This is a genomic window from Ramlibacter aquaticus (assembly GCF_015159745.1).
Taxonomy (GTDB): domain Bacteria; phylum Pseudomonadota; class Gammaproteobacteria; order Burkholderiales; family Burkholderiaceae_C; genus Ramlibacter; species Ramlibacter aquaticus.
The window spans coordinates 1-52,939 of sequence record NZ_JADDOJ010000019.1; the positions used below are offsets into that span (position 1 = coordinate 1).

Annotated in this window: 51 protein-coding genes and 1 pseudogene; 27 read left to right on the top strand and 25 right to left on the bottom strand. The window is 71.8% G+C overall.

Going from position 1 to position 52,939, the window contains the following annotated elements; all coding sequences use genetic code 11:
- Together IM725_RS20340 and IM725_RS06700 are read left to right on the top strand one after the other, a co-directional pair.
- On the top strand, positions 1-286 hold a 286-nt coding region (locus IM725_RS20340), incomplete at its 5' end, for a hypothetical protein (protein WP_227753636.1).
- 4 nt (positions 287-290) lie between these two features.
- Entirely contained in the window at positions 291-4,100 is a 3,810-nt protein-coding gene (locus IM725_RS06700) for a response regulator (protein WP_193779802.1), read from the top strand.
- Between the two features lie 49 nt (positions 4,101-4,149).
- On the opposite strand, the gene IM725_RS06705 is transcribed toward IM725_RS06700, so the two are convergent.
- From IM725_RS06705 to IM725_RS06745, 9 genes are all read right to left on the bottom strand, one after another.
- A complete protein-coding gene (locus IM725_RS06705) occupies positions 4,150-5,130 on the bottom strand; it encodes a Bug family tripartite tricarboxylate transporter substrate binding protein (protein WP_193779803.1) in 981 nt (326 codons plus the stop codon).
- 24 nt (positions 5,131-5,154) lie between these two features.
- On the bottom strand, positions 5,155-6,159 hold the full coding sequence (locus IM725_RS06710; RefSeq protein WP_193779804.1) for a YeiH family protein: 1,005 nt from the start codon (positions 6,157-6,159) through the stop codon (positions 5,155-5,157).
- Between the two features lie 14 nt (positions 6,160-6,173).
- Positions 6,174-7,802, bottom strand: coding sequence for a 3-(methylthio)propionyl-CoA ligase (locus IM725_RS06715; RefSeq protein WP_193779805.1), 1,629 nt, complete (start codon positions 7,800-7,802; stop codon positions 6,174-6,176).
- A 46-nt stretch (positions 7,803-7,848) separates the two neighbouring features.
- On the bottom strand, positions 7,849-9,189 hold the full coding sequence (locus tag IM725_RS06720; RefSeq protein WP_193779806.1) for an MFS transporter: 1,341 nt from the start codon (positions 9,187-9,189) through the stop codon (positions 7,849-7,851).
- The gene (locus IM725_RS06725; protein WP_193779807.1) at positions 9,186-10,178 is read right to left on the bottom strand and encodes a quinone oxidoreductase family protein; all 993 of its coding nucleotides are present in this window, start codon (positions 10,176-10,178) and stop codon (positions 9,186-9,188) included. The genes IM725_RS06720 and IM725_RS06725 overlap by 4 nt, the downstream gene beginning before the upstream one ends.
- 22 nt (positions 10,179-10,200) lie before the next feature.
- Complete coding sequence (locus IM725_RS06730; protein ID WP_193779808.1) at positions 10,201-10,755, bottom strand: RBBP9/YdeN family alpha/beta hydrolase; 555 nt, start codon at positions 10,753-10,755, stop codon at positions 10,201-10,203.
- Between the two features lie 4 nt (positions 10,756-10,759).
- Positions 10,760-11,818 (bottom strand): BKACE family enzyme, encoded by a 1,059-nt coding sequence (locus IM725_RS06735; protein WP_193779809.1) that lies wholly within the window; start codon positions 11,816-11,818, stop codon positions 10,760-10,762.
- Positions 11,819-11,854: 36 nt separating this feature from the next.
- The gene (locus IM725_RS06740) at positions 11,855-12,703 is read right to left on the bottom strand and encodes a TauD/TfdA dioxygenase family protein (protein ID WP_193779847.1); all 849 of its coding nucleotides are present in this window, start codon (positions 12,701-12,703) and stop codon (positions 11,855-11,857) included.
- Positions 12,704-12,871: 168 nt separating this feature from the next.
- Positions 12,872-15,523, bottom strand: coding sequence for a LuxR C-terminal-related transcriptional regulator (locus IM725_RS06745; RefSeq protein WP_193779810.1), 2,652 nt, complete (start codon positions 15,521-15,523; stop codon positions 12,872-12,874).
- Positions 15,524-15,653: 130 nt separating this feature from the next.
- Here IM725_RS06745 and IM725_RS06750 point away from each other — a divergent pair, with 130 nt between their 5' ends.
- Positions 15,654-16,883, top strand: coding sequence for a porin (locus tag IM725_RS06750; RefSeq protein WP_193779811.1), 1,230 nt, complete (start codon positions 15,654-15,656; stop codon positions 16,881-16,883).
- Here IM725_RS06750 and IM725_RS06755 read toward each other — a convergent pair whose 3' ends face one another.
- Positions 16,884-17,813 carry a LysR substrate-binding domain-containing protein gene (locus IM725_RS06755; protein ID WP_227753638.1) on the bottom strand — a complete coding sequence of 310 codons (930 nt, stop codon included), beginning with the start codon at positions 17,811-17,813 and terminating at the stop codon, positions 16,884-16,886.
- A gap of 104 nt (positions 17,814-17,917) precedes the next feature.
- Here IM725_RS06755 and IM725_RS06760 point away from each other — a divergent pair, with 104 nt between their 5' ends.
- The gene (locus IM725_RS06760; RefSeq protein WP_193779812.1) at positions 17,918-18,982 is read left to right on the top strand and encodes a YeiH family protein; all 1,065 of its coding nucleotides are present in this window, start codon (positions 17,918-17,920) and stop codon (positions 18,980-18,982) included.
- Positions 18,983-19,091: 109 nt separating this feature from the next.
- Positions 19,092-21,383, top strand: coding sequence for an ATP-binding protein (locus tag IM725_RS06765; protein ID WP_193779813.1), 2,292 nt, complete (start codon positions 19,092-19,094; stop codon positions 21,381-21,383).
- A 17-nt stretch (positions 21,384-21,400) separates the two neighbouring features.
- Here the strand turns inward: IM725_RS06765 and IM725_RS06770 are convergent, their stop codons facing one another.
- From IM725_RS06770 to IM725_RS06780, 3 genes are read right to left on the bottom strand one after another with little or no spacing between them, the layout of a single operon-like run.
- Positions 21,401-22,591, bottom strand: coding sequence for a vWA domain-containing protein (locus IM725_RS06770; RefSeq protein ID WP_193779814.1), 1,191 nt, complete (start codon positions 22,589-22,591; stop codon positions 21,401-21,403).
- Between the two features lie 30 nt (positions 22,592-22,621).
- Complete coding sequence (locus IM725_RS06775; RefSeq protein WP_193779815.1) at positions 22,622-23,215, bottom strand: GNAT family N-acetyltransferase; 594 nt, start codon at positions 23,213-23,215, stop codon at positions 22,622-22,624.
- A gap of 4 nt (positions 23,216-23,219) precedes the next feature.
- Positions 23,220-24,062 carry an AAA family ATPase gene (locus IM725_RS06780; RefSeq protein WP_193779816.1) on the bottom strand — a complete coding sequence of 281 codons (843 nt, stop codon included), beginning with the start codon at positions 24,060-24,062 and terminating at the stop codon, positions 23,220-23,222.
- 91 nt (positions 24,063-24,153) lie between these two features.
- On the opposite strand from IM725_RS06780, the gene IM725_RS06785 reads away from it, so the two are divergent.
- Positions 24,154-24,846, top strand: coding sequence for a c-type cytochrome (locus IM725_RS06785; RefSeq protein ID WP_193779817.1), 693 nt, complete (start codon positions 24,154-24,156; stop codon positions 24,844-24,846).
- 82 nt (positions 24,847-24,928) lie between these two features.
- Here IM725_RS06785 and IM725_RS06790 read toward each other — a convergent pair whose 3' ends face one another.
- From IM725_RS06790 to kefF, 3 genes are read right to left on the bottom strand one after another with little or no spacing between them, the layout of a single operon-like run.
- A complete protein-coding gene (locus IM725_RS06790) occupies positions 24,929-25,363 on the bottom strand; it encodes a DUF1841 family protein (protein WP_193779818.1) in 435 nt (144 codons plus the stop codon).
- Between the two features lie 29 nt (positions 25,364-25,392).
- Complete coding sequence (gene kefC, locus IM725_RS06795; protein ID WP_193779819.1) at positions 25,393-27,234, bottom strand: glutathione-regulated potassium-efflux system protein KefC; 1,842 nt, start codon at positions 27,232-27,234, stop codon at positions 25,393-25,395.
- 5 nt (positions 27,235-27,239) lie between these two features.
- Positions 27,240-27,851, bottom strand: coding sequence for a glutathione-regulated potassium-efflux system oxidoreductase KefF (gene kefF / locus IM725_RS06800; protein ID WP_227753639.1), 612 nt, complete (start codon positions 27,849-27,851; stop codon positions 27,240-27,242).
- A gap of 59 nt (positions 27,852-27,910) precedes the next feature.
- Between kefF and IM725_RS06805 the strand changes: the two genes are divergently transcribed.
- Positions 27,911-28,528, top strand: a complete 618-nt coding sequence (locus tag IM725_RS06805) for a ParA family protein (RefSeq protein ID WP_193779849.1) — start codon at positions 27,911-27,913, stop codon at positions 28,526-28,528.
- A gap of 26 nt (positions 28,529-28,554) precedes the next feature.
- Entirely contained in the window at positions 28,555-29,010 is a 456-nt protein-coding gene (locus IM725_RS06810; RefSeq protein WP_193779821.1) for a MaoC family dehydratase, read from the top strand.
- Here the strand turns inward: IM725_RS06810 and IM725_RS06815 are convergent.
- A complete protein-coding gene (locus IM725_RS06815) occupies positions 28,991-29,464 on the bottom strand; it encodes a tRNA (cytidine(34)-2'-O)-methyltransferase (protein WP_193779822.1) in 474 nt (157 codons plus the stop codon). The genes IM725_RS06810 and IM725_RS06815 overlap by 20 nt on opposite strands.
- Before the next feature lie 5 nt (positions 29,465-29,469).
- Entirely contained in the window at positions 29,470-30,261 is a 792-nt protein-coding gene (locus IM725_RS06820) for a ComF family protein (RefSeq protein WP_193779823.1), read from the bottom strand.
- A gap of 23 nt (positions 30,262-30,284) precedes the next feature.
- Here IM725_RS06820 and IM725_RS06825 point away from each other — a divergent pair, with 23 nt between their 5' ends.
- From IM725_RS06825 to IM725_RS06855, 8 genes are all read left to right on the top strand, one after another.
- A complete protein-coding gene (locus IM725_RS06825; protein ID WP_193779824.1) occupies positions 30,285-31,175 on the top strand; it encodes a class I SAM-dependent methyltransferase in 891 nt (296 codons plus the stop codon).
- Between the two features lie 58 nt (positions 31,176-31,233).
- The gene (locus IM725_RS06830) at positions 31,234-31,719 is read left to right on the top strand and encodes a DUF2244 domain-containing protein (RefSeq protein ID WP_193779825.1); all 486 of its coding nucleotides are present in this window, start codon (positions 31,234-31,236) and stop codon (positions 31,717-31,719) included.
- Positions 31,720-31,786: 67 nt separating this feature from the next.
- The gene (gene coxB, locus IM725_RS06835; RefSeq protein ID WP_193779826.1) at positions 31,787-32,950 is read left to right on the top strand and encodes a cytochrome c oxidase subunit II; all 1,164 of its coding nucleotides are present in this window, start codon (positions 31,787-31,789) and stop codon (positions 32,948-32,950) included.
- A gap of 50 nt (positions 32,951-33,000) precedes the next feature.
- Positions 33,001-34,647, top strand: coding sequence for a cytochrome c oxidase subunit I (gene ctaD / locus IM725_RS06840; protein WP_193779827.1), 1,647 nt, complete (start codon positions 33,001-33,003; stop codon positions 34,645-34,647).
- A 17-nt stretch (positions 34,648-34,664) separates the two neighbouring features.
- Positions 34,665-34,781: a cytochrome oxidase small assembly protein gene (locus IM725_RS20345; RefSeq protein ID WP_227753640.1), complete on the top strand. Its 117-nt coding sequence runs from the start codon at positions 34,665-34,667 to the stop codon at positions 34,779-34,781.
- 5 nt (positions 34,782-34,786) lie between these two features.
- On the top strand, positions 34,787-35,359 hold the full coding sequence (locus IM725_RS06845) for a cytochrome c oxidase assembly protein (protein ID WP_193779828.1): 573 nt from the start codon (positions 34,787-34,789) through the stop codon (positions 35,357-35,359).
- Positions 35,356-35,535 (top strand): DUF2970 domain-containing protein, encoded by a 180-nt coding sequence (locus tag IM725_RS06850; RefSeq protein ID WP_193779829.1) that lies wholly within the window; start codon positions 35,356-35,358, stop codon positions 35,533-35,535. The genes IM725_RS06845 and IM725_RS06850 overlap by 4 nt, the downstream gene beginning before the upstream one ends.
- A gap of 58 nt (positions 35,536-35,593) precedes the next feature.
- On the top strand, positions 35,594-36,472 hold the full coding sequence (locus tag IM725_RS06855) for a cytochrome c oxidase subunit 3 (RefSeq protein ID WP_193779830.1): 879 nt from the start codon (positions 35,594-35,596) through the stop codon (positions 36,470-36,472).
- A gap of 46 nt (positions 36,473-36,518) precedes the next feature.
- Here IM725_RS06855 and IM725_RS06860 read toward each other — a convergent pair whose 3' ends face one another.
- Positions 36,519-36,740 (bottom strand): twin transmembrane helix small protein, encoded by a 222-nt coding sequence (locus IM725_RS06860; RefSeq protein ID WP_193779831.1) that lies wholly within the window; start codon positions 36,738-36,740, stop codon positions 36,519-36,521.
- A 15-nt stretch (positions 36,741-36,755) separates the two neighbouring features.
- Between IM725_RS06860 and IM725_RS06865 the strand changes: the two genes are divergently transcribed.
- The 5 genes from IM725_RS06865 to IM725_RS06885 are packed head-to-tail and all read left to right on the top strand — an operon-like array spanning position 36,756 to position 40,815.
- Positions 36,756-37,496 carry an SURF1 family protein gene (locus IM725_RS06865; RefSeq protein ID WP_193779832.1) on the top strand — a complete coding sequence of 247 codons (741 nt, stop codon included), beginning with the start codon at positions 36,756-36,758 and terminating at the stop codon, positions 37,494-37,496.
- Complete coding sequence (locus IM725_RS06870; RefSeq protein WP_193779833.1) at positions 37,447-38,172, top strand: SCO family protein; 726 nt, start codon at positions 37,447-37,449, stop codon at positions 38,170-38,172. The genes IM725_RS06865 and IM725_RS06870 overlap by 50 nt, the downstream gene beginning before the upstream one ends.
- Positions 38,173-38,181: 9 nt before the next feature.
- Positions 38,182-39,318, top strand: a complete 1,137-nt coding sequence (locus IM725_RS06875) for a COX15/CtaA family protein (RefSeq protein ID WP_193779834.1) — start codon at positions 38,182-38,184, stop codon at positions 39,316-39,318.
- A complete protein-coding gene (gene cyoE, locus IM725_RS06880) occupies positions 39,315-40,229 on the top strand; it encodes a heme o synthase (RefSeq protein WP_193779835.1) in 915 nt (304 codons plus the stop codon). Before IM725_RS06875 ends, cyoE begins: the two co-directional genes overlap by 4 nt.
- Before the next feature lies 1 nt (position 40,230).
- The gene (locus tag IM725_RS06885) at positions 40,231-40,815 is read left to right on the top strand and encodes an SCO family protein (RefSeq protein ID WP_193779836.1); all 585 of its coding nucleotides are present in this window, start codon (positions 40,231-40,233) and stop codon (positions 40,813-40,815) included.
- A gap of 40 nt (positions 40,816-40,855) precedes the next feature.
- Here IM725_RS06885 and IM725_RS06890 read toward each other — a convergent pair whose 3' ends face one another.
- From IM725_RS06890 to rpoH, 3 genes are all read right to left on the bottom strand, one after another.
- On the bottom strand, positions 40,856-41,842 hold the full coding sequence (locus IM725_RS06890) for a Bug family tripartite tricarboxylate transporter substrate binding protein (protein ID WP_193779837.1): 987 nt from the start codon (positions 41,840-41,842) through the stop codon (positions 40,856-40,858).
- Positions 41,843-41,892: 50 nt separating this feature from the next.
- Positions 41,893-43,614 carry a sensor domain-containing diguanylate cyclase gene (locus IM725_RS06895; protein WP_193779838.1) on the bottom strand — a complete coding sequence of 574 codons (1,722 nt, stop codon included), beginning with the start codon at positions 43,612-43,614 and terminating at the stop codon, positions 41,893-41,895.
- Between the two features lie 139 nt (positions 43,615-43,753).
- Entirely contained in the window at positions 43,754-44,686 is a 933-nt protein-coding gene (gene rpoH / locus IM725_RS06900) for an RNA polymerase sigma factor RpoH (RefSeq protein ID WP_193779839.1), read from the bottom strand.
- 271 nt (positions 44,687-44,957) lie between these two features.
- Here rpoH and cutA point away from each other — a divergent pair.
- A pseudogene (cutA, locus tag IM725_RS06905) lies at positions 44,958-45,289 on the top strand (divalent-cation tolerance protein CutA).
- A gap of 17 nt (positions 45,290-45,306) precedes the next feature.
- Here cutA and selD read toward each other — a convergent pair.
- Positions 45,307-46,371, bottom strand: coding sequence for a selenide, water dikinase SelD (gene selD, locus IM725_RS06910; RefSeq protein ID WP_193779840.1), 1,065 nt, complete (start codon positions 46,369-46,371; stop codon positions 45,307-45,309).
- Positions 46,368-47,348 carry a selenoneine biosynthesis selenosugar synthase SenB gene (gene senB, locus IM725_RS06915; RefSeq protein WP_193779841.1) on the bottom strand — a complete coding sequence of 327 codons (981 nt, stop codon included), beginning with the start codon at positions 47,346-47,348 and terminating at the stop codon, positions 46,368-46,370. The genes selD and senB overlap by 4 nt, the downstream gene beginning before the upstream one ends.
- Here senB and senA point away from each other — a divergent pair.
- The 5 genes from senA to phnE are packed head-to-tail and all read left to right on the top strand — an operon-like array spanning position 47,336 to position 51,938.
- The gene (senA, locus tag IM725_RS06920) at positions 47,336-48,559 is read left to right on the top strand and encodes a selenoneine synthase SenA (protein ID WP_193779842.1); all 1,224 of its coding nucleotides are present in this window, start codon (positions 47,336-47,338) and stop codon (positions 48,557-48,559) included. The two genes, senB and senA, sit on opposite strands and share 13 nt — an antisense overlap.
- A gap of 29 nt (positions 48,560-48,588) precedes the next feature.
- Positions 48,589-49,470: a putative selenate ABC transporter substrate-binding protein gene (locus IM725_RS06925; RefSeq protein WP_193779843.1), complete on the top strand. Its 882-nt coding sequence runs from the start codon at positions 48,589-48,591 to the stop codon at positions 49,468-49,470.
- Positions 49,471-49,486: 16 nt separating this feature from the next.
- Positions 49,487-50,308, top strand: a complete 822-nt coding sequence (locus IM725_RS06930) for a phosphonate ABC transporter ATP-binding protein (protein ID WP_193779844.1) — start codon at positions 49,487-49,489, stop codon at positions 50,306-50,308.
- Positions 50,305-51,132 carry a PhnE/PtxC family ABC transporter permease gene (locus IM725_RS06935; protein WP_193779845.1) on the top strand — a complete coding sequence of 276 codons (828 nt, stop codon included), beginning with the start codon at positions 50,305-50,307 and terminating at the stop codon, positions 51,130-51,132. The genes IM725_RS06930 and IM725_RS06935 overlap by 4 nt, the downstream gene beginning before the upstream one ends.
- 8 nt (positions 51,133-51,140) lie before the next feature.
- Positions 51,141-51,938, top strand: coding sequence for a phosphonate ABC transporter, permease protein PhnE (phnE, locus tag IM725_RS06940; RefSeq protein WP_227753644.1), 798 nt, complete (start codon positions 51,141-51,143; stop codon positions 51,936-51,938).
- A 55-nt stretch (positions 51,939-51,993) separates the two neighbouring features.
- Here phnE and ftsY read toward each other — a convergent pair whose 3' ends face one another.
- Positions 51,994-52,932, bottom strand: a complete 939-nt coding sequence (ftsY, locus tag IM725_RS06945) for a signal recognition particle-docking protein FtsY (RefSeq protein ID WP_193779850.1) — start codon at positions 52,930-52,932, stop codon at positions 51,994-51,996.
- Between the last annotated feature and the right edge of the window lie 7 nt (positions 52,933-52,939).

Genomic DNA, 52,939 nt, shown 5'->3' on the forward strand with positions numbered 1-52,939 from the left:
GGGGGTGGTGCATGCCGATTGCAGCGGAGCATCGCGTGTGCTTTTCTGCGCAATGGCGACGCTGCGCGTTCTGCACAGTCCCCAGTTCGGCGGAGGACCTTGCCGCTGCGCACGATGCAGCGCCAGTGCCTGGCCGCAGCGCCGATTTCAGACGATCGAGGACACGATGGACAACTTCAAGATATCGCAGGTCCGCCAGCTGGGCGAGAAGAAGGCCATCTCGACCACGGCCTCGCCGACCTGGGCGAACCCGGCAGCCGCGGGCGCCGGCTGGGAAAGCTTCTGAGCCCATGGACCGGCCCGCCGTGCCCCTGCCGCCCCTGCGCGGTCTGGCCCGCCTGGGCCAGGCCTTGCGCCATTCGCTCAAGGCCCGCGTCCTGCTGCTCACGGTGCTGGCCCTGCTGCTGGGCCTGGGGTCGCTCGCCTTCTACGCCAGCCGGGTCATCGGCCGTGGCATGGTGCAGAACCTGGCCAGCAGCGAGGATGCGACGGCGGGCGTGATGGCGTTGACCCTGGACCGTGCGATGGGGGTCCGCCAGCAGGTGCTGCAGGACCTGGCGCGGCCGCGCGGTGAGCACGGGCCGCACGGGGCCGCCACCTGGCAGGCCTTCCTGGAGCAACGGCCCGAGTCGGCGATCCTGTTCAACGGCGGCATCGCCTGGGTCGACCGCGCGGGCACAGTGGGCGCCGCCGTCCCGACGGCGGTGGACCGCGTGGGCCGCAACTACCTCGCGCGCGAAGGCATCCGCGAGACGCTGGAGCAGGGCCGCTCGGTCATCAGCAGCCCCAGCTGGGGCCGGGGCCTGGGCTCGCCCATCTTCTGGACCGCGGTGCCCGTGCGCGACGGCGCCGGCCACGTCACCGGTGCCCTGGTGGGCATCACCGACCTGGGCAAGCCCAACTTCATCTCGCAGCTCAACGAGCAGCTGTCGCAGACGCCCGCGCGGCTGTACATCCTCGATCCGCGCAGCGCGCGCGTGGTGACCTCCAGCCACCTCGCCCTGGCCCTGGCCGATGCCACCTCGGTGCTGGGGCCCCAGGCGCTGGCGCGCGACGGCACGGGGCCCCGGTCCGCATCGCAGCGCTACGTGAACCCGGCCGGCGAGGAGGTGCTGGACACCCGCAGGACCATGGCGACCACCGGCTGGGAGGTGCACCTGGTCACGCCCACGGCCCAGGTCGCGAGCGCGGTGCGTGAAGTGCACCAGCACCTGGCCCTGGCCGCGCTGCTGCTCACCGCTCCGCTCATGGGCGTCACGCTCTGGCTGCTGCGTCGCCAGCTGCGGCCGCTGGCGCAGGCCGCCGACGCCATGTCGGCGATGTCGGGCGGGGCCGCGCCGCTGAAGCCCCTGGCCACCACGCAGCGCGACGAGGTGGGCCGGCTCATCGCGAGCTTCAACCTGCTGGCCGACTCCCTCACCCGGCGCGAGGTCCTGCTGCGCGAGAGCGAGGAGCGCTACCGCGTCGCCTTCAACACCAGCCCGGACGCGATGGTGATCTCGCGCATTGCCGACCGGCAGTGCCTGAAGGTCAGCGCGGGCTTCGAGCGCATGACGGGCTACGCCAGCCACGAGGTCGAGGGCCGCCGCGTCGGCGAGGTCGAGCTCTGGGTCCGTCCGGCCCAGCGCGAGCAGATGCAAAAGGCGGTGCGCGAGAGCGGCCGCTGCAGCGACATGGAGATCGACTGCCGCCGCAAGGACGGCCGCATCATCACTGTGTTGCTGTCGGCGCAGGCCCTGGTGCTGGGCGGCGAGCCCTGCCTGATGACGATCTCGCGCGACATCACCGAGCGCAAGGCCGTGGAGCGGGCCGAGCGCCAGGTCTCGCGCATGTACGCCGCGCTGGGCCTGTGCAACCAGGCCATCACCCGCACCGCGACGGCCGACGACCTGTACGAGCGCGTCTGCCGCATCGCCGTGGACGTGGCCGGCGCCTGCGCCGCCTGGATCGGCGTGGTCTCGCCCGACGGCCTGGGCCTGCGGGTGGGCAATGCCTACGGCGAAGGGGCGGACGCCTTGCGCGGCAGCCTGCTGGCGGCCCGGCCGTCGCCGCAGTCGGCCGGGCAGGCCGATGGGCTGGCGGCGGCGCAGCGCGCGCTGGCCGAGGGCCAGGCCGTGTGGCTGGAGGCCGGCAGCGAGGGCGGCCCCGACCCGCGCGTGCCGGGCGCGGCGGCCTGGGGCTCCTCGGCGGCCATCCCCCTGCTGGCCGAGGGCCGCACCGTCGCGGTGATGACGCTCAACGCCGCCGACCCGTCGTCCTTCGACGGCAAGACGCGCGAGCTGCTGCTGCGCATGTCGGCCGACATCGGCTTCAAGCTCGACCACCTGAACGGCGAGCACAGGCGCCAGCGCGCCGAGGCGGAGCTGGGCCGCTACCGCCTGCACCTGGAGGAGCTGGTGTCGCAGCGCACGCGTGAACTGGAGCAGGCGCGCCAGCTGGCGGAATCGGCGAACCGTGCGAAGAGCACCTTCCTGGCCAACATGAGCCACGAGATCCGCACGCCCATGAACGCCATCATCGGCCACGCCTTCATGCTGCGCCGTGACGGTGTCTCCGCCGCGCAGGCCGCGCGCCTGGCGCGCATCGAATCCTCGGGGCAGCACCTGCTCTCGGTGATCAACGACATCCTGGACCTCTCCAAGATCGAGGCCGGCCGGCTGGAACTCGACCCCACGCCCTTCGCCCTGCACGCGCTGCTGGACGACGCGCTGGCCGTGGTGCGGCCGGCCGCGGAGGAGAAAGGCCTGGCCCTCTCCTGCGAAGCCCAGGGTGTGCCGGCCTGGGTGCTGGCCGATGCGACACGGCTGCGGCAGGCCCTGATCAACTACCTGGGCAACGCGGTGAAGTTCACCCCGGCGGGGTCGGTGGTGCTGCGGGTCTCCGCCCTGCCCGGGGCGGACGCCGTGGACGGCGCGCTGTGCCTGCGCTTCGAGGTCGCGGACACCGGCATCGGCATCGCACCGCAGACCCTGCGCGCCCTGTTCACGCCCTTCGGCCAGGCCGACGCCTCCACCTCGCGGCGCTTCGGCGGCACGGGACTGGGCCTGGCCGTCAACCGCCGGCTGGCCGAACTCATGGGCGGCGGGGTGGGTGCCTCCAGCGCGCCGGGCGTGGGCAGCAGCTTCTGGTTCACGGCCCGGGTGCAGCCGCTGGCGGCTCCCGCCGTGCAGGACGCGCGGCCGGCCCAGGACCCGCTGGCGCAGCTGCGCCAGCGCATGGCCGGCGCCCGGGCCCTGCTGGTGGAGGACAGCGCCATCAGCGCCGAGGTCGCGCAGGACCTGCTGGAGGACGCCGGCTTCGAGGTGGACTGGGCCCGCGATGGCGCCGAGGCCCTGGACCTGGCCCGGGCGGGCCGCTACGCCGTGGTCCTGATGGACGCCCAGCTGCCGCAGATGGACGGGCCGCAGGCCACGCGCCGGCTGCGCGCGCTGCCGGGGTGGGCGACGGTGCCCATCATCGCCCTGACGGCGAACGTGTTCCCCGAGGACCGCAAGGCCTGCCTGGAAGCGGGCATGAACGACTTCCACTCCAAGCCGGTGCAGCCGCAGCGGCTGTACGAGACGCTCTGGCGCTGGCTGGAGGCCACGCCCGCGGCGGGCGAAGCCCCCGCGCAACCCGCGCAACCCGCGCCCCCGGCAGGCGATGCCGCGGCGGGTGAAGGCTTCCAGGCACCCGATGCCGCAGGGCCTGGCGCGGGCGATGCCTCCGGCGAGGGCGCGGACGCCGCGCTCGCCCTCCTGGAGCGGGTCGCCGCGGTCGACGGCATGGATGCGGCGCACGTGCGCTATTTCAGCCGCAAGGCTGCCCAGTACCTGGGCCTGGTGCGGCAGATGCTGGCGCGCCACGCGGACGCCGCGGACCGTCTCGCCCAGGCCCTGGCCGGCAAGGACTGGCCCGCGGCCCGTGCCCTGGCCCATGGCGTGCGCGGCGATGCGGCCGTGCTGGGGGCCATCGCCATCCGCGACGCGGCGGCCCGCATCGAGGACGGGCTGCGCCCGGCCGGGACGGCGCTGCCGGCCCTGGGGCCGCTGGTGGCGGAGCTCTCCCGCATGCGCGCGGCCCTGGCGGGCCTGCGCGCCTGCCTGGCGGCCGGGGGCTGAGCGGCCGGGCCGGGCCCGGCGTTGCGCCGCGGCGTGCCTGCGTCGCCGGCTACTCGGGCTTGAAGCCCACCGACTGCAGCACCTTGCCCACGCGGTCGAAGTCGGCGTGCAGCTCGCGCGTCATGTCCTCGCTGCTGCGCGGCTGCCCGGCCTCGAAGCCGGTCTCCAGCATGCGCGCACGCAGCCCGGGGTCCGCCAGCACCTTGAGCGCAGCCTGGCGCACACTGGCCTGGGCGGGCGCCGCGCTGTCGGGCGAACTCCACAGGCCCATCCAGCCGATGGCCTCCATCTGCGGGTAGCCCGCCTCGCGGAAGGTGGGCACGTCCGGCAGCTGCGGCGCGCGCCGCGGCGTGCTGATGCCCAGGGCCCTGATCTTGCCGCTGCGGATCAGCGGCAGCGAGGTGGCCAGGCCGTCGAACATGAGCGGAATGTGGTTGCCCATGAGGTCGGTGAGCGCGGGCGTGGAGCCCTTGTAGCCCACGTGCTGCAACTGGATGCCGGCGGACTGGTTCAGGATCAGGCCCAGCACGTGCGACATGGTGCCCGGGCTGTAGGAGCCGTAGCTGATCTCGCCCGGCCTGCCCTTGGCGTAGGCCACGAGCTCCGCCAGGTTCTTCGCCGGGAAGCTCGGATGCGCCACCAGCACCAGCCCGGCGCGCGCCAGCTCGGCCAGCGGCTTGAGCTGCTGGCCCACGTCGAAGGGCAGCTTGACGATGTGCGGGATCTCGCTGACCAGCGAATTGACGCCCACCAGCAGGGTGTGGCCGTCGCGCTGCGCGCGCATCAGCTCGCCGACCGCGATCGCGCCGGCGCCGCCGGCGCGGTTGTCCACCACCACCGGCTGCCCCAGCTCGCGCGCGAGCGGATCGGCCACCAGGCGCGCCACCAGGTCGGCGCTGCCGCCGGGCGGTCCGGCGACGATGAGGCGCACCGGCCGGGTGGGCCAGGCCTGGGCGAAGGCGGCGGGGGCCAGGGTGGCGAGGGCGGCCGCGGCGGCGAAGCGGCGGCGGGACAGCAGGGTCGGGTTCATGGGCATTTCCAGTGTAGGGCGCGCTCAGGCGAGCCAGCGCAGGCAGGCGAGGGTGAGCAGGGCGAGGAACAGGGTCTCCCCCAGCATCAGCAGCACGGGCTTGAGGCCCACGGCGACGAGCTCGCGCAGCTGGGTCTTCATGCCGATGCCGGCGATGGAGGCGACCAGCAGCCAGCGCGAGAGGTCGTTGCCGGCCGCCTGCACCGGCCTGGGGATCCAGCCGGTGGAGTTGACCGCCACCAGCACGGCGAAGGCGACGGCGAACCAGGGCAGCAGCGGCGGGCGCGGGCCGTGCGCGGCGGCGTCCTGGCGCGAGCGGGTGAGCAGCGAGGTGAAGAGGATGACGGGCAGCAGGGTGGCCACGCGCAGCAGCTTGACCAGGGTGGCGGTATCGCCCGCCGGCGTGGAGATGCTGTAGCCCGCGCCCACCACCTGCGCGACGTCATGGATGGTGCCGCCCAGGAACATGCCCGCGGCCCGGTCGGACAGGCCCAGCGCGTGCACGACCATGGGGTAGAGCACCATGGCCAGGGTGGACAGGGCAGAAACGCCGATCACGGTGAACAGGGTGGCGCGGTCCTTGCCGGGGTGCGTGGGCAGCGCGGCCGACAGGGCCAGCGCGGCCGAGGCGCCGCAGATCGCGGTGGCGCCGCCGGTGAGCAGCCCGAACAGCGGCTGGAAGCCGAGCAGGCGCGCCGCGAGCATGGCGCAGGCGATGGTGAGCGCGACCGCGCCCAGGATGAAGAGCACGGGCCCCCAGCCCAGGGCCTGCACCTGCGCCAGCGTGATGCGCAGGCCCAGCAGCGCGATGCCCAGGCGCAGCAGGGCCTTGGCGCTGAACTCGATGCCGGGGGCGCAGGGCCCCTCGGCCGAGAGGAAGTTCATCGCCATGCCCAGCAGCAGGGCGAACAGCATCACCGGCGCGCCGTAGTGCTCCGACAGGAAGGTGGCCGCCGCGCCGACCACGGCGCAGGCGATCACCCCGGGCGCCAGCACCCGGGCCCGTGCCGCCGGGGCGGCGTGGGGCATGACGCTGCGCATGCTCAGGCCGCCTGCAGCAGGTGGTCGGCGAACTGCTCGCGCAGCTTGTTCTTCAGCATCTTGCCGGTGGCGCCCAGGGGGATCGCGTCCACGAAGACCACGTCGTCCGGGGTCCACCACTTCGCGATGCGGCCTTCGAAGTGGGCCAGCAGCGCCTCGCGGTCCAGGGTGCTGCCGGGCTTGCGCACGACCACCAGCAGCGGGCGCTCGTCCCACTTGGGATGGCGCGCGGCGATGCAGGCCGCCATGGCCACCTCGGGGTGCGACATGGCGATGTTCTCCAGGTCGATGGAGCCTATCCATTCGCCGCCCGACTTGATCACGTCCTTGCTGCGGTCGGTGATCTGCATGAAGCCGTCGGCATCGATGGTGGCCACGTCGCCGGTGGGAAACCAGCCGTCCACCAGCGGGTCGCCGCCGGCCCCCTTGAAGTAGCGCGAGACGACCCAGGGGCCGCGCACCAGCAGTTCGCCCGCGGCCCGGCCGTCGCGCGGCAGCTCGCGGCCGTCCTCGCCGACGATCTTCATGTCCACGCCGAACACCACCCGGCCCTGCTTGGACTTGAGCGCGAGCTGCGCCTGCGCGGGGAGGCGCAGCTGGCGCGGCTTGAGCGTGCAGGCCGTGCCCAGCGGGCTGATCTCCGTCATGCCCCAGGCGTGCAGCACGTCCACGTCGTAGCGCTCCTGGAAGGCCTGCATCATGGCCGGCGGGCAGGCCGAGCCGCCGATCACGGTGCGGCGCATGGTGCTGAAGCCGAGGTTGTTCGCCTCCACGTGCGCGAGCAGGCCCTGCCACACGGTGGGCACGCCGGCGGACATCGTCACGCCCTCGCCCTCGAACAGCGTGTGCAGGCTCTTGCCGTCCAGGAAGGGCCCGGGCAGGACCAGCTTGGCGCCGACCATGCACGCGGCATAGGGCAGGCCCCAGGCGTTGACGTGGAACATGGGCACCACGGGCAGGATCACGTCGCGCGCCGAGCAGCTGAGCGAATCGGGCAGGGCGATGGCGTAGGTGTGCAGCACCGTGGAGCGGTGGCTGTAGAGCGCGCCCTTGGGATTGCCGGTGGTGCCCGAGGTGTAGCACAGGGAGCTGGCGGTGTTCTCGTCGAACACCGGCCACTCGAAGCGGTCGAGCTGGGTCGCCAGCAGGTCCTCGTAGCACAGCAGGTTGGGGATGCGGGTCTGGGCCGGCATGTGGGCCCGGTCCGTCAGCGCGATGTAGTGCCGCAGGGTGCGCGCGCGGGGCGCGATCGCCTCGACCAGGGGCAGGAAGCTCAGGTCGAAGAAGATCACCTCGTCCTCGGCGTCGTCGGCGATCCAGGTGACCTGGTCCGGGTGCAGGCGCGGGTTCAGCGTGTGCAGCACGGCGCCCGATCCCGACACCGCGTAGTACAGCTCCAGGTGGCGGTGGCCGTTCCAGGCCAGCGTGGCGACCCGCGTGCCGGGCTTCACGCCCAGGGCGCCCAGGGCGTTGGCCAGGCGGCGGGCGCGCGAGGCCATCTGGGCGAAGGTGTAGCGGTGCAGGTCGCCCTCGACGCGGCGCGAGACGATTTCCTGCTCGCCATGGTGGCGTTCCGCGTGCGTGAGCAGCGAGGACACCAGCAGGGGCTGTTGCATCATGGAACCAAGCACTTCGGTGTCCTTGTCGTTGTCGTGGGGTGGCGCAGGGGGCGCGGCGTCAGGCGCGCGCGGCCTGCAGGGGCGGCGGGCGTGGCGCGTCCAGCGGCTCGCCGGCGCGCTGGCAGTCGGCCTCGTAGGTGCGGGCCGCGCGCAGGAAGGCCAGCGCCGCCAGCACGCCGAAGGCGGGCATCAGCGCCAGCGCCGGGCCCAGGCCGATCGCGTCCGACAGGGCACCGGTGATGACCGGGCCCAGCGCGAGGCCGAACAGGTTCTGGATCAGCGCCAGCACCGACGAGCCGGTGGAGCGCACGCCGGGATGGATCACGTCGATGACGATCGCCGAGACCGGGCCCACGGTGCAGGTCATGAGGAAGCCGCCCAGCACCACCAGCAGGAACTGGCTTTGCGGCGCGAGGGCCGCGCCGAAGCTGAAGGCCCCGCCCAGCACGGCGAGCGAGCACAGGCACAGCAGGGCCAGGGTCTGCAGCTTGGCGCCCCGGCGCCTGCGGCCGGCGCGGTCCACCACGGCCCCCCAGACCACGGCCCCCGCGGCGCCGGCCAGCACCACCAGGGCGGCGCGCAGGGCGGCCTGGTCGGGTGCGATGCCGTGCACGCGGTTGAGGAAGCTGGGCATCCAGGCCCAGATGGAGGATACGACCACCAGCTGCGCGGCGGCGCCGGCGCAGACCCAGCGCATGGTGACGGCGCGCGAGAGGGCGCGCCAGATGTGGCCGGCCGCCGCGCCCGTGCTGCGCGTCGCCTGTTGCAGCGAGGGGGTCAGCGAGACGGTGCGGTAGTCCTTCACGAGCAGGTAGAGCAGCGCCAGCACCAGCCCGGGCACGCCCACCACGCCGAAGGCGGACTGCCAGCCCCAGCGGGCCGCGATCACGCCGCCCAGCACCACGCCCAGCACCGAGCCCACGGACGCGGCGGCGAAGAAGCCGGCCAGCAGCGCGGCGCGCATGCGCTCCGGGAAGTGGCTGGCGATCAGCGCGGCGCCCACCGAGCCGTAGCCGGCCTCGCCCAGCCCCACCGCCGCACGCGCGCCCAGCAGCGCACCGTAGCTGCGCGTGAACATGCAGGACAGCGTCGCGCTGCTCCACACCACGGCCATGGCGGCGATGCTGCGCACGCGGCTCACGCGGTCGGCGAACAGGGCCACCGGCAGCGCGCCCAGCGCCACCGTGACCGAGACCACCGACACCAGCGAGCCGAGCTGGGTGTCGCTCAGGCCCCATTCCCGCTTCATGTGCGGGAACAGGGAGACGATGACCTGGCGGTCCACGTAGTCCATGACCATCAGCGCCAGGGTCATGGCGAAGGCGAACCAGGCCGCGCCGCGGCCGGCCAGGTAGTCGTTGCCGGAAGCGCCCGGCGCGGCGGTGGGGATGGGGTTCATGGCAGCAGGACGGTGGCGCCCGTGGTCTGGCGCGATTCGAGGGCGCGGTGCGCCTGGGCGGCCTCCGCGAGCGGGAAGGACTGGCTGGGCTCGCTGCGGATGCGGCCGGCCAGCACGTGGCCGAAGAGCTCGTCGGCCATGGCGAGCATGTGGCTGCGCGGGGTGGCGTAGTGGATCATCGCGGGCCGCGTGAGCCAGATCGAGCCCTTCACGGCCAGCAGCGTGGTGTCGATCTGCACCGGCCCCGAGGTGGTGCCGTTGCTGACCAGGGTGCCGCGCACCTGCAGGCTGTCCAGCGAGGCCATGAGGGTGTCGGCGCCCACCGAGTCGTACACCACGGGGACGCCCTGGCCGCCGGTGATCTCGCGCACCCGCCTGGGGATCTCGCGCGCCATGTCGGCCGGGGTCATGCCGCCGGTGACGATGGTGTGGGCGCAGCCGTTGGCCCGCGCCACCTCGGCCTTGGCCTCGGTGCTCACGGTGCCTATCAGGGTCACGCCCAGCGCGCGGGCCCACTGGCAGGCGATCAGGCCCACGCCGCCGGCGGCCGCGTGGTAGAGGATGGTCTCGCCGCCGTGCAGCGGGTACACCTGGCGGAACAGGTACTGCGCGGTCATGCCCTTCATCATCAGCGTGGACGCCGTGCTGTCGGCGACGCCGTCGGGCAGGGGGATCAGCACCTCGGCCGGCATCAGGCGCACGTCGGCGTAGGCGCCCTGCGGGCCCAGCAGGTAGCCCACGCGGTCGCCGGGCCGTACTTCGGTGACACCGGGGCCCACGGCCTCGACCACGCCCACGGCGTCCGAGCCCAGGCCGTTGGGCAAGGGCAGGGGGTAGCGGCCGCTGCGGATGTAGATGTCGATGAAGTTGACGGCGATGTGGCTGTGGCGCACGCGGGCCTGGCCGGGGCCGGGCTCGCCGACCTCGACCTGTTCGTAGCGCAGGACCTCGGGGCCGCCGGTGGCGTGGAGACGGATGGCGTGGGGCATGGGGGGTGTCCGTTTTGGGGGCTCAGTGCATGAGCCCGGCGATGAGTTGCTGGCCCTCGGGCCAGGGGCCGTAGCCCGATGCGGGGTTGAGGTGGCCGACCTCGCCGAGGTCGTGGACGCCGCTGCCCCAGTCGATCGCGAGCTGGAGCACGCGCTGGAAGCCCGCCAGCGGGTCGTTGCGGCTGGCGCAGACCAGGCTGGGGAAGGGCAGTGCTGTGCGCGGGACCGGCAGCCAGCCGGCGGCCTGCAGCGCGGCCATGCCCGGGTAGCCCTCGGGCATGGGTGTTTCGAAATCGGGCGGCGTCACCAGCAGCGCGGCATGCACCGCGCGCCGTGTCTGCCGCGCCCAGTGCGCGACCATGATGCAGCCGCCGCTGTGGGCGACGATCACCAGCGGGCCCGCGATGGACTGCGCGGCCTGCTCGATGGCCTGCACGCGCGCCTGGCAGTCCAGGTCGGTGCGGCCCATGGGTGGCACCGTCACCGAGCCCGGCATCGCCGTCGCGAGCAGGGTCTGCCAGTGCTGCGGGGCGGCGTCGCGCAGCCCGGGCACGAACAGGACGGTGGGGGCACCCATGGCCTCAGGCCGCCTTGCGCAGGAAGCCCTGCTGGCGGCCGCGCGCGTTGGGCGCGAAGCCGTTGGCCAGCAGCGTCTCTTCCACGGTGTCGTAGAAGACGCCGATCTTCAGGATCTCGCGCGCCTGCTGGGCGGTGGCGATGGGGCGGCCGAACTCGCCGGCGATGCGCACCAGCTGGCGGATCTGCTCCACCGTGCTCATCTTCTGCGTGCGCGCCTGGTTCCAGATGTTGTCCTCGATGCCGCAGCGCACGTGCAGGCCCATGGCCATGCCCATCATGTTGATCGGCAGCACGTTGCGCATGCTGCTTTCCACGGTGACCATGGCGCCGTCGGGCAGGGCGCGCACGAAGTTGGCGAGGTTGTAGATGTTGGGCGCGTCCATGCCGCCGGAGATCGCGACCCAGTTCAGCACCAGCGGGCCCTTGTAGACGCCGCGGCGGATCAGCCGCTCCACGGTCTCGAAGCTGTTCAGGTTGTAGAACTGGAAGGCGCTCTGGATGCCGCGGGCCGACAGGCGCCTGATGTGCTCCTCGACGAAGCTGGGCGTGGAGGGCACCACCATCTCGCTGTACGCGCGGATGCCCTCGGGCGTGCCCAGCGAGGTGCCGGCGATGTCCGCGGTCTCCATATGCTCGAGCACGTTCATCTGCGTGGTGTTGACCGTGACGGTGACCTGGTCCGGCTTGGGGTCCAGCTCGGCCAGCATGTGGCGCGTGTCGTCGGACAGCCACTTGGCGTTCGCGCCCTCGCCCTCCGGCGCGAAGGAGATGGAGCCGCCGACCTGCAGGATCATCTCCGGGCAGGCCTGGCGGATGCCCGCCAGCAGCTCGTTGAACTTGGACAGGCGCTTGCTGCCCCGGCCGTCGAGTTCACGCACGTGCACGTGCAGCACGCGGGCGCCGGCCTCGTAGCAGTCCACCGCCTTGCGCACCTGCGCTTCCATGCTGACCGGGATGTCCTCCGGGAAATCGGAGGGGATCCACTCGGGGCCGTAGGGAGCAGCGGTGATGACCAGCGGTTCCTGGTTTTCGGGGAAGAGGTGGCCGTCGAGGAAGTTCATGGGGGTCCTTCGGGAAGTGCGGGGTGAATGGGAGATTCAGAAGGGCGTGTCGCCCTGGATGCCGGCGCGTTCCATCTTTCGATGGCAGGGTGGGTAGTCCATCGCGGCGTAGTGCTGCGTGGCGCGGTTGTCCCACATGGCCATGGCGTTTCGCGACCAGCGGAAGCGCACCTGGTACTCGGGGATGAAGGCCTGCGACTGCAGGTAGCGCAGCAGCTCACCGGCGCCGTGCGTGAAGTCCTGGCCGTAGCGCACGTTGGCCGGCGTGTGGAAGTTGGTGAAGTGCGTGGTGAAGGCGTTGACGAAAAGGATCTTCTCGCCTGTCTTCGGGTGGGTGCGCACCACGGGGTGCTCGGCGTCGGGGAACTGCGCCTTCAGCGCCAGCCGCTTCTCGGTCGGCATCGCCGCGCCGAAGCTGGCTTCGATGCTGTGGCGCGCGCGCAGGTGCTCGATGCGCAGCTTCACGTCCTCGGGCAGCTTCTCCCAGGCCAGCGCCATGTTGGCCCACAGGGTGTCACCGCCGACGGGCGGGCACTCCACGCAGCGCAGCACGCAGCCCATGGGCGGCTTTTCGCGCCAGGTGGCATCGGCGTGCCAGGCGTTCTCGTAGCGGTCGTTCGGGCTCTCGGGCGACTTGTAGATGCGCACCAGGCCGGGATGCTCCGGGTCGCTGCCGGCGACCGGGTGGTCCTCCAGCTCGCCGAAGTAGCGCGCGAAGGCCACGTGCTCGGCGCGGCTGATGTCCTGGTCACGGAAGAACAGCACCTTGTGGCGCAGCAGGAGCTGGTGGATCTCCTCCGCCAGGGCCTTGTCGCGCGAGGCGTCGCCCAGGCTGACGTTGATCAGTTCGGCGCCGATCGCACAGGTCAGGGGCTCGACCCGCAGCGAGCGCAGGCGCGCCGCGGAATCGATGACGGCGGGGGCGCGGGGCGCCAGGGATGCGGTGGCCATGGGCGGTGTCTCCTCGTGAATGAGGAAAGACTAAGCAGCCACCCCCGGTATCGCCCCCCCACCACCGAGGGGGTTCGGGTCAACCCTGAGACGCGGTGCTGCTCAGCCGGACAGCAGGCCCAGGATGCGGGCCCGGTCCACCACCTGCTTGCGGGTGCCGGCGTCCAGCTTGGCGAACAGGTTCTTGAGGTGCCACTTCACGGTTTCCTCGCCCACCTGCAGCGCCAGCGCGATCTCCTTGTTGGACAGGCTGCGCGCCAGCAGTTCCAGCACCCGGCGCTCCTTGGGCGTGAGCGCCGCGCTGGCGGCGGCGCGCGGCAGGGCGGACGCCGGCGCCGCGGTGGGCATGGGGGCCGCCGCCGATTCGTGCTGCGGCCCGCTGCCGGCCAGGCTGCGCATCCAGGCCGCCAGGTCGGGGTGCGCGTCCTCGAACAGCCGCGCCAGCCCCGCGGCCTGGGCCAGCTCCTGCACCTCCTGCACCAGCGGCAGGGTGCGTTCGCCGCAGCGGTCCAGGGCCCAGGCGTGCAAGGCCATGGCTTCCAGCCGTTCCCGGCCCTGGCGCCGCTGCGCCGCCAGCGCCTCGGCCTCGGCGAGCCAGGCGCTTGCGGCCCGCCACTCGCGCGCGGCGATCGCGGCGTAGGCGCGTGCCAGCAGCAGCCAGCCCTGCACCCCCTGCTGCCACAGCGGCCCGGGCGGCTCGCCGGCGGCCATGAGCGAGGCATGCAGCGCCTCCATCGCCTGCAGCAGTTCGCGGCAGGTGGCGGCACGGTAATGGCGGGCATGCAGGCGCAGCTGTTCGGACAGGCTGGCGAGCTCCAGCCGCGCCAGCGCACGGGCGCGGCCCACGGCCTGCAGGGCGCCCAGCAGGTCCAGGGCCTGCTGCTCCTGGCCCGCGGCGACGGCGATGCGCGCCAGGGTGCGAAAGCCCAGCAGCACCGCCTCGGGCAGGCCGCTGCGCTCCAGCACGTCCAGCCGGTCGGCCAGCAGGGCCGCGGCGCTGTCGGCGCGGCCGAGCTCCCAGCGCGAGGCCGCCAGCGTGGCCGCGACCATGGCGGCGAAGCGGCTGCGCCGCCCCAGGTCGTTGTCGGCGGTGGCCAGGCACGGGGCCAGCAGCTGCTCCACCATGAGCGGCTGGCCCTCCCAGGCATAGCTGAGCGCGATGATCACCTCGCCCCAGCGGTCCAGGTGCGCGGCGTCCTGGCGCGGCGCCGCCTGCTGGCGCAGCCGGGCCAGCGCGGGGTCGCCGGCGAGCAGGGCACGCAGGGCCGAGCGGTTGGCATGCACCTGCAGCAGGCGGGGCGCGTGCAGGGGCGGCCGGTCGGCCCAGGGGTCGTGCAGGGCGGCGAAACGGTCGGGATCGTCGGCGAACAGGGCCGCGCCAGCCAGGATCAGCGCGCACTCGCACTGCAGCGGCTCGTCGCCCGCGGCCCCGGCGAGCAGCGCGTCGACGATGCGCCGCGCCTCGTCGTGGCGTTCGCTGATCGCGAGCGACCAGGCCAGTGCCAGCATCAGGCGGGGCCGGCGGTGCAGTTCGGCGATGGGCACCTGCGCCAGCCATTCCATCACCGCCGACTGCCGGCCCTGGGCCAGCATGGTGTCGTAGAGGCTGCGCTCGGCCAGGTCGTAGGCCTTGTCCGGCTCGCCCGCCGCGAGCGACTGGCGCGCCGCGACCTCCAGCAGGCCCTGGGCGGCCAGCCAGGTGCTCGCGCGCCGGTGCAGGGCGCTGCGGCCCTCGGCGGGGAGCGCGTCGAAGCCCTCGCGAACCACCTCGCGCGCCAGCGAATGCAGGCGGTACCAGCCCTGCAGTTCGCCGGCGACGAAGACCGGGGTGTCGCGCGCCAGCCGCTCCAGCCGCTCACCCGCCTGTTCCCCGGGCAGCAGGGCCTCGCACAGGGAGGGGTGCAGGTGCTGCAGCAGGCTGGTGCGGGTGACGAAGTCCAGGTCCTGGGGCGAGAGCTTGCCCAGCAGCTGGCCCATGAGCGTCGCATGCAGGCCGCCCGCGCCGGCGGCCGGTCCGTTGAAGTCCAGGGGCTGGCCGCCCGCGGCCAGGGCCAGCGCCATCTGGATGCCCAGCGGCCAGCCCTCCATCTGCTCGTGCAGGCGTGCGCAGCGGTCGCGGTGGAAGCGGGTGCCCAGGCGCCGCTGGGCAAGCTGCAGCGTTTCCTCCAGCGTGAAGCGCAGCTGCGCCGCGCCGATGACCTGGCACTGGCCGTACACCACCAGGTCGGCCAGGCCCAGGTCCACGTCGGGGCGCGAGGCGATCACGCAGCGCAGGTTGGGCGGCGCGTTGCGCACCAGGTAGGCCAGGTCCTCGCGCAGCCCGTCCGGCAGCCGGTCGGCCTCGTCCACCATCAGCACCAGCTCGAAGGCGGCCTGGGCCACCTCCACCAGCCAGGCGGTGAAACCCTCCAGCCCGGGCGGCACCAGCCCCTCCAGCAGGACGTGGCCGAAGGTCGGCCGGCCGGCCCCCTGGCGCACGGACAGGGCCAGGGCCTGCAGCAGGCGCTGCGAGGACCCTATGCCCTGCGAGGACAGCCAGGCCACCGCCGCGCCCCGCGCGATGCAGTCCAGCCGCCATTGGGCCAGCAGGGAGGTCTTGCCGAAGCCGGCCGGCGCCTGCACCAGCACCACGGCGGCCGCGAGCGGGTCGGCCCCGCCGGAGGCGCCCGGTGCGCGCGCCAGCAGCTCGCGCGCCGCCCGCGGCGGCGTCACCCGCAGGAGCAGGTCGCTGGGCAGGTGGACCACGTCAGGCATCGAAATGATGGTAGCCCAGCCCCGGCTCAGGGTTGTCCCTAGGCCCCTCGGCGATGGGGGGGGCGATGAGAACGAAACGATCAACCCTCGCAAGGTCCCCCACCACCATCCACCGAGGACGAGGAGAACCATGAAACGCACATTGATCAGCCTGGCCGTGTTGGCCTCCCTGGCCGCCGGCAGCAGCCTGGCCCAGACGACGGCCCAGACCGGCCCCACCCTCTACGGCAACCTGGACCTGGGCGTGCTGTCCATCAACAACCTGACGCCCAGCCCGCTGGCCTATGTGCCCCTCGCGGCCAAGGGCGCGAGCAGCGTGCAGATGAAGGACGGCGGCCTGGGCGCCAGCAATTGGGGCATCCGCGGCCGCGAGGACCTGGGCGGTGGTTACGCGGCGCTCTACCAGCTGCAGGGCAACCTGAACACCAAGGACGGCATGACGGGCGGCGTGAACAGCACCGGCGGCATGTCCTTCTTCAACCAGACGGCCATGGTCGGCCTGGCCGGCCCCTTCGGCGAACTGCGCTTCGGCCGCCAGGTCTCGCCCATGTACTGGGCCATGGCCAGCACGGACGCCCGCGGTGGCCGCTACTTCGGCTCCGTGCTCACGGCGCTGGTGGGCCTGAACAGCGCCAGCGGCGCATGGGCCGGCAACCAGTCGAACGTAGCCTTCGGCACCATCTACAACGACAACGCCATCCTCTACACGGCCCCGACCTTCGCCAACATCACCGTCAACGCCGAGTACGCGCTGGGCAACACGGCGGGCAGCGGCCGCGCCAACGTGCAGGAAGCGCTCACCGCGGTGTACGACGCCAACGGCCTGAAGCTGTCCGCGCTCTGGTACAACGGCTACGGCAACAACCTGGGCGTGGCCACCGCCCTGTACACCGCCGCCACCGGCAGCGCGGCAACGGGCGCGGCCGCGGCCGCCGCGGCGGGCTTCTCGCCCACCGCCAACACCAACCGCCTGGCCTCGGTCGGCGCGCTCTACACCCTGGGGACCTGGACGGTGAGCGGCAGCCTGATGCAGGCCCGCAACCCGGCGCACGCCATCGTCAAGGGCGGCTCCGACAGCCTGGACCTGTGGAGCGTCGGGGCCGGTTGGCGCCCGGTGCCGCACATCAACCTCACCGCCGGCTACTACCGCGTCAAGGACAACCGCAACGCGGGCAACAAGTCGAGCCAGTTCGCGATGGGGGCCGAGTATTCGCTGTCGCGCCGCAGCCTGCTGTACGTGCAGGTGGGCGAGGTGAAGAACGAAGGCGCGAACATGAACATGAGCCCGGTCTACGCCAGCCCCGTGGTGCCCAACACCAGCGTGCACGCGCTGATGGTGGGCATGCGCCACAGCTTCTGATCAGGCCAGCGCGCCCAGGGCACCGGCCCCGGCCGTGAGCACGGCGATGCAGCGCTGCAGCGCCGCGCTGGGCTGCTTGTCGCGGTGGACCACCCACCAGCACTGGCGGCGGATGGCCGGCAGGGTGGTGGGCACCTCGCACAGATCGCCGGAGGCCAGCCGCGGCGCCACCACGCGGCGCGAGAGCACCGCGTGGCCCAGGCCCAGCAGCGCCGCCCCCAGCAGCGCCTCCGAACTCGCGATGTCGATGCTGCGCTGGTAGGCGCGCAGGTGCGGCAGCAGGGCCTGGTCGGTGGCCTCGCGGGTGCCCGAGCCCTTCTCGCGCAGCAGCCACACCGCCTGGCGCAGCTCGCGCACGCCCAGGCGCGGCGGGCCGGCCGCCGCCAGCGCCGGGCTGGCCACCACCACCAGGTCGTCGGTGACCCAGGGGTGCACGGCCAGCGCCGGGTCGTCGCAAGGGCCCTCGATCAGGCCCACGTCCAGTTCGAAGGCGGCCACGGCCGCGCAGATTCCGGCCGTGTTGTCGACCGCGACGGACGCGTGCCAGCGGTCGGCGCGCTGCACCGCGTCGCCGTAGAGCCGGGCCAGCAGGGGCGGCACCAGGTGGGCCGCGACGGTCATGCTGGCCCCCATGCGCAGCGACTGCAGCTGCGCGGCGGGCGTCTGCCCCATGGCCTCGAGCTCGCGCGCGGCGGCCAGCAGCGCACGCGCCCGCGGCAGCAGCTCACGGCCGTTGTCGTTCAGCAGCAGGCGCTTGCCCACCCGGTCGAACAGCCGCATGGCCAGCAGGCGCTCCAGCTCGTTCAAGGCCGCGCTGGTGGCCGACTGCGACAGCGCGATCTCATCGCCCGCCGCCCGCGTGGAGCCGGTGCGCGCCACGGCTTCGAAGATCTGCAGCTGGCGCAGGCTGAGGTGCAGGGCGGGGTCCATGGCGGTCCGGTGATCGATTGAATCGCTCGATATTAGCTGGACAAGCCGTTGGACGGGTCGATCACCAGCGCAGACACTGGACCTGTCCACCCCGGAATCCCCTCATGAGTACCGCCTTGCCGTCCCCCGTCCCCTTTCCGCCGCTGACCGCGCTTCGCCGGCTGGCGCCCGGCCTGCTGGCCTGCGCCCTGCTCGCGGTGGCCGGCAGCCAGCTCGCCTCGGTGGACCTGCTCGCCCGCCACGGGCTGAGCGCGCTCACCCTCGCGCTGATGCTGGGCATGCTGGCGGGCAACCTGCTGCCCGCGCCCGTGCTGGCGCACTGCGGGCCCGGCATCGGCCTGGCCAAGCAGCGCATCCTGCGCCTGGGCGTGGTGCTGTACGGCCTGCGCCTGACGGTGCAGGACATCGGCCACGTGGGCTGGGCCGGCGTGCTGGTGGACGCCGCCATGGTCTGCAGCACCTTCGCGCTGGCCTGCGGGCTGGGCATCCGCTGGCTGGGGCTGGACCGCAAGACGGCCATGCTGATCGGCATCGGCAGCTCGATCTGCGGCGCGGCCGCCGTCGTCGCCGCGGAGCCCGTGGTCAAGGCGCGGGCCGAGCAGGTCACCGTCGCGGTCGCCACCGTGGTGGTCTTCGGCACGCTGGCGACCTTCCTCTACCCCCTGCTGTTCGCCGCCGCCGCGCACGGCTGGCCGCTGCCCGCGCAGGGCCGGTCCTTTGGCCTGTACGTGGGCTCCACCGTGCACGAGGTGGCCCAGGTGATCGCCGCCGCGCGCGCGGTCAGCCCGGAGGCCGCGGACACGGCGGTGATCGCGAAGATGGTGCGCGTGATGATGCTCGCGCCCTTCCTGCTGGCGCTGTCCGCGCTGGGTCCGCGCGGCGGCGGCGCCGCCCGCACGCGCACCAGCGTGCCCTGGTTCGCCTTCGCCTTCATCGGCGTGGTGCTGCTCAACTCACTGCACGGCCTGCCCGCCCCCTGGGCCGCCCGGCTGGTGGAACTGGACACCGGCCTGCTGGCCATGGCCATGGCCGCGCTCGGCCTGGCGACGCAGGTGCGCATGATGCGCGAAGCCGGCAGTCGGCCGCTGCTGCTCGCCGCGCTGCTGTTCGCCTGGCTGGTGGTGGGCGGGGCCGCCCTGAACGCGTGGCTTCCGGCGCTCCTGGCCTGAGCGTGGGGCACGCTGCGCGCGCGGCCGCGTGCTTTTTTTCATGGCGGCGCCCGGGTCCTCCGGGTGGCCGCGGATTGCGAGACTGTTTCGTGTCCCTGCACAATGTGTCATGAATTCAAGCAGTACGCCCGGCCAGCGCAGCCTGGGCACCTTGATGGCCGTGACCTTCGCGGCCATGACCGTGGTCCTGGTCACCAGCCTGCTCGCCGTCACGGTTCCGCTGGCGGTGAACCGCATCGACGCCGCCAACGGCGCCCGCCTCGAGGAGATGGCCACCCTGGACCGGGACCGGCTGGACGAATCCCTGTTCGAGCGCTATCGCGAGGTGCAGGGCATGGCGCACCGCCTGTCGGCCGGCATGGACTGGCAGGGCGCGCGCGCGGCGCTGGACGAGATGCAGGCCTCCCTCCCCTACTACGCGTGGATCGGTGTGGCCGACACGCAGGGCAAGGTGCGGGCGGCCACGCGCGGCATCCTGGACGGCGCCGACGTCACGGCGCGGCCCTGGTTCACCCAGGGCCTGCACGGCGGCCACCTCAGTGACGTGCACGAGGCCGTGCTGCTGAGCTCGGCGCTGGGCAACAAGGGCGCCGAGCCGCTGCGCTTCTTCGACCTGTCCTTCCCCGTCATGCGCGACGGCGCGGTGGCCGGCGTGATCGGCGCCCACCTGTACTGGGAATGGTCGCGCCAGCTGCGCACCGCGCTCGAACGCTCCAGCGACAGCGCGAGCCCGCCCGAGCCGGTGCTGCTGGCGGCCGACGGCAAGGCCCTGATGGGGCCGCAGGCCGTGGAAGGCCAGGCCCTGGCGGGGCTGGCCAGCTACCGCATGGCCCTGCAGGGACGCACTGGCCACGTGGTCGAGGCCTGGCCCGACGGCCGCACCTACCTGGTCGGCTTCAGCCGCAGCAAGCCGTACCGCGATTCACCCGGCCTGGGCTGGGTGGTGCTGATGCGGCAGGACCTGGACGCCACCCGCGCGCCCGTGCGCGCCATGGAGCGCGACGTCGCCCTGGGCGGGCTGGCCCTGTGCCTGGCCTTCGGCCTGCTGGCCTGGCTGGCCGCGCGCCGCATCGCCCGCCCGGTGCTGGAGCTCGCGCAGGAGGCGCAGGCCATAGACCGCGGCGAGACGCGCGTGCTGCGCGCCGGCTCGGGCTACCACGAGATCGGCATCCTGCGGCGCGCCTTCAACACCCTGCTGCAGAGCCTGCAGGCGCGCGAGCAGGAGCTGCGCCAGGCCAACCAGGAGCTGGAGGCGCGCGTCAGCGAGCGGACCCGCGAGCTGCAGGAGGTGCTGCGTCTGTCGCGTGCCAGCGAGCGGCGGCTGCAACTGCTGATCGAGTCCTCGCCCGACGCCTTCGTGGCCATCGACGCCGCGGGCCAGGTCACCGACTGGAACGCCCGGGCGGAGGCCCTGTTCCAGCGCACGCGCGAGGACGCGCTGGGCCGGCCGGCCGAGGACGTTCTCCAGCCGCAGGAGGAGGGCGCGCTGCTGCTGGACCGCATGCGCCGCAGCGCCCTGCAGGCGCCGGGCAGCGCGGGCTGGGCACCGGTGGAGGCCAGCCTGCGCGGCGAGGGCGGCGCGGTGTTCCCGGCGGAACTGCGCTGCGCCTTGGCGGAGACGGGCCAGGGCACGCTGCTCACGGCCTTCGTGCAGGACATCAGCACGCGCAAGGAACTGGAGCGCATGAAGGACCAGTTCATCGGCACGGTGACGCACGAGCTGCGCACGCCCACGGCCGCGATCACCGCCTCGCTGGACCTGGTCCAGCGCATGCAGAGCGGCCTGCCCCCCACGGCGGCCCGCCTGCTGGACAACGCGGTGCGCAGCGCGCGCCGGCTGGCGCGCCTGATCACCGACGTGCTGTGGGTGGAGAAGGCGGCGGCCGGCCAGATGAGCGTGCAGGCCACGGCGCAGCCGCTGCTGCCGGTGCTGGAACAGGCCGTGACCGAGGCCGCGGCCTACGCCCAGCCCTATGGCGTCACGCTCGAGTGGACCGAGCGCGAGGCCTGCAGCGCCCTGGTCGATGCGGACCGCCTGGTGCAGGTGGTGCTGAACCTGATGTCCAACGCGGTGAAGTTCTCGCCGCGCGGCGGCACGGTGGAGATCTCACTGTCGTGCCGCGGCTACGAGGCCCGCATCGCCGTCGCCGACCACGGGCCGGGCATCCCGGCGGAGTTCCGCGCCCGCATGTTCGAGCGCTTCGCGCAGGACGCGCGTTCCGGCCAGGCGGACAAGGGCAGCGGGCTGGGCCTGAACATCTGCCGCAGCATCGTCGCCGCGCACGGCGGCCGCATCGAGTTCAGCAGCGAGCCGGGCGTGCGCACCGAGTTCGTGGTGCTGCTGCCGCTGGCGGACGCGGCCGTGGCCCGCGTCAGCGCCGAGCTGCAGCCGGGCGACTGAGCGCCGCGGCGCGCGGCCTACTTGGACAGCAGGCGCATCGCCTCTTCCAGGCCCTTGATCGTGAGCGGGTACATGCGCTGGTTCAGCAGCTGCTGGATCACCGCGATGCTCTGGCGGTACTGCCACACACCCTGGGGCTCGGGGTTGATCCACGCGAACTTGGGGAAGGCGTTGGTGAGCCGCTGCAGCCACTCGGCGCCGGCTTCCTCGTTGTTGTATTCCACGCTGCCGCCGGGCTGCAGGATCTCGTAGGGGCTCATGGTCGCGTCGCCGATGAACACCAGCTTGTAGTCCTTGTTGTACTTGCGGATGATGTCCCAGGTGGCGAACTTCTCCGAGAAGCGCCGCTTGTTGTTCTTCCACATGAAGTCGTAGACGCAGTTGTGGAAGTAGTAGAACTCCAGGTGCTTGAACTCGGACTTCGCGGCCGAGAACATCTCCTCCACGCGGTGGATGTGCTCGTCCATGGTGCCGCCCACGTCCATCAGCAGCAGCACCTTCACGTTGTTGTGCCGCTCGGGCACCATCTTGATGTCCAGGTAGCCGGCGTTGGCGGCCGTGGAGCGGATGGTGTCGTCCAGGTCCAGTTCCTCGGCCGAGCCCTCGCGCGCGAACTTGCGCAGGCGGCGCAGCGCCACCTTGATGTTGCGCGTGCCCAGCTCCTGGGTGTCGTCGTAGTCCTTGTAGGCCCGCTGGTCCCAGACCTTCACCGCGCTCTTGTTGCGGCCCTTGTCCTGGCCGATGCGCACGCCCTGCGGGTTGTAGCCATAGGCGCCGAAGGGCGAGGTGCCGCCGGTGCCTATCATCCGGTTGCCGCCCTCGTGCCGCTCCTTCTGCTCCTCGAAGCGCTTCTTGAGCGTCTCCATGAGCTCGTCCCAGCCCATCTTCTCGATCTTGGCCTTCTCCTCGGGCGAGAGCTCGAGCTCCAGGTTCTTGCGCAGCCACTCCAGTGGCACGTCCTTGGTGAAGTCCGCGATCATCTCCACGCCCTTGAAGTAGGCGGCGAAGGCGCGGTCGAACTTGTCGTAGTGCTTCTCGTCCTTCACCAGCGCGGTGCGCGAGAGGTAGTAGAAGTCGTCGATGGAATAGCCGTCCTCGCTGGTGGGGCCGACCACGCCGGCCTTCACCGCCTCCAGCAGGGTGAGGTATTCCTTGACCGAGACCGGCAGCTTGGCGCTGCGCAGGGTGTAGAAGAAGTCGATGAGCATGGTGCGCTCCGTGCGGGTGCGGGACGGCTCTCAGCGCGGCCGCGCCAGCTGGTATTCCAGGTGCGCCCGGACCTCGGGCCACTCGCCCGCGGCCAGGCTGTACATCACGGTGTCGCGCACCGTGCCGTCGCGGCGCAGCGCGTGGTGGCGCAGCACACCGTCCTTCTTCGCGCCCAGGCGCTCGATCGCGCGCTGGCTGGCGAAGTTGTAGTTGTCGGTGCGCCAGCCCACCAGCTTTGCGCCCAGGGTCTCGAAGGCGTGCTGCATCAGGAGCAGCTTGCAGGTGGTGTTGAGGTGGCTGCGCTGCCAGCTCCTGGCGTACCAGGTGTAGCCGATCTCCAGGCGCTCCACGGCCGGCACGATGTCGTGGTAGCGGGTGCTGCCCACGATGCGCCCGCCCTCCAGCTCGCGCACCACGAAGGGCAGCATGTGGCCGTCGCGCTGGCCCTGCAGCGCCGTGGCCACGTAGGCCGCGGTCTCGCCCGGTGCGGGCACGGAGGTGATGCGCAGGGTCCAGAGCGCGCCGTCGGCGGCCGCGGCCTCCAGGTCCGCCACGTGCGATTCGGCCAGCGGCTCCAGGCGGACGCGGGCCGAGGCGAGGGTGGCGGGCTCGGGCTTGCGCATCGCCTCAGCGGTTGTGCCGCTGCATGAACACCAGCTTCTCGAACAGGGTCACGTCCTGCTCGTTCTTCAGCAGCGCGCCCACCATGGGCGGCACGGCGACCTTCTCGTCCTGGCTGTGCAGCGCGGCGGCCGGGATGTCCTCGGCCACCAGCAGCTTGAGCCAGTCCAGCAGTTCGCTGGTGGATGGCTTCTTCTTCAGGCCGGGCAGGTTGCGCACGTCGTAGAAGGTCTTCATCGCCGCCGTCAGCAGCTCCTTCTTCAGGTCGGGGAAGTGCACGTCCACGATCTGCTGCATGGTCGCCGCATCGGGGAACTTGATGTAGTGGAAGAAGCAGCGGCGCAGGAAGGCGTCGGGCAGCTCCTTCTCGTTGTTGGAGGTGATGAAGACCAGCGGCCGGTGGCGGGCCTTGACCATCTGGCGCGTCTCGTAGACATAGAACTCCATGCGGTCGAGTTCGCGCAGCAAATCGTTCGGGAATTCGATGTCGGCCTTGTCGATCTCGTCGATCAAGAGCGCCACCGGCTGCTCGGCCGTGAAGGCCTGCCAGAGCACGCCACGGACGATGTAGTTGTGGATGTCCTTGACCTTCTCGTCACCGAGCTGCGAGTCGCGCAGGCGGCTGACGGCGTCGTACTCGTACAGGCCCTGCTGCGCCTTGGTGGTCGACTTGATGTGCCACTGCAGCAGCGGCATGCCCAGCGCGGTGGACACTTCCTCGGCCAGCATGGTCTTGCCGGTCCCGGGCTCGCCCTTCACCAGCAGGGGCCGCTTGAGGGTGATCGCGGCGTTCACCGCCAGCATCAGGTCCTGGGTGGCGACGTAGTTCTTCGAGCCTTCGAATTTCATGCGGGATTTTCCGGGCGGGGAAGCACGGCAGCGCGTCCCTATAATGAATGGTTAGCCGTAGTCTGACTTCGATCAAGATTCTGCCCCCAAAATGATCCATACGCTGCCCAAGCTGTTCGCCCTGGTTGTCGCCTCCGTGACCTTCTGCGCCAGCGCGCAGCAAGCCGCCCCCGCCGCCCCGCAGGCGCCTGCCGCCGGCGCCAAGTCGATCGAATCGAAGGTGGCCATGTGCATCGGCTGCCACGGCATCAAGGGCTACCGCGCGAGCTTCCCCGAGGTCTACCAGGTGCCCATGATCTCGGGCCAGAACGCGAAGTACATCGCCTCCGCGCTGAACGCCTACAAGAAGGGCGACCGCAAGCACCCGACCATGCGCGGCGTTGCCACCACCCTGAGCGAGCAGGACATCAACGACATCGCCGCCTACTACGAAGCCAGCGGCAAGAAGGACGGCGAGCACCCGCTGCCCGACACCCAGTCGCGCCAGCCCGACGCCCAGGTGGCGGCGCTGCTGCAAAAGGCGGCCTGCGTGTCCTGCCATGGCAGCAACTTCTCCAAGCCGATCGACCCGAGCTACCCCAAGATCGCCGGCCAACACTCCGACTACCTCTACGTCGCGCTCAGGTCCTACAAGACCGAAGGCAACCCCAATTTCGGCCGCAACAACGGCGTGATGGGCGCGATCGCCAAGCAGTTCAGCAACGCCGAGCTCAAGGCCCTGGCCGGCTACGTGGGCTCGCTGGACAGCCAGCTGTCCGTGCAGCCGGAGAGCCGCTTCCGCTGATCGCGCGCGCTTCGCGCATCAAGAAAAAGAGCCGGCATCGCCGGCTCTTTTCATTGGGGGCTCGCGACCTGCGCGAGGGGGCTCAGTCCTTGGTGGCGCGCCGCTGCACGCAGGCCACGTAGGCCTCGCCATCGGGCGGCCGGCCGGAGCGCTGGCTGTCCCACAGCATCTGGCCCAGGCATTCCATGGCCTCGTGGTGCGCGTCGTGCAGCGAGCTGCGGCGCGCGGCCAGCAGCTCCACCGCCTGGCGGATGCCGCGCGGCTGGTCGATGGAGCACTGCTCGCTGATCGACAGGTGCATGGACAGGTGCAGGAAGGGGTTGCCGTGGCCGTCGGCGCCGTCGTACTGGCGCGCCAGCGCAGCCGCTTCATCGGCGAAGTCCCCGCGGTACTCGGGGTGCTCGGCCATCCATTGCCCGGCCAGGGTTTCCAGCGCGTCCATGGGCTGGCCGGCGTCGGCCTTGGCGCGCACGGCGCAGAAGAATCGGCGGACGTCCGCCTGCGATGGGTTGAACATGGCGGCCAGCGTAGCACGGCCGCCCGGCCTCACCACGCGGGCGGCCGCTGCTGCGCCTCTTCCTCGCGCCGGTGGCGCTCCTGTTCGGCGCGCTCCTGCGCCAGCTGCTGCTCCAGCTGCTGGCGGCCCTGCTTGGCGACGGCGATCAGCTGGGCCTGGTCGCCGCGGTGGCGGCGCATGTTCTCGAACAGCTCCACGTTGTGGCGGCGAAAGCGCAGCGCCTGGTTGCGCGCCTCGTGCGCCCCGTAGCCCAGCGCCTCCAGCACGCTGCGCGCGCTGCGCAGGCTGGACTCGAAGAGCTCGCGTTCCACGCGCTCCACGCCGCGGTCGCGCAGCTCGTACCAGTGGTTCACGTCGCGCGCCCGGGCCACCAGCGTCAGGTGCGGGAAGTGCTCGCGCGCCAGGTCCACGATGGCCAGGCTCTGCGCCTTGTCGTCCACCGCCACCACCAGCACATGGGCGCTCTCGGCGCCGGCCATGCGCAGCAGGTCCAGCCGGGTGGCATCGCCGTAGTAGACCTTGTAGCCGAAGGTGCGAGCGGCATCGATCATGTCGGCGTCGTGGTCCAGCACCGTCGCGCGCACGCCCTGCGCGGCCAGCATGCGGCCGATGATCTGCCCGTAGCGGCCGAAGCCGGCGATGATGGCGGGCGCATCCTGCGGCTCGCTGAGCTCGGGCACCTCCCGCCGGCTGCCCTGCTGCCAGCGCGGCATCAGCCAGCGGTCTATGGCCACCAGCAGCAGCGGGCTGAGCAGCATGGAGACCGCCACCGAGCCGATCAGCAGCGAGGTGGTGGCCGGGGCCAGCACGCCCAGGCCGCCCGCGGCCTGGAACACCACGAAGGCGAACTCGCCGCCCTGCGCCAGCAGCAGCACGAACACCGGCCGCTCGGGCACGGGCACGTCCATGCCCTTGGCGATGGCGGCGATGGCCAGCGCCTTGAAGGCCATGAAGCCGATCACGATGGCGGCCATCTGCCAGGGCGAGGCGCGCAGCACGCCGAAATCGATGCTCATGCCCACGGCGATGAAGAACAGGCCCAGCAGCAGGCCCTTGAAGGGCTCCAGGTCGGTCTCCAGCTCGCGGCGGTACTCGCTCTCGGCCAGCAGCACGCCGGCCAGGAAGGCGCCCAGCGCCATCGACAGGCCGACGATCTGCATCAGCGCCGCGATGGCGACGACCAGCAGCAGCGCGGCGGCGGTGAAGATCTCCGGCGTGCGGCTGCGGGCGATCCAGCGCAGCACCGGGCGCAGCAGCAGCCGGCCGCCGACGATGATGCCGGCCACCACGCCCACGATCTTGGCCGCCTCCAGCCAGCGGCTGGCGCCGTCGCCCGTGGCCTGCGCCGATTCGCCCGCCAGCAGCGGCAGCAGCGCCAGGATGGGGATGGCGGCCACGTCCTGGAACAGCAGGATGGAGAAGGAGGACTGGCCGCTGGTGGTGGGCAGCAGGTTGCGCTCGCCCATCACCTGCAGCGCGATCGCGGTGGAGGAGAGCGCCAGCCCCAGCGCGGCGACCAGGCCGATGCGCCAGGGCTGGCCCACCGCCAGCGCCACCAGCCAGAGAACGGCCGCACAGCCCAGCACCTGGGCGCTGCCCCAGCCGAAGATGGGCCGGCGCAGGCTCCACAGCCGGCGCGGCTCCAGTTCCAGCCCGACCAGGAACAGCATGAGCACCACGCCGAACTCGGCGAAATGCAGGATGTCCTCCACGTTGCGCACCAGGCCCAGGCCGAAGGGCCCGATGGCGATGCCCGCCGCCAGGTAGCCGATGATGGAGCCCAGCCCCAGGTAGCGCGAGAGCGGCACCGCGAGCACCGCGGCGGCCAGGTAGATGAGGCTGTTGGACAGCCAGGCAGGGATGTGTTCCATGGGCCTCAGGGCTGGGGGCGGTCCGGCTCGGGCACCACGCAGGCGGGCTGCGCCGCCAGGTCCTCGATCTCGGGCCAGCGTGGATGCGTCGCCAGGCGCTGGCGGAAGGTGGCGACGTGCGCCTGCACCTCGGCCTCGGGCGCCCGACGCGCCCCGTGCAGCACCAGCGGCGGCAGGAAGCGCATGCCGCACAGGGCGGCGGTCTGCTCGTAGGGCGGCAGGAAGGCGTCGAAGAAGTAGCGGTTGTAGCCCTGCGGGTGGTAGGAGTCCTCGGGGCCGCCGGTGGTCGCGACCAGCCACAGGTCCTTGCCCTGCAGCGCGTGGCCCCGGGGGCCGTAGGCCCAGTTGTAGGCCAGCACCTGGTCCAGCCAGAGCTTTTGCAGCGGCGGCATGCTGTACCACTGCAGCGGATGCAGCAGCACGATCAGGCGCGCCTGCGCGGCGGCCGTGCGCTCGGCCTCGGCGTCGATGTCGAAATCGGGGTACAGCTCGTACAGGTCGCGCACGCCCACGCCGGGCAGGTCCAGCACGGCATCGCGCAGGCGGCGGTTCACGCGCGACTGCCGCCAGTCCGGATGGGCGGCCAGCACCAGCACGGGCGCCAGCTCATCGGCCATTGGTAACATCCGTTTGCGTGGCCGCCTTTCCGGCGGCCGCATTGCAGGAGCAGCGCATCATGCCTGTGGTGGTTGTCGCGAATCCGAAGGGCGGCGTCGGCAAGTCCACGCTGGCCACCCATGTGGCCGGCTATTACGCCAGCCGCGGCCACGCGGTGATGCTGGGCGACGCCGACCGCCAGCAGTCCAGCGCATTGTGGCTGGGTTTGCGCCCGCCCGCTGCCCGGCCCATCCGCAGCTGGGACGTCTCGGCCGGCGTGGCCCGCCCGCCCAAGGGGACCACGCACGTGGTGCTGGACACCCCGGCCGGCCTGGACGGTGCGCTGCTGCGCCAGACGCTGGCCATCGCCGACAAGGTGCTGGTGCCGCTGCAACCCAGCCTCTTCGACATCTACGCCACCCGCGCCTTCCTGGACACGCTGGCCGCGCATCGCGGTTCGCGCAGGCTGCAGCTCGGGCTGGTGGGCATGCGCGTGGACAGCCGCACCCTCTCGGCCGACAAGCTGCAGGAATTCCTGCAGGGCCTGGGCCTGCCGGTGCTGGGCGAACTGCGGCCGACGCAGAACTACGTCCACCTGGCGGCGCGCGGCCTCACGCTGTTCGACGTCGCCCCCGGCCGCGTCGAGAAGGACCTGGGCCAGTGGGAAGGCCTGTGTCGCTGGCTTGACAGCCGCTGAGCGGCGCTGCGCTACATTGCCGTCCGATGAGAACCTTCCAGACCCTCGAAGAGCTCGCCGCGCTGGTGGGCCAGGACGTCGCCACCAGCGACTGGATCACCGTCACGCAGGAGCAGGTCAACCAGTTCGCCCAGGCGACGGGTGACCACCAGTGGATCCACGTCGACGTGGAGCGGGCCAAGGCCGGCCCCTTCGGCGCGCCCATCGCGCACGGCTTCCTCACGCTCTCGCTGCTGCCGCGCTTCTTCGAGAACGCGCTGGCGGTGGTGCAGACCCGCATGGGGGTGAACTACGGCCTGAACAAGGTGCGCTTCACCGCGCCCGTGCCCGTGGGCAGCCGGCTGCGCGCGCACATGAAGCTGCTGTCGGCCGAGCGCATCGACAACAACGGCTGGCAGATGGCCTGGGGCGTGAGCGTGGAGCGCGAGGGCGGCGACAAGCCGGTCTGCGTGGCCGAATCGCTCAGCCGCCGCTACCCGTAAAGCCGTTCTGCCGCCAGGCCTCGAACACCGCCACCGCCACGGCGTTGGAGAGGTTGAGGCTGCGCTGCCCCGGCCGCATGGGCAGGCGCAGCCGCTGGGCCGGCGGGAAGGATTCGCGCAAGGCCGGGGCCAGCCCGCGGCTCTCGGCGCCGAAGACGAACCAGTCGCCCGGCAGGAAGCTCGCCTGATGCAGGCCGTGGCTGCCGTGGGTGGTGAAGGCGAACATGCGGGCCGGGTCCGGGCTGCAGCTCGCGAGGAAGGCGTCCCAGCCGGCGTGGCGCCGCACCTGCGCGTACTCGTGGTAGTCGAGCCCGGCGCGCTTCATGAGCTTGTCCTCCATGGAGAAGCCCAGCGGCTCGATCAGGTCCAGCGTGCAGCCGGTGTTGGCCGCCAGGCGGATCACGTTGCCGGTGTTGGGCGGGATTTCGGGCTCGACCAGGACGATGTGGAACATGGGCGCTACAGCGGTTGCGGGGTGCGGGCGAAGACCAGCCCGTCGACGGCCAGGGCCCCCGCTTCCCGCAGGGCCGTGGCGGCGGCGCTCATGGAGGCGCCGCTGGTCATCACGTCGTCCACCAGCACGATGCGGCGGCCGCGCAATTGTGCCGCCCGCAGCGGTTCGGCCGCGAAGGCGCCGCGCACGTTGGCGGCGCGCTCGGCACGGGCCAGCGCGGCCTGCGGGGCCGTCTCGCGCAGGCGCAGCAGCAGGCCGGGGTCGGCCTTGCGCGGTGCCAGCCGGCGGGCGAGCAGCAGGGACTGGTTGAACCCGCGCTGGGCCAGGCGGCCCGGGGCCAGGGGCATGGGCAGCACCCAGTCGGCCTCTTCCAGCGCCGGCTCGACCCAGGGTGCGCTGCGCATCAGCAGCGCCAGCGAGGCGGCCCAGCCCGGCCAGCCGCGGAACTTGAATTCGGCCACGATGCCGCGCCAGGGGTAGCCGTAGTCGACGGCGGCGTGGCAGCGCGCCAGCACCGGGTCCTCGCGCAGGCAGCCGCCGCAGCGCACCACGCCGGCCGCCACCGGCAGCGCGCAGGTCCTGCAGCGCAGCCTGGGCTGGGCGAAGCGGGCGACGCAGGCCTCGCAGACCGGCTGGGCCGGCCAGGCGCCGCAGACGGCGCAGCGCGCGGGCACCGGGGGCAGGGCCCAAGGGCCGGGCAGCGCGGCCAGGACCGCCCGCGCCGCCGCGCCGGCCCGGCCGGCCCCGGCGCCCAGCGCGACCAGGGCCTTGGCGGCGGACGGCAGGCGCGGGCGCATCGGGTCAATATACTGCGCTGCCCATGGCCACCGACCTCCCCCCTTCGCTCGACCCCGTGGCCGCCCGGCGCTGGCAGGCCCGCGCCCCCGCGGCCTCGCCCTGGCTGCACGAGGAGGTGGGCCGGCGCATGGCCGAGCGGCTGGAGTGGATCCGGCTGGCGCCCCGCCAGTGGGTGGACTGGGAGCCGGTGCGCGGCGGCCTGGCCGCCCACGCGCTGGTGCAGGCGCGCTACCCCCAGGCGGCTTGCACCGCCGTCGAGCCTGTCCCCGCGCGGGCCGAGGCGGCGCGCGCGGCCCTGGCCAGGCCCTGGTGGAAGCGCTGGGGCGCCGGCCTCGAATTCACGGATCCGGCCCCGGGCGCGGCGCAGATGCTCTGGTCCAACATGGCCCTGCACGACGCGCCCGACCCGCAGGCGCTGATCGCCCGCTGGCATGCGGCGCTGGCCACCGATGGCTTTCTCATGTTCTCCTGCCTGGGCCCGGACACGCTGCGCGAGCTGCGCGCCCTGTACCTCGCGCTGGGCTGGCCGCCGCCCGCGCATGAGTTCACCGACATGCACGACTGGGGCGACATGCTGGTGCACGCCGGCTTTGCCGAGCCGGTGATGGACATGGAGCGCATCACCCTCACCTGGGGCTCGCCCCAGGCCCTGCTGGACGAGCTGCGGGGGCTGGGCACGAACCTGGCAACAGCGCGCTTTCCCGGATTGCGCGGCCGCGGCTGGCGTGAGAGCCTCCTGCGTGAACTGTCAGCCCGGCTGGCGGGCAGCGATGGGCGGCTCGCGCTCACCTTCGAGATCATCTACGGCCATGCGCTCAAGCCGGCGCCGCGGGTGAAGGTGGCGTCCGAGAGCGCGGTGTCGCTGCGCGACATGCAGCAGCTGTTGCAGAGCGGCCGAAAGTTGGGGCGCTAGGCGATCCTGTCAAGCCCCTGCATCAAGCCCAAGCTAGAATGTCCGAGTAATTTCGAGCATGTCCCCCGTGTCGAACCTGGTGTTTCGTTTTGCCACCGTGCAGGGCCAGGCCGTGCAGTGGCTCCTCAAGCGCAACTGCTCGGTCACCCCGGCGCAGCTGGGCTGGCTGTACGCGTCGCTGTGCGCCATCTCGCTGGGGATCGCCTGCGTGTTCTGGTTCTTCGGGGCGGTGCTGGTCATGCCCTTCGCCTGGGTCGAACTGGCGGCGGTGGGCCTGGCCTTCCTGGCCTACGCCCGCCACGCTGCGGACGGCGAGCGCATCTGGCTCAAGGGCCGGCAGCTCGTGGTGGAGCTCGAAATGGGGGGTCATCGCAGCCGCGCGGAGTTCAACCGCGACTGGGTGCGGGTGGAGCCGGGCGTGGGGGACAGGTCGCTGATCGAGCTGTCCGGCCAGGGCCGGCGGGTGAATGTGGGGCGCTACGTGCGCCCCGAGCTGCGTCCGGCGCTTGCGCAGGAGATCCGTCGGGCGCTGCGCGAGGCTTGAGAAGACGAGGGGCCGAGGGCGGCCGGGACTGACAATTGAGACAAAAGGCTGAAGCGAATTGAGAATCATGAAGAGCATCCCCACCCACCTGGCCTCGCTGCTGTTCGCACTGGCCGCCGTCTCGCCCGCAGCCCACGCGGTGAATGACCTGCCCGGCGGTCCCGGGGTCCGCCAGCTGAACCTGCACACCGCCGCCACCCGCATCGCGGTCGAGCAATCCTGGCTGCACTGGTTCATGCTGATCACCTGCGTGGTGATCTTCATCGTGGTCTTCGCCGTGATGTTCTATTCGGTCTGGAAGCACCGCAAGTCGCGCGGCGCCGTGCCGGCCACCTTCAGCGAATCCGTCACCGTCGAGATCGTCTGGACCATCATTCCCTTCCTGATCGTGATCGGCATGGCGCTGCCCGCCACCAAGGTGCTGGTCGCCTCCAAGGACACCAGCAACGCCGACCTGACCATCAAGGCCACCGGCTACCAGTGGAAGTGGGGCTATGACTACCTCAAGGGCGAGGGCGAGGGCGTGTCCTTCCTGTCCACCCTGCTGCCCTCGCTCCGCGAGATGTCCAACAACGGCGCCAAGGGCGACATCCCGGACAACTACCTGCTCGAGGTCGACAACCCGCTGGTGGTGCCGGTCAACAAGAAGATCCGCATCATCACCACCGCCGACGACGTGATCCACTCCTGGGGCGTGCCGTCCTTCGGCGTCAAGCAGGACGCGATCCCCGGCTTCGTGCGCGACACCTGGTTCCGCAGCGAGAAGGTGGGCGATTTCTACGGCGACTGCTACGAGCTCTGCGGCAAGGAGCACGCCTACATGCCCATCCACGTGAAGGTGCTGGCCCAGCAGGACTACACCGCCTGGGTCGAGGGCCAGAAGAAGGCCATGGCCGCCAAGGCCGACGATCCGTCCAAGGTCTGGACCATGGACGACATCATGGCCCGCGGCGAGAAGGTCTACGCCTCCAACTGCGCGGCCTGCCACCAGGCCAACGGCAAGGGCGCCGGCCCCATCCTGCCCCTGGACGGCTCGGCCATCGTGAACGACGCCGACAAGACCAAGCAGATCGCCGTCGTGCTGAACGGCCGCAATGCGATGCCCTCGTGGAAGTCGCAGCTCTCGGACACCGAGATTGCCGCCGTCATTACCTACACCAAGAACCACTGGTCCAACAAGACCGGCCAGCTGGTGCAGCCGGCCGACGTGGTTGCCCAGCGCGGCAAGTGAACCGCGCCTGACAACGAAGAGACACCGGAAATCCTGAGGAACACCAAGACATGAGCGCCGTCCTCGACCACCACGACCACGCCCACGGGCACGACGACCACCACGAGCACGCCCCCACGGGCTGGCGACGCTGGGTGTACGCCACCAACCACAAGGACATCGGGACGCTGTACCTGCTGTTCTCGTTCACCATGCTGATGGTGGGCGGCACGCTGGCCCTGCTGATCCGCGCCGAGCTGTTCCAGCCCGGCCTGCAGCTGGTCAACCCCGAGCTGTTCAACCAGCTGACCACCATGCACGGCCTGATCATGGTGTTCGGCGCGATCATGCCGGCGTTCGTGGGCTTCGCGAACTGGATGATCCCGCTGCAGATCGGCGCGCCCGACATGGCCTTCGCCCGCATGAACAACTTCAGCTTCTGGCTGATGGTGCCGGCGGGGATGATGCTGGTGGGTTCCTTCTTCATGCCCGGTGGCGCTCCCGCCTCCGGCTGGACGATGTACGCGCCCCTGACGCTGCAGATGGGCCCGTCCATGGACGCCGCCATCTTCGCTATGCACGTCCTGGGCGCTTCGTCCATCATGGGCTCGATCAACATCATCGTCACCATCCTGAACATGCGCGCGCCCGGCATGACGCTGATGAAGATGCCGATGTTCTGCTGGACCTGGCTGATCACTGCCTACCTGCTGATCGCCGTGATGCCCGTGCTGGCCGGCGCGATCACCATGACGCTGACCGACCGCCACTTCGGCACCACCTTCTTCAACCCCGCCGGCGGCGGTGACCCGGTGATGTTCCAGCACATCTTCTGGTTCTTCGGCCACCCCGAGGTCTACATCATGATCCTGCCGGCCTTCGGCATCATCAGCCAGGTCGTGCCCGCCTTCGCGCGCAAGAAGCTGTTCGGCTACGCCTCCATGGTGTACGCCACCAGCTCCATCGCCATCCTGTCCTTCATCGTGTGGGCGCACCACATGTTCACCACCGGCATGCCGGTGACGGGCCAGCTCTTCTTCATGTACGCGACCATGCTGATCGCGGTGCCCACGGCCGTGAAGATCTTCAACTGGATCGCCACCATGTGGCAGGGCTCGATGACCTTCGAGACGCCCATGCTGTTCGCGGTGGGCTTCATCTTCGTGTTCACCATGGGCGGCTTCACCGGCCTGATCCTGGCGATGGCCCCGATCGACCTGCTGCTGCAGGACACCTACTACGTGGTGGCGCACTTCCACTACGTGCTGGTGGCCGGCTCGCTTTACGCCATGTTCGCGGGCTTCTACTACTGGTCGCCCAAGTGGACCGGCGTGATGTACAACGAGACGCGCGGCAAGATCCACTTCTGGTGGTCGCTGATCTCCTTCAACGTCACCTTCTTCCCGATGCACTTCCTGGGCCTGGCCGGCATGCCCCGCCGCTATGCCGACTACCCGGCCCAGTTCGCCGACTTCAACGCGGTCGCGTCCGTCGGTGCGTTCTTCTTCGGCTTCGCCCAGGTGTACTTCTTCTTCTTCGTCGTGCTGCCCGTGATGATGGGCAAGGGCGAGAAGGCGCCGCAGCGTCCCTGGAACGACCCGGATGGCAAGGGTGCCGAGGGCCTGGAGTGGGAAGTCGCCTCGCCGGCGCCCTTCCACACCTTCGAAGTTCCGCCCAAGCTGAACGCCGCCGCGAACCGCATCGTCGAGAGCCACTGAGCGTGGCCACGCAGTCGATGACGCCCGAGGACAAGAAGCGCAAGGACAACCTGCGCCTGGGGCTGGTGCTGGCCTCCATCGCCTTGGTGTTCTTCGTCGGGTTCATGGCCAAGACAATCCTGTTCGGGCACTGAATTCCATGGGCATCCGGGCCGAAAACTTCAAGATGGTGGGCAAGCTGGGCGTGATCGCGGCCGGCATGTTCCTCTTCGGCTACGGCCTGGTGCCCATCTACAAGCACATCTGCGAGATCACCGGCATCAACGTCCTCGCCGTGGGCGAGAAGGAAGTGCCGGGCGGCGCCAAGGTCGGCACCAACTCGCAGGTCGACACCAGCCGCATCATCACCGTCGAATTCGACGCCAACGCCCACGGGCCCTGGAAGTTCAAGCCGGCCGTCAACTCGGTGCAGGTGCACCCGGGCGAGCTGGCGACGGTGATGTACGAGTTCCAGAACACGCAGAACCGCCGCATGTCGGCGCAGGCCATCCCCAGCTATGCGCCGCGCGAGGCCGCGTCGCACTTCAACAAGGTGGAATGCTTCTGCTTCCGCCAGTACACGCTGGACCCGGGCGAGAAGAAGCAGTGGCCGGTGGCTTTCGTGATCGATCCCAAGCTGTCCAAGGACGTCACGACCATCACGCTGTCCTACACCTTCTTCGAAGTCGGTTCGTCGACGGCGCAGGCGCCGTCCGAAGGCAAGCCCTCATGAACGTGCTGCGCACCGCCAAGGCCGTGGGCTGGTCGTTCATCGGCATTCGCAAGAACAGTGAATCCCATGAGGACATGGGGCAGCTCAAGCCCTTCCACGTGATCGCGGTCGCCCTGGTGGGCGTCGCGGCCTTCGTGGGCGGGCTGATCGCGCTGGTGCATTGGGTCGTGCAGTGAGAGCGCCGCGAGGCAAGAGACAAGAGACAAAACGAGAGAAACGGAACCAGGAGTCGAGATGAGTACCAGCGCAACCGCCACGCCCAACTATTACGTTCCGCAGCCTTCGCGCCACCCGGCCTTCATGGCCGTCGGCCTGCTGCTGGTGATCTTCGGCGCCTCCCAGTGGATCAATGGCGCGGACTGGGCCAAGTGGGTGGTGGCCGCCGGCTTCCTCTGGGTCTTCACCGTGATGTTCCAGTGGTTCCGCGACTCCATCGGCGAGAGCGAGAGCGGCCAGTACGGCCACCGCATCGACATCTCCTACCGCTGGGCGATGAGCTGGTTCATCTTCTCGGAGGTGATGTTCTTCGGCGCCTTCTTCACCGCCCTGTGGTGGATGCGCTCGCACTCGGTGCCGGCGCTGGGCGGCGTGGACAACGCGCTGCTGTGGCCCGACTTCAAGGGCGTGTGGCCCACGATGGCGCCCGGCAGCACGGCCTCGCCGGCGAACATCATCGAGCCCTTCCAGACGATGACGCCGTTCTGGCTGCCCACCATCAACACCGCGCTGCTGCTGTCCTCGGGCGTCACGCTGACGGTCGCCCACCACGCGCTGCGCGAGAACCACCGCGGCCGCACCATCGCCTTCATGTGGATGACGGTGCTGCTGGGCGCGACCTTCGTGTGCGTGCAGGGCTATGAATACTTCCACGCCTACCATGAGCTGAACCTCAAGCTCAGCTCCGGCGCCTACGGCTCGACCTTCTTCATGCTGACCGGCTTCCACGGCTTCCACGTGCTCGTGGGCATGCTGATGCTGCTGTTCATCACCATCCGCCTGATGAAGGGCCACTTCACCGCTGATCGCCACTTCGGCTTCGAAGGCGCGGCCTGGTACTGGCACTTCGTGGACGTGGTCTGGCTGGGCCTCTACACCCTGGTCTACTGGCTCTGAGCGGCGCGCCGCGCCAAGCACGGGGGCCGCGCGTGCGGCCCCTGTTTCATTGGCCGGCCTGGATGCCGGTCGGCTGGATCCAGCCCATCTTCCAGGCGCCCAGGATGCACAGGAACAGCAGGATGGAAAAGCCTACGCGGAAGCCCAGGGCACGGGCCATGTTGCTGCTCTTGGCCCGGCCGTTGCGCCCGTCCTGCATCATGAAGTACAGCGCCGATCCCAGGCTGCCCAGGATGGCGACGAAGGCGACGAGCACGAGATATTTCATGGCGGGGATTATCCGGTGGACGCACTGAACGTGCAGGCGCCGCGCCGCCGCTGGGTGGTGGCGCTGGCGGCCCTGGCGGGCGTCCTCATCACGCTGGCCCTGGGCTTCTGGCAGCTGGGCCGCGCCCACCAGAAGCTCGCGTTGCAGGCCGCGATCGAACAGCGCCGTGGCCTGCCCCCGGTGGCCGCCGCCGAACTCGGGCGGCCGGGCGCGGCCGAGGCCCTGCGTTGGCGCAGCGTCACCTTGCGCGGCCGCTGGGATGCCTCCCACACCGTCTACCTGGACAACCGCCAGTTCGAAGGCCGGCCGGGCTTCTACGTCGTCACGCCCCTGCTGCTGGAGGGCAGCGGCATCGCCGTGGCCGTGCAGCGCGGCTGGGTGCCACGCAACTTCCTGGATCGCCGCGCGTTGCCGCAGGTGGCCACGCCCGCGGGCCCGGTCGAGCTGGCAGGCCGCATCGCCCCGCCGCCCGCACGGCTGTACCAGCTCGGCGGCGAAGTGCCGGGTCCGATCCGGCAAAATCTGGACTTGGCCGCGTGGCGTGCCGAAACCGGGCAGCCGCTGCTCACCGACCTGTCGGTGCAGCAGGAAGGCCCCCCCGGCGACGGCCTCGCGCGCGACTGGCCCGCGCCCGCGCTTGGCGTGGAACGCCACTACGGCTACCTGGCCCAATGGTGGGCGCTGTCCGCCCTGATCGCCTTCCTCTATGTCTGGTTCCAGTTCATCGCCCCTCGCCGAAGAAACCGTCGCGCCTGACGAACCGCTGGGCCTGACCGTGCATTCGCTGCCCCAGCCGGGTGCGGCGCTGCAGGACGACGCCCGCCGGACCGCCGCCGGGCGCCTGCGCATGCTGCTGGTGCTGGCCATCTGCGCCGCGCCGGTGATCGCGTCGTACTTCACCTACTACGTGCTGCACCCCAGCGGCCACGCCTCGCACGGGGAGCTGATCGAGCCCGTCCGGCCCCTGCCGGCGGTGATGGGCGAGCGCCTGGACGGCCAGCCTTCGCCGCTTGCCGCCCTGAAGGGCCAGTGGCTGCTGGTGAGCGTGGCCAGCGGCGACTGCGACGCCGCCTGCGAGAAGCACCTGTACCTGCAGCGCCAGCTGCGCGAGAGCCTGGGCAAGGACAAGGACCGCGTCGACTGGGTCTGGCTGGTCGACGACAGCCGCCCGGTGCGGCCGGAGCTGCAGCGCGCCCTCGCGCAGGCCACGGTGCTGCGCGTGGCGCCCGAGACGCTGGCCGCCTGGCTCGCGCCGGCCACCGGCCATGCGCTGCAGGACCACCTCTACCTGGTCGATCCCATGGGCAACTGGATGATGCGCTTCACGCCTTCGACCGGCCCCGAGCTGGACATCGCAGGCGCGAAGAAGATCCGGCGCGACCTGGACCGCCTGCTGCGCGCCTCCGATTCGTGGGACCAGCCGGGCCGCTGAGCAGACGCCATGGACACCCCGCTGTACAACCTCTCGCCGGTGCTGCACCTGCTGCTCATGGGCCTGGCCGTGGCCACCGGCCCGCTGGCCTGGGTCTGGCTGCGCAACCGCTCGCCGCGCACCCGGCTGGCGGCGCTCACGCTGCTCACGCTGTTCCTCACCTTCGACCTGGTCATGTTCGGTGCCTTCACGCGCCTGACCGACTCGGGCCTGGGATGCCCTGACTGGCCCGGCTGCTACGGCCATGCGAGCCCCGTGGGCGCGTCCTCGGCCATCGCCAGCGCGCAGGCGCAGATGCCCACCGGCCCCGTGACGCACACCAAGGCCTGGATCGAGATGGTGCACCGCTACCTGGCCATGGGCGTGGGCACGCTGATCCTCACCCTGACGCTGGGTGCCTGGCGCGACCGCCGGCGCGGCCAGGGCACGGGCCTGCACCCGCTGTGGCCCACGCTCACCCTGGGCTGGGTCTGCCTGCAGGGGGCCTTCGGGGCGCTCACCGTGACCATGAAGCTCTTTCCCGCCATCGTGACCCTGCACCTCATGGGCGGCGTGGTGCTGCTCGCGCTGCTCGCGGCGCAGGCCACGCGCCTGCGCCACGCCGAGCCGGCCACTGTTCCCTCCGCGCAGCGCGGGCTGGTCCTTGCAGGGCTGGCGCTGCTGGCCCTGCAGATCGCCCTGGGCGGCTGGGTCAGCACCAACTATGCGGTGCTGGCATGCAACGGCTTCCCGGCCTGCCAGGGCAGCTTCTGGCCGGCCATGGATTTCGCCCAGGGCTTCACGCTGTGGCGCCCCCTGGGCCTCACCCCCGCCGGCGAGCCGGTGAGCTTCGAAGCGCTGACCGCCATCCATTACGTGCACCGCCTGGCCGCCTACGCGGTGATCGCCGCCCTCGGGCTGCTGGCCTGGCGCCTGCGCGCCGGCCCGCTGCGCACCCAGGCCCGCTGGCTGGGCGCACTGCTGGCGCTGCAGTTCGCCACCGGCCTGTCCAACGTGGTGCTGGGCTGGCCCCTGGTGGCCGCCGTGCTGCACACCGGCGGCGCCGCCGCCATGGTCGCCGTGCTGACCTGGGCCTGGTTCGCCAGCGTGGCCGAGCGCGCGCCGGTGGCCCTGCGCAGCGCCGCGCGGCGCGAGGTGTCCGCATGAGCACCGTTCCCACCGGGCAGGCCGGGACCGCGCCGGCCGCTTCGCGCTGGCGCCAGTTCTACGCGCTGACCAAGCCGCGCGTGGTGCAGCTGATCGTTTTCTGCGCGCTGATCGGAATGGTGCTTGCCGTGCCGGGCGTGCCGCGCCTGGACGACATCCGCCTGGCCGCCGTGGCGAGCCTGGGCATCTGGCTGGTGGCCGGCGCGGCCGCGGCCTTCAACTGCCTGGTCGAGAAGGGCATCGACGCGCGCATGCGCCGCACGGCCTGGCGCCCCACGGCCAAGGGCGAACTGGGCGACGGCCAGACCCTGCTGTTCTCGGCGGTGCTGTGCGCGATCGGCTCGTGGATCCTCTACGCCTGGGTCAACCCGCTGACCATGTGGCTGACCTTCGCCACCTTCGTCGGCTACGCCGTGATCTACACGGTGGTGCTCAAGCCGCTGACGCCGCAGAACATCGTCATCGGGGGCGCCTCGGGCGCGATGCCGCCGGTGCTGGGCTGGGCGGCGATGACGGGCGACGTGGGGCCCGAGGCGCTGATCCTCTTCCTCATCATCTTCCTGTGGACGCCGCCGCACTTCTGGGCGCTGGCCCTGTACCGGGTGGAGGACTACCGCAAGTCCGGCCTGCCCATGCTGCCGGTCACGCACGGCAACCGCTTCACCCGGCTGCAGATCCTGCTCTACACCGTCGTGCTCTTCGCGGCCTGCCTGATGCCTTTCGCCTACGGCATGAGCGGCTGGCTGTACCTGGCGGCGGCGGTGGCCCTGTCGGCCGGCTTCTGCGCCTACGGCTGGCGGCTGTGGCGCAACTACTCCGACGCGCTCTCGCGCCGCACCTTCCGCTTCTCGCTGATCCACCTGAGCCTGCTGTTCGCCGCGCTGCTGGTGGACCACTACATCCCCTACTGACATGCAACGCCGCTCATTCGCCCTGCTGCCGCTGGCCGCTGTCCTGGCCGCCTGCGGCGAGAAGAAGCCGCAGTTCAATTCCATCGACCTGACCGGCGCCGACTACGCACGCGGCTTCAGCCTGCCGGACACGGACGGGCGCGTGCGCACGCTGGCCGACTTCCGCGGCAAGCTGGTGGTGCTGTTCTTCGGCTACACCCAGTGCCCCGACGTGTGCCCCACCACGCTCAGCGACATCGTGCAGGCGCGCAAGCTGCTGGGCGCCGACGGCGACAAGGTGCAGGGCATCTTCGTGACCGTGGACCCCGAGCGCGACACGCCCCAGGTGCTGAAGTCGTACATGGCCAACTTCGACCCCAGCTTCATCGCGCTGCACCCCTCGCCCGAGCAGCTCGCCGCGACGGCCAAGGACTTCAAGGTCTACTACAAGAAGGTCGAAGGCAAGACGCCGACCAGCTACACCATGGACCACTCGGCGGCCTGCTACGTGTACGACACGCAGGGCCAGCTGCGCCTGTACACCCGCTACGGCAGCGGTCCCAAGGTGCTGGCGGACGACCTGGCCCAGCTGCTGCACCCGGCCTGAGCCCGCGGGCGGACCGCCGCAGGACGCAGCAGGGGGCGCCTCACTGCGCCCGGATGCCCTGGCGGCGTATCACCCCGCCCAGCAGCGCCGTGTCGGCCTTCATGCGCCGCGCCAGGCCCTCGGCCGAGGTGCCGGCCACCTGCCAGCCCTGGGCGAACAGCTGCTGGCGCACCTGCGGCCTGCGCACGATCTCGGCCGCCAGCGCCGACAGGCGGGCCACCCGTGCCACGGGCATGGAGGCCGGCGCGGCGAGCGCATTCCAGACCTCGAGCTCGAAACCGGCGAGCCCGCCCTCGGCCAGGCTGGGCAGCTCGGGCGCGAGGGGGCTGCGCCCCGCGCTGCTGAGGCCGACCGCGTGCAGCCGGCCGCTGCGCACCTGCGGCAGGGCCAGGCCCGGCGGCAGCAGTGCCAGCTGCACCTCGCGCGCGGCCAGCGCCTGCACCACCTGCGGGTTGCCGGGGTAGGGCACGTGCACCGGCGCGATGCCCGCACGCGCCTTGAGCAGTTCCATGCCGATGTGGGCCACGGTCCCCACGCCCGGGCTGCCGTAGCTCCATCGATCGCCGGCGGCCCGCGCCGCCGCCAGGAAGCCGCGCGCGGAATCCGCCGGCAGGCCCGGCCCGGCCACCAGCACCAGCGGCGCCGTGGCCAGCAGGCTGACGGGCGCGAGGTCGCGCGCCGGGTCGTACGGGGCGCCCGGGTTCAGCAGCTTCGCGATCGTCAGGTTGCCGTTGATCATCACGCCCAGCGTGTGGCCGTCCGTCGCGCGGGCCACGATGTCGGCGCCGATGTTGCCGCCGGCGCCGGGCCGGTTGTCCACGATCACGGGCTGGCCCAGCGCCTGCGCCAGCGGCTCGGCCAGGGTGCGTGCCACCAGGTCGGGCGTGGAGCCGCCCGGAAAGCCGACCACGAGCCGGACCGGCCGGCGCGGCCAGTCATCGCCCTGGGCCTGGGCCTGCGCAGCGCCTGCGGCCAGCGTCGCGGTGGCCAGGCGCAGCCAGCGCCTGCGTGTGAATTCAAGGGTCATGCGGGGGCCGCGGCAGCAGGGGGCCGCGCGGCAGCCCGCATCCTAGCGGTTCAGGCGTTGAGCGCGCGGATCATCTTGCGCGCGTCGGTGCGCGGCGCGTCCAGCGCCTCCTGCACCCAGGCCAGGGCCGACGCGGCATCGCGCTCGCCCTCGGGCAGCAGCGCCACCGTCACCCGGAAGCGCAGGGTGACGTCCGGCGGCAGCGAGGCCGAGGGGCGCAGGCCGCTGGCGACCAGCTGCTGCGCCCGGCTGGTGGCGATCTCCGCCGTCACCGGCCCGTCGATCATCAGCGCCAGGTCGTGCTCGCCCAGGCGGGCGGCGAGGTCGATGTCCTGGCCGGCGGCGCGCAGCAGCGAGGCGGCCACCACCAGGGCGCGCTCGCCGGTGTCGCGCCCGTGCTCGGCGACGATCGCGTCCAGGTTGGCGATGCGCACGCCCAGCAGGGCGATGCGCTGGCGCAGCGAGACGGCGCGGTTCTGCGCCGCCTGCAGGCGCTGCAGCAGCGTCGCCCGGGTCGCCAGGCCGGTCAGCGTGTCGCTGCCGGGCAGGGCCGAGGCGCGGGTCTGGGCCTCGCGCCGGGCCGCCCCGCGTCGCATCAGCGCGTAGAACAGGATGGGCATCTCCAGCGCCGCGCCTGCCGTCAGGCCGTAGCGCGTCCAGGCGCTGGTGGGGATGAGGTTCAGCCCGCGCGCGAGCGGCAGCAGCGCCGTCAGCAGCACGGGCAGGAAGCCCAGCGCCACCAGCCGGATCAGCGGGTCCTCGCCCTGCCGCCACACCAGGGCGATCAGCACGAACACGACGACGATGGCCACCAGTGAGAGCACCATCACCAGCTCGAAGCTGGCGCGCGTGTTGATCCAGGCGTCCAGGCCGACGGCGGCGAGCACGCCGGCGATCAGGCTCCATACGGCCAGGTCCAGCGCCCGTGAGTAGCGCGCCGGCTCGGTCACCACCTTGGCGAACCAGAGACCGGCGGCGGCGGCCACGCCCGGCAGCACGAAGGGCGCCATCTCGTTCCACTTGAGCATGTTGGGCCACAGGTGCTGCGTGCCCACGCCCAGGTAGGCCGCCTGGGCCAGGCCCATGGCCAGCACATAGGTGGCGTAGGCGGCGAAGTTGCGGTCGCGGTCGGCCACCGCAAGGGCGAGAGAGACCAGGGTGATCAGCAGGGCCAGCGAGAAGTAGCCGCCCAGCAGGAACTGCTCGGCTTCGCGCTCGCCCAGCAATTCGCGCTCGTCGTACAGCGCCAGCGGGCTGGCGAAATTGACGCGCGCCAGTTCGATGCGAACGTAGTAGTGCACCGGCACGCCGGTCTCGCCCGCGAGCTCGAAGGTGGGAAAGCGCCCCGGGATCGGCCAGGCCGAGACCGGCCGCGTGTCGCCCGCTTCCTCCGACACCCAGCGGCCGTCGCGCTGGCGCCAGAAGAACTGGGCACGGTCCAGGCCGGAGGACTTGATCTCCAGGAACCAGCGCGACGCGTCGGCCCGCTGCGCCTCGAACTCGATCCACAGCGCCTTGGCGTCGATGTCGTGCTGCATGCCGGGGCCGCGCACCTGCCAGGGCAGCCGGTCGCGCTCGCGGTCCACCTCCTCGGGGGTGCGCATGCCGCTCTCGTCCAGCCAGTAGCGGCTGCGCGATTCCAGGGGCACCAGGGGCTGCGTGGCGGACAGCACGAGCAGGGGCGCAGGCGCGGCCGCCGCGGCGCTGGCCGCCGGTGCCTGCGCCCGTGCGAACGCCGGGAGCATCAGCAGCACCCACAAGATCGCCAGCACGCAACGCGTCCACTTCCCCATCGCTTGCTACGGATTGTCACTGTTTCCGTGCAGGGAAGGCCAGTGCGTCGCGCGCCGGGCGGCGGCGCCATGAAAAAAGCCCGGCGGCGCCGGGCTTTGGGAGAAGGCCGCGCGGGGCTCAGGCGTAGGCGGCCAGGGCCTTGCGCATCTTCTTCATGGCCGCGGCCTCGATCTGGCGGATGCGCTCGGCGCTCACGCCGTACTCGGCGGCCAGCTCGTGCAGCGTCATGCCGCCGGAGCCGTCGTCGTTGACCTTGAGCCAGCGCTCCTCGACGATGCGGCGGCTGCGCGCGTCCAGCTCGCCCAGGGCGGCGGCGATGCCGTCGCTGGCCATGGCGTCACGCTCGCGCGACTCGATCATGGCGGTGGGCTCGTGATTGGCGTCCGAAAGATAGGCGATGGGCCCGAAGGCCTCGTCGCCCTCGTCGGCCGGGGACGGGTCCAGCATCACGTCGCCGCCCGCCATGCGAGCTTCCATCTCGATGACTTCCTCGCGCTTGACGTTCAGCTCGCGCGCCATCACCTCGATCTGCGCGTCGGTCAGCGTGTCGCGGTGGGTGGCCGCGTCGGCGTCGTCCTTGAAGCCCTGCTTCATGGAGCGCAGGTTGAAGAACAGCTTGCGCTGGGCCTTGGTGGTCGCGACCTTGACCATGCGCCAGTTCTTCAGGATGTACTCGTGGATCTCGGCCTTGATCCAGTGCAGGGCATAGCTCACCAGGCGCACGCCCTGGTCCGGGTCGAAGCGCTTCACCGCCTTCATCAGGCCGATGTTGCCTTCCTGGATCAGGTCGCCGTGGGGCAGGCCGTAGCCCAGGTACTTGCGCGAGACGGCCACGACCAGGCGCAGGTGCGAGAGCACGAGCTTCCCGGCGGCTTCGAGGTCGTTGTGGTCCTTCAGCTTGCGGGCGAACTCCTGTTCCTCCTGCAGGCTCAGCATGGGGAGGCGGTTCACCGCGGAAATGTAGGCGTCCAGGTTGCCCAGGGAGGGGACCACCGCCCAGGGATTGGCCATGGCCAAGGCCGTGGACGGGGCTCCGACAGAGTGGGTCATGCCGAAAACTCCTTTCGTTGAGGGCACATGTTAGCACTCTCTTGGATGGAGTGCTAAGGCGGAAGTTCAATCGGGGCGGTGGCGGCTTGCGCACGGTGCTGGCGTTCTGGCCGTCAGGCCGGCGGGCCGCGTCCCGATGAGTGGTTGCTCACTACCAGATGGTCGGTCGGGGCCGTTCCGGCAGGGCTGACAAACGCTTGGAGTCAGGGCCAGGCCGCAGGTTTCCGGCCGGGTCTGGAAGAATGGGCGAAGTCCCACGTGAAAGCCGCCCATGAGTGCCGAACCCCCTCCCGACGAGATCCTCCAGGTCTGCACCACCGTCGCCGACGAGGCGGCGGGCCGGGCCCTGGCGCGGGCCCTGGTGCAAGAGCGGCTGGCCGCCTGCGTGCAGCTGGAGCCCCTGGCCGCCAGCGTCTACCGCTGGGAGGGCCGGGTGCACGAGGACGCCGAGTGGCGCCTGCTATCAAGACCGACCCGCAGCGCCAGGGCGCGCTGGAGCTCGCCTTTCGGCGCCTGCACCCCTACGCCTTGCCCGAATTCGTGGCCCAGCGCCTGAACGCGTCGGCCGCCTACACGGCCTGGGTGCGCGAGCAGACGGCCTGAGCGGCCGCCGCCCCGGCTCAGCGGACCGAAAGCCGGCCGGGCGTGCCGGCTACGCATTCGCCCACCACGGCGGCGTCGGCGAAGCCGTGGCGGCGGAACACGGCCAGGACCTCGTCCACGCTGGACGGGTCGCAGGTGACCAGCAGGCCACCGCTGGTCTGGGGGTCGGCCAGCAGGGCGCGGTCCAGTTCGGCGAAGCCCTGCGGCAGCTCGACCGAGGCGCCGAAGCCGGCCCAGTTGCGGCCGGAGGCACCGGTCAGGAAGCCGCGGGCGGCGAGTTCGCGCACGTTCGGCAGCAGCGGCACCCGGGACCAGTCGATGCGCACCTCCAGCCCGGCGCCGCGCGCCAGCTCCAGCGCATGGCCGGCCAGGCCGAAGCCGGTCACGTCGGTCAGCGCGTGCACGCCCGGCAGGGCGGCGAGGTCGGGGCCGGGGGTGTTGAGCTTGGTGGTCGACGCGATCATGGCCGCGTAGCCCTCGCTGCCCAGCTGTTCCTGCTTGAGCGCGGCCGAGTACACGCCCACGCCCAGCGGCTTGCCCAGCACCAGCACGTCGCCCGGGCGCGCCTCGGCGTTGCGCTTGACACGGTCCGGGTGGACCAGGCCCAGCGCCACCAGGCCGTAGATCGGCTCCACCGAGTCGATGGTGTGGCCGCCCGCGATCGGGATGCCGGCGGCGCGGCAGACGGATTCGCCGCCTTCCAGGATGCGGCCGATGGTGGCCGTGGAGAGCACGCTGATCGGCATGCCCACCAGGGCCAGCGCCATGATCGGCCGGCCCCCCATGGCGTACACGTCCGAGATCGCGTTGGTCGCCGCGATGCGCCCGAAGTCGAACGGATCGTCGACGATGGGCATGAAGAAATCGGTGGTGGCGATCAGCGCCTGCTCGTCGTTGAGCTTGTAGACCGCGGCGTCGTCGGCGGTTTCGATGCCCACCAGAAGTTCGGGCGGGATGGGCATGCGGGCGGTGCCGCGCAGGATCTCCGACAGCACGCCGGGCGCGATCTTGCAGCCGCAGCCGCCGCCGTGGGAGAGGGAAGTCAGGCGCGGCTCGGCCGGCGCGTTCAGGGGTGCATTCATGGCGTGCTCAGTTCATCGACAAGTCGCATCAGGCCCTGCCGTTCGGTCTCGGGATCGAACAGGGGCGCGCGGGCCTCACATTGTGCGCTGAGCGTGGCCAGCCTGCCGCCGGCCTGTCCCTGCGTGTCCCGGCACGCGGCCAGCAGCGCCGCCAGGGCCGGCGCGTCGCCCGGCGGGAAGTAGCCCGCGTAGTCCTCGCCCAGCATGCCCACGTTGCCGGGCACGCGCGAGGCCAGCACCGGCGTGCCGCTGCGCACCGCCTCCATCACCACGTGCGCGCCGCCTTCCATGGCGCTCGGGTGCACCAGCAGGTGGGCCTGGCGGATGCGTTCGCGGGTCTCCTCGTGCGGGCGCGGGCCCAGCCAGCGGTAGCCCGGGGCCTGCGCCTGTGCCGCCCGGATCGCGTCCTGCCACGCGTCACTGTCGGCCGCGCCCAGGTGCTCGATGCGGATGTCGCCGCGAGCGGCGAGCAGGCGGGCGGCCTGGAACACGGTCTCGGGCGATTTCTCGGGCCGCAGGTGGCCCACCACCACCGCGAGCAGCGCGTCCTGCGGCTTGCGGGCCGGCGGCAGGGCCGGCGTGGACTGGAAGATCACGCGCGCTCGCGGCCGCAGCGCGGCGGGCAGCGCGTCGGCGCCACGCTCCTGCAGCACGACCAGGCGGCTGGCGAAGGTCAGCGAGGCGCGCGCGCTGGCGTCGGTGGCGATGTCGCGGTAGAGGTCGGTGCCCGTGAGCACCACGGCCAGGCCGCGCTCGCCATGCCGCGCATGCCAGGCCGCGATGGCCTCGGCGGAGCGACGCGCGTGCAGCGCGAGCATGACCTGCGCGTTCTCGCTGCCGGGCGCGGGCCACTGCCGCACGACGGTCACGCGGTGCGCGCGGCCCAGCAACTGCGCCCAGCGCTGCGCCGTGCGCGCGTTGCCGTTGTTGGCGTCGGATGCCGCCGGGCTTACGATGACCACCGATGCAGGAACCATCCCCGGGTTATAGCCCCGCCACGCGGCTGCGCGCTGGCACGCGCGACGATGTCCTTGCGGCCCTGCGCTCGGTGCGCGCCCGCACCCTGGCCCTGGCCGATGCGTGGCAGGCCGCGCTGGGCCCCGCGCTGGCCGTGCCGCTGCGCGATGAGCTCAACCCGCCGCTCTGGGAATGGGGCCACGTGGCCTGGTTCCAGGAGTGGTGGACGGGCCGCAGCCGCCAGCGCGGGCTGGGCATCGCCTGCGACCCCGTGCACGCCCGGGGCGCGTCGCTGCTGCCGGGCGCGGACGAACTCTACGACTCGAGCGAGGTGCCGCACGATGCGCGCTGGCAGCTGCCGCTGCCCGGGCCCGGGGCGACCCGCGCCTACCTGGACGCGACGCTGGCGCAGGCCCTGGACCTGCTCGCCGCGCTGCCGCCGGACGCCGGCGACGACGCGCTCTACTTCTTCCGCCTGGCCGCGCTGCACGAGGCCATGCATGCCGAGGCCGCGGTGTACATGGCGGCCACGCTGGACCTGGACCTGGACCTGGGCCCGGCCGCCACGGTGCAGGGGCCGGGGCAGGCCGACGCCCAGCGCCTGCCGCCGGCCGGCGCCGAGATCGAAGTGCCCGCCCAGGCGTTCGCGCTGGGCTGGCAGGGGCCGGGTTTCGCCTTCGACAACGAGCTGGGCGCGCACACGGTCGCGCTGCAGGCTTTCCGCATCGACGCCGCCCCTGTGAGCTGGGCCGCCTATGCCGGGTTCCTGGCCGACGGCGGCCCGCTGGACCGCCGCTGGTGGGACGAGGACGGCTGGGCCTGGCTGCAGCGGGCCGGCCCGCGCCAGGTGCCGCCCGGCGCGGACCCGGCCGCGCCCGCCCTGCGCCTCTCGGCCTGGGAGGCCGAGGCCTGGTGCCGCTGGGCCGGCCGCCGGCTGCCCACCGAGGCCGAGTGGGAGTGCGCCGCCCTCACGGCCACCGGCTTCCGCTGGGGCGGCGCCTGGGAATGGACGGCCAGCCCCTTCCAGCCCTATCCCGGCTTCCAGCCGCACCCCTACCGCGACTATTCGCAGCCCTGGTTCGGCAGCCGCCGCGTGCTGCGCGGCGCCGGCCCGGCCACGCCGCCCGAGATCGCGCACCCGCGCTACCGCAATTTCTTCGAGCCCCGGCGCAACGATGTCTTCGCGGGCTTTCGCAGCTGCGCCGTTGCCGCGGGCGGGAATCGGTTGTAATGCCCGCTTCGCCACGAGGGGATAGACCCATGCAAAAGCAACCGCACCTGCACATCAGCCGCCGCACCCTGCTGGCCTCCGGCGCCGCGCTGGCCGCCACCGGCTGGGCCACGGGCGCCCGCGCCCAGGCCGTCTTCCGCGTCACCGCGATCCCGGACGAGTCGCCGACCGAGCTCGCCCGCAAGGCCGCGCCGCTGATGAAGTACCTGGGTGAGCGGCTGGGCGTGAAGGCCGAGTTCACCCCCGTGAACGACTACGCCGCCTGCGTGGAGGCGCTGGCCAACCGCCAGGTCGACCTGGCCTGGCTGGGCGGCTTCACCTTCGTGCAGGCCCTGCAGCGCTCCGGCGGCAAGGTCGTGCCCCTGGTGCAGCGCGAGGAGGACAAGCACTTCCGCTCGGTGTTCATCACCACCCAGGACGGCATCCGCAGCCTGGCCGACCTCAAGGGCCACAGCTTCAGCTTCGGCTCGCAGTCCAGCACCTCGGGCCACCTGATGCCGCGCAGCTACCTGCTGGCCGCCGGCATCGACCCCGACCGCGACTTCAAGCGCGTCGCCTACTCGGGCGCGCACGACGCCACCGCCGCCGCCGTGGCGGCCGGCAAGGTCGACGCGGGCACGCTGAACATCTCGGTGTGGGAGAAGCTGCTGGCCGACAAGAAGGTCGACGCCAGCCGGGTGCGCGTGATCTACACCACCCCCGCCTACTACGACTACAACTGGACGGTGCACGCCGACATGCCGGCCGCCCAGCGCGAGCGCATCACCAAGGCCTTCCTGGACCTGAGCCCGGCCACGCCCGAAGGCAAGGAGATCCTGGACCTGCAGCGTGCCAGCAAGTTCGTGCCCACCAGCGCCGACAACTACAAGGGCATCGAAGCGGCCGCGCGCAACGCCGGCCTGCTGAAGTGAGGCCCGGACAGCGCGCATGCTGATCGAGCTGCAGGCCGCGGCCCTGCGCCATCCGGCTGCGACGGCAGGCGCCGCACCCGCCCTGCATCCGCTGGACCTGCGGATCGAGCCGGGTGAGCAGTTGGCCGTGATCGGGCCCTCGGGCGCCGGCAAGACCAGCCTGATGCTGCTGCTGGGCTGTGCGCTGCGTCCTTCGTCCGGCCGCCTCAGCCTGGACGGCCAGGACCCCTGGCAGCTGCCGGGCACCGCGCTGCGGCGCCTGCGCAGCCGGCTCTTCCTCGCCCCGCAGGTGCCGCCGCTGCCGCCGCGCCAACGCGTGGTGACCGCGGTGCTGGCCGGCCGCCTGCCGGGCATGGGCTGGGGCGCGAGCCTGCGCATGCTGGTGCATGCGCGCGACGCGGCAGCCGCGCAGGCCGCGCTGGCGCGCTTCGACCTGGAAGGCAAGCTCTTCGACCGCGTGGACCGGCTCTCCGGCGGCGAGCGCCAGCGCGTGGGCCTGGCCCGCGCCCTGATGGCCGACGCCCGGCTGCTGCTGGTGGACGAGCCGCTGTCGGCGCTGGACCCCTCGCGCGCGGCGCAGGCCATGCAGGTGCTGGTGGACGACGCGCGCAGCCGCGGCGCCACGCTGGTCGCCAGCCTGCACGACGTGCCCGCGGCGCTGCGCCACTTCCCCCGCATCCTGGGCCTGCGCGAAGGGCGGCTGCAGTTCGACCTGCCGCCCCAGGACGTCACCCCGGCGCGCCTGGCCGCGCTCTATGGCGACGAGCCGCCCGGCCCGCCGCCGGCCTTCGAACTGCCCGACACCACGCCGGCCCCGGTGGTGGTCATGTGCCGGTGAACGCTGCGCGGCCCGCACTGCGCGACCCGGCCTGGGCCGGGCGCGTCAGCGCCACCGTGGTGGCGCTGGTGCTGCTGTGGCCGCTGCTGGTGTGGAGCGAGTTCAAGCCCTGGACCCTGCTGGAGCCCGACAGCCTGCTGCCGGCGCTGCGCTTTCTCGCCGCCTTCGTGCCGCCCCGGCTGGACGCCGAATTCCTGGGCCTGGTCGCGCGCGAGACCTGGCGCACCGTGGCCATCGCCACCGCCGGCCTCTCGCTCGCGCTGCTGATCGCGGTGCCGCTGGCGCTGGTGAGCGCGCGCCCGCTGTCGCAATCCGCGCTGTCCGGGCGCATGGGCACGGCGGCGCGCTGGGGCCGCGGCCTGGCGCGCGCGCTGCTGGTGGCGCTGCGCAGCGTGCCGGAGCTGATCTGGGCACTGGTCTTCGTGCGCGTGGTCGGCCTGGGGCCCACCGCCGGCGTGCTGGCGATCGCGCTCACCTACGGCGGCATGCTGGGCAAGGTCTACACCGAGATCCTGGAAAGCGGCGACACCCACGCCGCGCTCTCGCTGCTGCGCAACGGCAGCAGCCGGATGCAGGCCTTCCTGTGGGGGCTGCTGCCGCAGAACGCGGGCGAGCTCACGAGCTACACCGTCTACCGCTGGGAATGCGCGATCCGCTCCTCGGCGGTGCTGGGCTTCGTGGGCGCGGGCGGGCTGGGCCAGCAGATGGATGCCTCGCTCAAGATGTTCGCGGGCAACGAGGTCTGCACCATGCTGGCCGTGTTCGTGGCCCTGGTCGCGGCGGCCGATGTGCTGAGCGCGTGGCTGCGCCGGAGGCTGGCGTGAGCGAGGGCCTGCGGCGCGGCTCGCCGGCCGACCCCGGGCGCGCGGGCGGCGTCCTGGTGCTGCTGGGCCTGGCTGTGCTGGTGGTCGCCAGCTTCGCCACGCTGGACCTGCAGTGGGCCCGCTTCTTCTCCGCCGATGCGCTGGCACGCATGGGCCGCTTCCTGCTGGAACTGCTGCGGCCGGCCACGGAGCCGCGCTTCGTCGCCAAGCTGGTGCCGGCCACGCTGGAGACGCTTGCCATGTCCCTGGTCGGCACCCTGCTGGCCGCCGTGCTCGGCCTGCTGCTGGCCCTGCCCGCCAGCCGCACCTGGGAGGGCGACCCCGCCCGCTGGCGCGGCGCCACGCGCTTCGTGCTCAACGTGCTGCGCAGCGTGCCCGAGCTGATGTGGGCCTCGCTGCTGATGATCGCGGCCGGCCTGGGGCCCTTCGCGGGCACGCTGGCGCTGGCCGCGCACACCACGGGCGTGCTGGGCCGCCTGTTCGCCGAGGCGATCGAGAACGCCCCCGAAGGCCCGGCCTTCGCGCTGCGCGTGCGCGGCGTGGGCGAAGGGCGGGTGCTGCTGTTCGCGACCCTGCCCACGGTGCTGCCGCAGCTCCTGAGCTACACCTTGTACCGCTGGGAGAACAACATCCGTGCCGCCGCCGTGCTGGGCGTGGTGGGCGCCGGCGGGCTGGGCCAGATGCTGGCCTTCCACCTGGGGCTGTTCCAGATGTCGGAGACCAGCAGCGTGCTGCTGGCGATGATGCTGCTGGTGCTGGGGGTGGACGCGCTCAGCTTCGAGGCGCGGCGGCGGATGGCCGCCTAGTGTTTGGCGCACGCCGGACCGGGCCGGCGGCGGCGCATGCAGATTCTTCGGCCCTTCACCCCAGAAGCGCCAGCGCGAACTCCCGCGCGCTGAAGGTCTCCAGGTCCTCCAGCTTTTCGCCCACGCCGATGAAGTACACCGGGATGGGTTTCTCCTGCGCGATGGCGGCGAGCACGCCGCCCTTGGCGGTGCCGTCGAGCTTGGTCACGATCAGGCCGGTGAGCCCCAGCGCCTCGTCGAAGGCCTTGACCTGCGCGAGCGCGTTCTGGCCGGTGTTGCCGTCGATCACCAGCAGCACCTCGTGCGGCGCGCTCGCATCGGCCTTCTGCACCACGCGCTTGATCTTGCGCAGCTCCTCCATCAGGTGCAGCTGCGTGGGCAGGCGGCCGGCGGTGTCCACCAGCACCACGTCCTTGCCCCGCGCGCGGCCCGCGCTCACGGCGTCGAAGCTCACGGCCGCCGGGTCGCCGCCGGCCTGGCTCACGATCTCCACCGTGTTGCGGTCGGCCCAGATGGCGAGCTGCTCCCGCGCGGCCGCGCGGAAGGTGTCGGCCGCGGCCAGCAGCACCGTCTCGCCGGCATCGGCCAGGTGCTTGGTGAGCTTGCCGATGGAGGTGGTCTTGCCCGCGCCGTTCACGCCCGCGACCATGATCACCGTCGGCTGGTGCTCGCCGATGACCAGCGGCCGCTCCAGCGGCTTGAGGAGCCGCGTGAGCGAGTCGGCCAGGATGTTCTTGGCCTGCACCGGCCGCGTCGCGCCCGATTCCTTCACCCGGCGGCGCACCTCGTCCAGCAGGGCCTGCGTGGCCTTCACGCCGGTGTCCGCCATGAGCAGCGCGGTCTCGAGTTCCTCGTAGAAGGCCTCGTCGATCTGGCCCCCGGTGAGCTGGTCGTCGCCGAAATACTTGGCGGCCACCTGCTGCACCTGGGCGGCCGTGACCTGGCGCAGGCGCGCGATCAGGCGCTCGTCGGCGTCCAGCGGGAAGCCGTTGATCCAGTAG

Bases quoted from the DNA above. Each gene is read 5' to 3' on its own strand.
- IM725_RS06700 (WP_193779802.1), top strand. From the start codon at position 291: ATGGACCGGCCCGCCGTGCCCCTGCCGCCCCTGCGCGGTCTGGCCCGC.
- IM725_RS06705 (WP_193779803.1), bottom strand. From the start codon at position 5,130: ATGAACCCGACCCTGCTGTCCCGCCGCCGCTTCGCCGCCGCGGCCGCC.
- IM725_RS06710 (WP_193779804.1), bottom strand. From the start codon at position 6,159: ATGCCCCACGCCGCCCCGGCGGCACGGGCCCGGGTGCTGGCGCCCGGG.
- IM725_RS06720 (WP_193779806.1), bottom strand. From the start codon at position 9,189: ATGAACCCCATCCCCACCGCCGCGCCGGGCGCTTCCGGCAACGACTAC.
- IM725_RS06725 (WP_193779807.1), bottom strand. From the start codon at position 10,178: ATGCCCCACGCCATCCGTCTCCACGCCACCGGCGGCCCCGAGGTCCTG.
- IM725_RS06730 (WP_193779808.1), bottom strand. From the start codon at position 10,755: ATGGGTGCCCCCACCGTCCTGTTCGTGCCCGGGCTGCGCGACGCCGCC.
- IM725_RS06735 (WP_193779809.1), bottom strand. From the start codon at position 11,818: ATGAACTTCCTCGACGGCCACCTCTTCCCCGAAAACCAGGAACCGCTG.
- IM725_RS06745 (WP_193779810.1), bottom strand. From the start codon at position 15,523: ATGCCTGACGTGGTCCACCTGCCCAGCGACCTGCTCCTGCGGGTGACG.
- IM725_RS06750 (WP_193779811.1), top strand. From the start codon at position 15,654: ATGAAACGCACATTGATCAGCCTGGCCGTGTTGGCCTCCCTGGCCGCC.
- IM725_RS06755 (WP_227753638.1), bottom strand. From the start codon at position 17,813: ATGGACCCCGCCCTGCACCTCAGCCTGCGCCAGCTGCAGATCTTCGAA.
- IM725_RS06760 (WP_193779812.1), top strand. From the start codon at position 17,918: ATGAGTACCGCCTTGCCGTCCCCCGTCCCCTTTCCGCCGCTGACCGCG.
- IM725_RS06765 (WP_193779813.1), top strand. From the start codon at position 19,092: ATGAATTCAAGCAGTACGCCCGGCCAGCGCAGCCTGGGCACCTTGATG.
- IM725_RS06770 (WP_193779814.1), bottom strand. From the start codon at position 22,591: ATGCTCATCGACTTCTTCTACACCCTGCGCAGCGCCAAGCTGCCGGTC.
- IM725_RS06775 (WP_193779815.1), bottom strand. From the start codon at position 23,215: ATGCGCAAGCCCGAGCCCGCCACCCTCGCCTCGGCCCGCGTCCGCCTG.
- IM725_RS06780 (WP_193779816.1), bottom strand. From the start codon at position 24,062: ATGAAATTCGAAGGCTCGAAGAACTACGTCGCCACCCAGGACCTGATG.
- IM725_RS06785 (WP_193779817.1), top strand. From the start codon at position 24,154: ATGATCCATACGCTGCCCAAGCTGTTCGCCCTGGTTGTCGCCTCCGTG.
- IM725_RS06790 (WP_193779818.1), bottom strand. From the start codon at position 25,363: ATGTTCAACCCATCGCAGGCGGACGTCCGCCGATTCTTCTGCGCCGTG.
- kefC (WP_193779819.1), bottom strand. From the start codon at position 27,234: ATGGAACACATCCCTGCCTGGCTGTCCAACAGCCTCATCTACCTGGCC.
- kefF (WP_227753639.1), bottom strand. From the start codon at position 27,851: ATGGCCGATGAGCTGGCGCCCGTGCTGGTGCTGGCCGCCCATCCGGAC.
- IM725_RS06805 (WP_193779849.1), top strand. From the start codon at position 27,911: ATGCCTGTGGTGGTTGTCGCGAATCCGAAGGGCGGCGTCGGCAAGTCC.
- IM725_RS06810 (WP_193779821.1), top strand. From the start codon at position 28,555: ATGAGAACCTTCCAGACCCTCGAAGAGCTCGCCGCGCTGGTGGGCCAG.
- IM725_RS06815 (WP_193779822.1), bottom strand. From the start codon at position 29,464: ATGTTCCACATCGTCCTGGTCGAGCCCGAAATCCCGCCCAACACCGGC.
- IM725_RS06820 (WP_193779823.1), bottom strand. From the start codon at position 30,261: ATGCGCCCGCGCCTGCCGTCCGCCGCCAAGGCCCTGGTCGCGCTGGGC.
- IM725_RS06825 (WP_193779824.1), top strand. From the start codon at position 30,285: ATGGCCACCGACCTCCCCCCTTCGCTCGACCCCGTGGCCGCCCGGCGC.
- IM725_RS06830 (WP_193779825.1), top strand. From the start codon at position 31,234: ATGTCCCCCGTGTCGAACCTGGTGTTTCGTTTTGCCACCGTGCAGGGC.
- coxB (WP_193779826.1), top strand. From the start codon at position 31,787: ATGAAGAGCATCCCCACCCACCTGGCCTCGCTGCTGTTCGCACTGGCC.
- ctaD (WP_193779827.1), top strand. From the start codon at position 33,001: ATGAGCGCCGTCCTCGACCACCACGACCACGCCCACGGGCACGACGAC.
- IM725_RS20345 (WP_227753640.1), top strand. From the start codon at position 34,665: ATGACGCCCGAGGACAAGAAGCGCAAGGACAACCTGCGCCTGGGGCTG.
- IM725_RS06845 (WP_193779828.1), top strand. From the start codon at position 34,787: ATGGGCATCCGGGCCGAAAACTTCAAGATGGTGGGCAAGCTGGGCGTG.
- IM725_RS06850 (WP_193779829.1), top strand. From the start codon at position 35,356: ATGAACGTGCTGCGCACCGCCAAGGCCGTGGGCTGGTCGTTCATCGGC.
- IM725_RS06855 (WP_193779830.1), top strand. From the start codon at position 35,594: ATGAGTACCAGCGCAACCGCCACGCCCAACTATTACGTTCCGCAGCCT.
- IM725_RS06860 (WP_193779831.1), bottom strand. From the start codon at position 36,740: ATGAAATATCTCGTGCTCGTCGCCTTCGTCGCCATCCTGGGCAGCCTG.
- IM725_RS06870 (WP_193779833.1), top strand. From the start codon at position 37,447: ATGTCTGGTTCCAGTTCATCGCCCCTCGCCGAAGAAACCGTCGCGCCT.
- IM725_RS06875 (WP_193779834.1), top strand. From the start codon at position 38,182: ATGGACACCCCGCTGTACAACCTCTCGCCGGTGCTGCACCTGCTGCTC.
- cyoE (WP_193779835.1), top strand. From the start codon at position 39,315: ATGAGCACCGTTCCCACCGGGCAGGCCGGGACCGCGCCGGCCGCTTCG.
- IM725_RS06885 (WP_193779836.1), top strand. From the start codon at position 40,231: ATGCAACGCCGCTCATTCGCCCTGCTGCCGCTGGCCGCTGTCCTGGCC.
- IM725_RS06890 (WP_193779837.1), bottom strand. From the start codon at position 41,842: ATGACCCTTGAATTCACACGCAGGCGCTGGCTGCGCCTGGCCACCGCG.
- rpoH (WP_193779839.1), bottom strand. From the start codon at position 44,686: ATGACCCACTCTGTCGGAGCCCCGTCCACGGCCTTGGCCATGGCCAAT.
- selD (WP_193779840.1), bottom strand. From the start codon at position 46,371: ATGAATGCACCCCTGAACGCGCCGGCCGAGCCGCGCCTGACTTCCCTC.
- senA (WP_193779842.1), top strand. From the start codon at position 47,336: ATGCAGGAACCATCCCCGGGTTATAGCCCCGCCACGCGGCTGCGCGCT.
- senB (WP_193779841.1), bottom strand. From the start codon at position 47,348: ATGGTTCCTGCATCGGTGGTCATCGTAAGCCCGGCGGCATCCGACGCC.
- IM725_RS06925 (WP_193779843.1), top strand. From the start codon at position 48,589: ATGCAAAAGCAACCGCACCTGCACATCAGCCGCCGCACCCTGCTGGCC.
- IM725_RS06930 (WP_193779844.1), top strand. From the start codon at position 49,487: ATGCTGATCGAGCTGCAGGCCGCGGCCCTGCGCCATCCGGCTGCGACG.